The organism is Arthrobacter sp. efr-133-R2A-120 (assembly GCF_030209835.1).
Lineage (GTDB): Bacteria > Actinomycetota > Actinomycetes > Actinomycetales > Micrococcaceae > Arthrobacter.
In genome coordinates, this window is the sequence record NZ_JARVRF010000050.1 from 1 (window position 1) to 56,389 (window position 56,389).

54 protein-coding genes, 1 tRNA gene, 1 pseudogene and 1 riboswitch (1 of these 57 cut by a window edge) are annotated in these 56,389 nt (G+C 64.3%); of the genes and pseudogenes, 26 read left to right on the forward strand and 30 right to left on the reverse strand.

Annotated features, from left to right (window positions below):
• Positions 1-51: 51 nt before the first annotated feature.
• The 5 genes from QRN52_RS19790 to QRN52_RS19810 all read right to left on the reverse strand — a co-directional run bounded on the left by QRN52_RS19790 (position 52) and on the right by QRN52_RS19810 (position 6,260).
• Positions 52-1,353 (reverse strand): glutamate--cysteine ligase 2, encoded by a 1,302-nt coding sequence (locus QRN52_RS19790; RefSeq protein WP_284755215.1) that lies wholly within the window; start codon positions 1,351-1,353, stop codon positions 52-54.
• 104 nt (positions 1,354-1,457) lie between these two features.
• Positions 1,458-2,981, reverse strand: coding sequence for a UDP-N-acetylglucosamine 1-carboxyvinyltransferase (locus QRN52_RS19795; RefSeq protein WP_284755216.1), 1,524 nt, complete (start codon positions 2,979-2,981; stop codon positions 1,458-1,460).
• Positions 2,982-3,190: 209 nt separating this feature from the next.
• A complete protein-coding gene (locus QRN52_RS19800; protein ID WP_284755217.1) occupies positions 3,191-3,997 on the reverse strand; it encodes an energy-coupling factor transporter transmembrane component T family protein in 807 nt (268 codons plus the stop codon).
• Positions 3,994-5,631 (reverse strand): ABC transporter ATP-binding protein, encoded by a 1,638-nt coding sequence (locus QRN52_RS19805; protein WP_284755219.1) that lies wholly within the window; start codon positions 5,629-5,631, stop codon positions 3,994-3,996. The genes QRN52_RS19800 and QRN52_RS19805 overlap by 4 nt, the downstream gene beginning before the upstream one ends.
• A complete protein-coding gene (locus QRN52_RS19810; RefSeq protein ID WP_284755221.1) occupies positions 5,631-6,260 on the reverse strand; it encodes an ECF transporter S component in 630 nt (209 codons plus the stop codon). The genes QRN52_RS19805 and QRN52_RS19810 overlap by 1 nt, the downstream gene beginning before the upstream one ends.
• 76 nt (positions 6,261-6,336) lie before the next feature.
• A riboswitch (TPP riboswitch) is annotated at positions 6,337-6,473 on the reverse strand.
• Between the two features lie 148 nt (positions 6,474-6,621).
• Between QRN52_RS19810 and QRN52_RS19815 the strand changes: the two genes are divergently transcribed.
• Together QRN52_RS19815 and QRN52_RS19820 are read left to right on the forward strand one after the other, a co-directional pair.
• On the forward strand, positions 6,622-7,395 hold the full coding sequence (locus tag QRN52_RS19815; protein WP_284755223.1) for an NUDIX hydrolase: 774 nt from the start codon (positions 6,622-6,624) through the stop codon (positions 7,393-7,395).
• Between the two features lie 51 nt (positions 7,396-7,446).
• Positions 7,447-7,707 carry a DUF4235 domain-containing protein gene (locus tag QRN52_RS19820; protein ID WP_284755224.1) on the forward strand — a complete coding sequence of 87 codons (261 nt, stop codon included), beginning with the start codon at positions 7,447-7,449 and terminating at the stop codon, positions 7,705-7,707.
• On the opposite strand, the gene mnhG is transcribed toward QRN52_RS19820, so the two are convergent.
• From mnhG to QRN52_RS19850, 6 genes are read right to left on the reverse strand one after another with little or no spacing between them, the layout of a single operon-like run.
• Positions 7,704-8,183: a monovalent cation/H(+) antiporter subunit G gene (gene mnhG / locus QRN52_RS19825; RefSeq protein ID WP_284755225.1), complete on the reverse strand. Its 480-nt coding sequence runs from the start codon at positions 8,181-8,183 to the stop codon at positions 7,704-7,706. The genes QRN52_RS19820 and mnhG overlap by 4 nt on opposite strands.
• The gene (locus tag QRN52_RS19830) at positions 8,173-8,451 is read right to left on the reverse strand and encodes an MrpF/PhaF family protein (protein ID WP_059389843.1); all 279 of its coding nucleotides are present in this window, start codon (positions 8,449-8,451) and stop codon (positions 8,173-8,175) included. Before QRN52_RS19830 ends, mnhG begins: the two co-directional genes overlap by 11 nt.
• Complete coding sequence (locus tag QRN52_RS19835; RefSeq protein WP_284755227.1) at positions 8,448-9,014, reverse strand: Na+/H+ antiporter subunit E; 567 nt, start codon at positions 9,012-9,014, stop codon at positions 8,448-8,450. Before QRN52_RS19835 ends, QRN52_RS19830 begins: the two co-directional genes overlap by 4 nt.
• Positions 9,011-10,612 (reverse strand): Na+/H+ antiporter subunit D, encoded by a 1,602-nt coding sequence (locus QRN52_RS19840; protein ID WP_284755228.1) that lies wholly within the window; start codon positions 10,610-10,612, stop codon positions 9,011-9,013. Before QRN52_RS19840 ends, QRN52_RS19835 begins: the two co-directional genes overlap by 4 nt.
• Entirely contained in the window at positions 10,609-11,064 is a 456-nt protein-coding gene (locus QRN52_RS19845; RefSeq protein WP_059389840.1) for a Na(+)/H(+) antiporter subunit C, read from the reverse strand. Before QRN52_RS19845 ends, QRN52_RS19840 begins: the two co-directional genes overlap by 4 nt.
• A complete protein-coding gene (locus QRN52_RS19850; protein WP_284755231.1) occupies positions 11,061-14,162 on the reverse strand; it encodes a Na+/H+ antiporter subunit A in 3,102 nt (1,033 codons plus the stop codon). Before QRN52_RS19850 ends, QRN52_RS19845 begins: the two co-directional genes overlap by 4 nt.
• An 86-nt stretch (positions 14,163-14,248) precedes the next feature.
• Here QRN52_RS19850 and QRN52_RS19855 point away from each other — a divergent pair, with 86 nt between their 5' ends.
• From QRN52_RS19855 to QRN52_RS19880, 6 genes are all read left to right on the forward strand, one after another.
• A complete protein-coding gene (locus QRN52_RS19855; protein WP_284755233.1) occupies positions 14,249-15,652 on the forward strand; it encodes an MFS transporter in 1,404 nt (467 codons plus the stop codon).
• 76 nt (positions 15,653-15,728) lie between these two features.
• Positions 15,729-16,880: an ROK family transcriptional regulator gene (locus tag QRN52_RS19860; RefSeq protein WP_284755234.1), complete on the forward strand. Its 1,152-nt coding sequence runs from the start codon at positions 15,729-15,731 to the stop codon at positions 16,878-16,880.
• A gap of 65 nt (positions 16,881-16,945) precedes the next feature.
• Positions 16,946-18,469: a glycoside hydrolase family 3 protein gene (locus QRN52_RS19865; protein WP_284755235.1), complete on the forward strand. Its 1,524-nt coding sequence runs from the start codon at positions 16,946-16,948 to the stop codon at positions 18,467-18,469.
• A gap of 41 nt (positions 18,470-18,510) precedes the next feature.
• Positions 18,511-19,296 carry a glucosamine-6-phosphate deaminase gene (locus tag QRN52_RS19870; RefSeq protein ID WP_284755236.1) on the forward strand — a complete coding sequence of 262 codons (786 nt, stop codon included), beginning with the start codon at positions 18,511-18,513 and terminating at the stop codon, positions 19,294-19,296.
• Positions 19,297-19,373: 77 nt separating this feature from the next.
• Positions 19,374-19,856: a cation:proton antiporter regulatory subunit gene (locus tag QRN52_RS19875; RefSeq protein ID WP_059389838.1), complete on the forward strand. Its 483-nt coding sequence runs from the start codon at positions 19,374-19,376 to the stop codon at positions 19,854-19,856.
• A 5-nt stretch (positions 19,857-19,861) separates the two neighbouring features.
• Complete coding sequence (locus QRN52_RS19880; protein ID WP_284755237.1) at positions 19,862-21,067, forward strand: cation:proton antiporter; 1,206 nt, start codon at positions 19,862-19,864, stop codon at positions 21,065-21,067.
• A gap of 139 nt (positions 21,068-21,206) precedes the next feature.
• Here the strand turns inward: QRN52_RS19880 and dcd are convergent, their stop codons facing one another.
• The gene (gene dcd, locus QRN52_RS19885; RefSeq protein WP_078107361.1) at positions 21,207-21,782 is read right to left on the reverse strand and encodes a dCTP deaminase; all 576 of its coding nucleotides are present in this window, start codon (positions 21,780-21,782) and stop codon (positions 21,207-21,209) included.
• A gap of 150 nt (positions 21,783-21,932) precedes the next feature.
• On the opposite strand from dcd, the gene QRN52_RS19890 reads away from it, so the two are divergent.
• Complete coding sequence (locus QRN52_RS19890) at positions 21,933-23,705, forward strand: CAP domain-containing protein (RefSeq protein WP_284755239.1); 1,773 nt, start codon at positions 21,933-21,935, stop codon at positions 23,703-23,705.
• Positions 23,706-23,766: 61 nt separating this feature from the next.
• Here QRN52_RS19890 and QRN52_RS19895 read toward each other — a convergent pair whose 3' ends face one another.
• The gene (locus QRN52_RS19895) at positions 23,767-24,213 is read right to left on the reverse strand and encodes an SRPBCC family protein (protein ID WP_284755288.1); all 447 of its coding nucleotides are present in this window, start codon (positions 24,211-24,213) and stop codon (positions 23,767-23,769) included.
• 237 nt (positions 24,214-24,450) lie between these two features.
• Here QRN52_RS19895 and QRN52_RS19900 point away from each other — a divergent pair.
• From QRN52_RS19900 to QRN52_RS19910, 3 genes are all read left to right on the forward strand, one after another.
• Positions 24,451-24,524 (forward strand) — tRNA-Gly (locus QRN52_RS19900).
• 121 nt (positions 24,525-24,645) lie between these two features.
• Positions 24,646-24,780: a hypothetical protein gene (locus QRN52_RS19905; RefSeq protein WP_264637052.1), complete on the forward strand. Its 135-nt coding sequence runs from the start codon at positions 24,646-24,648 to the stop codon at positions 24,778-24,780.
• A gap of 17 nt (positions 24,781-24,797) precedes the next feature.
• A complete protein-coding gene (locus QRN52_RS19910) occupies positions 24,798-25,931 on the forward strand; it encodes a N(5)-(carboxyethyl)ornithine synthase (RefSeq protein ID WP_284755241.1) in 1,134 nt (377 codons plus the stop codon).
• 67 nt (positions 25,932-25,998) lie between these two features.
• Here QRN52_RS19910 and QRN52_RS19915 read toward each other — a convergent pair whose 3' ends face one another.
• Positions 25,999-27,396: an MFS transporter gene (locus QRN52_RS19915; RefSeq protein ID WP_284755243.1), complete on the reverse strand. Its 1,398-nt coding sequence runs from the start codon at positions 27,394-27,396 to the stop codon at positions 25,999-26,001.
• 150 nt (positions 27,397-27,546) lie between these two features.
• Between QRN52_RS19915 and QRN52_RS19920 the strand changes: the two genes are divergently transcribed.
• Positions 27,547-28,401, forward strand: coding sequence for a LysR substrate-binding domain-containing protein (locus QRN52_RS19920; protein WP_059389831.1), 855 nt, complete (start codon positions 27,547-27,549; stop codon positions 28,399-28,401).
• On the opposite strand, the gene QRN52_RS19925 is transcribed toward QRN52_RS19920, so the two are convergent.
• Positions 28,385-28,978 (reverse strand): TetR/AcrR family transcriptional regulator, encoded by a 594-nt coding sequence (locus tag QRN52_RS19925; protein ID WP_284755245.1) that lies wholly within the window; start codon positions 28,976-28,978, stop codon positions 28,385-28,387. The two genes, QRN52_RS19920 and QRN52_RS19925, sit on opposite strands and share 17 nt — an antisense overlap.
• 99 nt (positions 28,979-29,077) lie before the next feature.
• On the opposite strand from QRN52_RS19925, the gene QRN52_RS19930 reads away from it, so the two are divergent.
• From QRN52_RS19930 to QRN52_RS19940, 3 genes are all read left to right on the forward strand, one after another.
• Positions 29,078-29,410: a putative antibiotic biosynthesis monooxygenase gene (locus QRN52_RS19930; protein ID WP_284755246.1), complete on the forward strand. Its 333-nt coding sequence runs from the start codon at positions 29,078-29,080 to the stop codon at positions 29,408-29,410.
• 55 nt (positions 29,411-29,465) lie between these two features.
• On the forward strand, positions 29,466-29,894 hold the full coding sequence (panD, locus tag QRN52_RS19935; protein ID WP_172465683.1) for an aspartate 1-decarboxylase: 429 nt from the start codon (positions 29,466-29,468) through the stop codon (positions 29,892-29,894).
• 143 nt (positions 29,895-30,037) lie between these two features.
• Positions 30,038-30,964 (forward strand): AEC family transporter, encoded by a 927-nt coding sequence (locus QRN52_RS19940; protein WP_284755248.1) that lies wholly within the window; start codon positions 30,038-30,040, stop codon positions 30,962-30,964.
• A gap of 7 nt (positions 30,965-30,971) precedes the next feature.
• Here QRN52_RS19940 and QRN52_RS19945 read toward each other — a convergent pair whose 3' ends face one another.
• From QRN52_RS19945 to QRN52_RS19955, 3 genes are all read right to left on the reverse strand, one after another.
• Entirely contained in the window at positions 30,972-33,611 is a 2,640-nt protein-coding gene (locus QRN52_RS19945; protein ID WP_284755250.1) for a trehalase-like domain-containing protein, read from the reverse strand.
• A 179-nt stretch (positions 33,612-33,790) separates the two neighbouring features.
• Positions 33,791-34,780, reverse strand: a complete 990-nt coding sequence (locus QRN52_RS19950; protein ID WP_284755252.1) for an LLM class flavin-dependent oxidoreductase — start codon at positions 34,778-34,780, stop codon at positions 33,791-33,793.
• 111 nt (positions 34,781-34,891) lie between these two features.
• Positions 34,892-35,320, reverse strand: coding sequence for a YybH family protein (locus QRN52_RS19955; protein ID WP_284755254.1), 429 nt, complete (start codon positions 35,318-35,320; stop codon positions 34,892-34,894).
• A gap of 191 nt (positions 35,321-35,511) precedes the next feature.
• Between QRN52_RS19955 and QRN52_RS19960 the strand changes: the two genes are divergently transcribed.
• From QRN52_RS19960 to QRN52_RS19970, 3 genes and pseudogenes are all read left to right on the forward strand, one after another.
• On the forward strand, positions 35,512-36,495 hold the full coding sequence (locus QRN52_RS19960) for an ABC transporter substrate-binding protein (protein WP_284755255.1): 984 nt from the start codon (positions 35,512-35,514) through the stop codon (positions 36,493-36,495).
• Positions 36,496-36,562: 67 nt separating this feature from the next.
• Positions 36,563-37,512: pseudogene (locus QRN52_RS19965) on the forward strand (D-2-hydroxyacid dehydrogenase family protein).
• Positions 37,513-37,538: 26 nt separating this feature from the next.
• Positions 37,539-37,973, forward strand: a complete 435-nt coding sequence (locus QRN52_RS19970; RefSeq protein ID WP_284755257.1) for a GNAT family N-acetyltransferase — start codon at positions 37,539-37,541, stop codon at positions 37,971-37,973.
• A 3-nt stretch (positions 37,974-37,976) separates the two neighbouring features.
• Here the strand turns inward: QRN52_RS19970 and QRN52_RS19975 are convergent, their stop codons facing one another.
• Together QRN52_RS19975 and QRN52_RS19980 are read right to left on the reverse strand one after the other, a co-directional pair.
• Entirely contained in the window at positions 37,977-38,519 is a 543-nt protein-coding gene (locus QRN52_RS19975) for a GNAT family N-acetyltransferase (protein WP_284755258.1), read from the reverse strand.
• A 72-nt stretch (positions 38,520-38,591) separates the two neighbouring features.
• On the reverse strand, positions 38,592-39,161 hold the full coding sequence (locus QRN52_RS19980; RefSeq protein WP_284755260.1) for an NUDIX hydrolase: 570 nt from the start codon (positions 39,159-39,161) through the stop codon (positions 38,592-38,594).
• A gap of 108 nt (positions 39,162-39,269) precedes the next feature.
• Between QRN52_RS19980 and QRN52_RS19985 the strand changes: the two genes are divergently transcribed.
• From QRN52_RS19985 to QRN52_RS20000, 4 genes are all read left to right on the forward strand, one after another.
• Positions 39,270-40,028: a phosphotransferase gene (locus QRN52_RS19985; RefSeq protein WP_284755262.1), complete on the forward strand. Its 759-nt coding sequence runs from the start codon at positions 39,270-39,272 to the stop codon at positions 40,026-40,028.
• Between the two features lie 600 nt (positions 40,029-40,628).
• Positions 40,629-40,832, forward strand: coding sequence for a hypothetical protein (locus QRN52_RS19990; RefSeq protein WP_284755264.1), 204 nt, complete (start codon positions 40,629-40,631; stop codon positions 40,830-40,832).
• A gap of 229 nt (positions 40,833-41,061) precedes the next feature.
• A complete protein-coding gene (locus QRN52_RS19995; RefSeq protein ID WP_284755265.1) occupies positions 41,062-41,409 on the forward strand; it encodes a hypothetical protein in 348 nt (115 codons plus the stop codon).
• A gap of 16 nt (positions 41,410-41,425) precedes the next feature.
• Complete coding sequence (locus QRN52_RS20000; RefSeq protein WP_284755267.1) at positions 41,426-42,010, forward strand: RNA 2'-phosphotransferase; 585 nt, start codon at positions 41,426-41,428, stop codon at positions 42,008-42,010.
• Positions 42,011-42,362: 352 nt separating this feature from the next.
• Here the strand turns inward: QRN52_RS20000 and QRN52_RS20005 are convergent, their stop codons facing one another.
• Together QRN52_RS20005 and QRN52_RS20010 are read right to left on the reverse strand one after the other, a co-directional pair.
• A complete protein-coding gene (locus tag QRN52_RS20005; protein WP_284755268.1) occupies positions 42,363-42,692 on the reverse strand; it encodes a hypothetical protein in 330 nt (109 codons plus the stop codon).
• Positions 42,693-43,441: 749 nt separating this feature from the next.
• Complete coding sequence (locus QRN52_RS20010; protein WP_284755269.1) at positions 43,442-43,993, reverse strand: hypothetical protein; 552 nt, start codon at positions 43,991-43,993, stop codon at positions 43,442-43,444.
• An 823-nt stretch (positions 43,994-44,816) separates the two neighbouring features.
• Here QRN52_RS20010 and QRN52_RS20015 point away from each other — a divergent pair.
• A complete protein-coding gene (locus tag QRN52_RS20015) occupies positions 44,817-46,427 on the forward strand; it encodes an ABC-F family ATP-binding cassette domain-containing protein (protein WP_284755270.1) in 1,611 nt (536 codons plus the stop codon).
• A 13-nt stretch (positions 46,428-46,440) separates the two neighbouring features.
• Here QRN52_RS20015 and QRN52_RS20020 read toward each other — a convergent pair whose 3' ends face one another.
• The 8 genes from QRN52_RS20020 to QRN52_RS20055 are packed head-to-tail and all read right to left on the reverse strand — an operon-like array spanning position 46,441 to position 54,029.
• A complete protein-coding gene (locus QRN52_RS20020) occupies positions 46,441-46,563 on the reverse strand; it encodes a hypothetical protein (RefSeq protein ID WP_284755271.1) in 123 nt (40 codons plus the stop codon).
• On the reverse strand, positions 46,560-47,969 hold the full coding sequence (locus QRN52_RS20025) for an NtaA/DmoA family FMN-dependent monooxygenase (RefSeq protein ID WP_284755272.1): 1,410 nt from the start codon (positions 47,967-47,969) through the stop codon (positions 46,560-46,562). The genes QRN52_RS20020 and QRN52_RS20025 overlap by 4 nt, the downstream gene beginning before the upstream one ends.
• 9 nt (positions 47,970-47,978) lie before the next feature.
• Entirely contained in the window at positions 47,979-49,154 is a 1,176-nt protein-coding gene (locus tag QRN52_RS20030; RefSeq protein WP_284755273.1) for an LLM class flavin-dependent oxidoreductase, read from the reverse strand.
• Positions 49,151-49,996, reverse strand: coding sequence for a DUF1684 domain-containing protein (locus tag QRN52_RS20035; protein ID WP_284755274.1), 846 nt, complete (start codon positions 49,994-49,996; stop codon positions 49,151-49,153). The genes QRN52_RS20030 and QRN52_RS20035 overlap by 4 nt, the downstream gene beginning before the upstream one ends.
• Positions 49,980-51,140 carry an LLM class flavin-dependent oxidoreductase gene (locus tag QRN52_RS20040; protein ID WP_284755276.1) on the reverse strand — a complete coding sequence of 387 codons (1,161 nt, stop codon included), beginning with the start codon at positions 51,138-51,140 and terminating at the stop codon, positions 49,980-49,982. The genes QRN52_RS20035 and QRN52_RS20040 overlap by 17 nt, the downstream gene beginning before the upstream one ends.
• Positions 51,137-52,135 carry an ABC transporter substrate-binding protein gene (locus tag QRN52_RS20045; protein ID WP_284755277.1) on the reverse strand — a complete coding sequence of 333 codons (999 nt, stop codon included), beginning with the start codon at positions 52,133-52,135 and terminating at the stop codon, positions 51,137-51,139. Before QRN52_RS20045 ends, QRN52_RS20040 begins: the two co-directional genes overlap by 4 nt.
• An 11-nt stretch (positions 52,136-52,146) precedes the next feature.
• Positions 52,147-52,941 (reverse strand): amino acid ABC transporter ATP-binding protein, encoded by a 795-nt coding sequence (locus QRN52_RS20050; RefSeq protein ID WP_284755278.1) that lies wholly within the window; start codon positions 52,939-52,941, stop codon positions 52,147-52,149.
• Positions 52,938-54,029: an amino acid ABC transporter permease gene (locus QRN52_RS20055; protein WP_284755279.1), complete on the reverse strand. Its 1,092-nt coding sequence runs from the start codon at positions 54,027-54,029 to the stop codon at positions 52,938-52,940. Before QRN52_RS20055 ends, QRN52_RS20050 begins: the two co-directional genes overlap by 4 nt.
• Positions 54,030-54,313: 284 nt before the next feature.
• On the opposite strand from QRN52_RS20055, the gene QRN52_RS20060 reads away from it, so the two are divergent.
• Together QRN52_RS20060 and QRN52_RS20065 are read left to right on the forward strand one after the other, a co-directional pair.
• Positions 54,314-56,284 carry an FAD/NAD(P)-binding protein gene (locus QRN52_RS20060; RefSeq protein WP_284755281.1) on the forward strand — a complete coding sequence of 657 codons (1,971 nt, stop codon included), beginning with the start codon at positions 54,314-54,316 and terminating at the stop codon, positions 56,282-56,284.
• A 56-nt stretch (positions 56,285-56,340) separates the two neighbouring features.
• Positions 56,341-56,389, forward strand: partial view of a GNAT family N-acetyltransferase gene (locus QRN52_RS20065; RefSeq protein WP_284755282.1) — the beginning only. It continues 473 nt past the right edge of the window; only the first 49 of its 522 coding nucleotides appear in the window; its start codon is at positions 56,341-56,343; the stop codon falls past the right edge of the window.

The window sequence follows — 56,389 nt, forward strand, 5'->3', positions numbered from 1 at the left end:
GACACCCATCCAGCATCCCGGACCACCAGCCCGAACTTTAGGAGACACGCCCTAGCCGGGCGCTTCGCGCCAGTCCTGGCGCACCCAAGTGAGGACGGGCTGCGGCTTGGTGTCGCTCTCGTCCCGCTCTGAGCGCATCGTGATCTGAACAGCGTGCTCGACGACGGCGGCCAGCCCGGCGGCGTCGGGCGCGCCCCCGTTGCTCTCGCTCCAGCGCTCAGCGACACCACGCTGTTCGATGGCGCCGTTGCCACGGCCCAGGATCGCTGCCACTCCGGTTTGGACCAGGTCGAATTCACCCTGCTCGGCCAGCACAGGTTCCAGATACTCCACCAACGACCAGACGACGTCCGCGGCGGGCTCCGGGCGGAACGTTCCGAAGTCCAGCAGCTCGGTGCGCAGTCCAAAGTTGCTTGCCTGCCAGGACGCCATCCGCAAAAGCGCCGTGGGTACGGCCGCCGGCTCTATTCCGGCATGGTACTCACGAACAGAAGTCTCGACCAAGGCCCTGACGAGCACTGCGAGGAGCGCCGCATCCTCGGCCCGTAGGCAGACATCGGCCACCCGGACCTCCACTGTGGGAACGTGCCGGGAGAGCCTGGCGTCGAAGTAAACCATCCCCTCGTCGAGCAACACTCCCGTTTCGATGAGCCTCCTGACAACCCTCCGGTAAGCAGCCAAGGAACCGAAGATGGCCGACGGTCCCGACGAAGGCCAGCGGTTCCATGCCTGCGTCCGATAGCTCTCGAAACCCGTGGCCAGCCCCCGCCAGTAGGGAGAATTGGCGCTGATCGCGGTGAAGACGGCGAGCTTGTCCCGGATGCGGTCCAGGACCATCACACCTTCCTCGGGGGACTCGATCGAGGTGTGCACGTGGAATCCGCAGGTGAGCTGTTCGTGTGCGGTGATGCCGAAGCGTTCGAGCATGATGGCGTACCGGGGATCCGGAGTAGTGTGCAACGCGGCGTCGACGGGCGACGTGGCCAACGCGGCGATCCTTGCGCCGTGGCGCCGTGCGGCGTGGCTCGCGAGGCCCCGGGCCCTGCGGATCTGGTGCAAGAGCTCCGAGTAACTACGGCATGGCCGGGTCTGGGTTTCGATCTGCTCAAGCTTGAGCTCGTGGCTCAGGCCGGTATCGGGACCGTCGATCTCCTCAAGGGCAGGCCCGATTTCGGGGCTGCCGTTGCCGTCGAGCGCGGGGCCGTCGTGGGGTGGGTCATGGTGGCCGGAGCCATCGTGGCCTTCGGGGCCGTCCTGGGCGGGGCCCGAGAGGAGCGCGTCGGCAAGGGCGAGCGGCTCGCCGGTCACGGGATCGACGATCAGCAATTCCTCTTCCACACCAAAAGTGCGCACGGATCCATTGTGCGCCATGGCGGCCTTGCGGAGACAGATCGGGATTTTGCGGCACGCCCGAATGATTCTGCCGGAAGTTCGAATCGTGCAGAATCCGACGCGCGTCAGTCCTGGAAGTACTCGATCTTGGCACCAATAGTGTTGAGCCGCTCGGCCAGGTCCTCGTATCCGCGCTCAATCACATAGATGTTGCGCAACTCGGACGTGCCGCGGGCCGCCAGCATGGCCAACAGCAGGCAAGCTGCGGGTCGGAGTGCCGGGGGGCATCCGACTTCCGCGCCGCGCCATTTGGTCGGACCATTGACATAGATGCGGTGCGGATCGAGCAGTTGAACCTGGGCACCGAGCTTGTTGAGCTCGGTCAAGTAGATCGCACGGTTCTCGTAGACCCAGTCGTGGATCATGGTCTGTCCCTCGGCATTGCCTGCGATGACCGCGAAGAACGGCAAGTTGTCGATGTTCAGCCCTGGGAACGGCATCGGATGGATCTTGTCCTCAGGCGCACGCAAGCGTGATGGCTTGGTGGTGACATCCACCAAGCGAGTCCGTCCGTTGCGCGCAAAGTATTCGCCGGAGATGTCGAGCTGCTGGCCCATCTGCTCAAGCGTGGCAAGTTCAATCTCCATGAACTCGATGGGGACCCGGCAGATGGTGACCTCCGAGTTGGTCACGATGCCCGCGGTGATCAGGCTCATGGCTTCGATCGGGTCTTCCGAAGGGAAGTATTCAATGTCGACGTCGATCGCCGGGCGGCCCGTGATCTTCAGGGTGGTTGTCCCGATGCCGTCGATCACCACGCCGAGCCTCTGCAGGTAGAAACAGAGGTCCTGCACCATGTAATTGGGGCTGGCATTGCGGATCACCGTGGTACCGCTGCGGTGTGCGGCGGCCATGATGGCGTTCTCGGTCACGGTGTCGCCGCGCTCCGTGAGCACGAAGGTGCGGTGGTCGCCGTCGGCAGGTGGGGCCTGTACCGAATAGAAGCCGGCCTTGGCCTCCACCGAGAGCCCGAACTGCCGCAACGCCTGCATGTGCGGTTCCACGGTTCGAGTCCCGAGATCGCAACCGCCGGCGTAGGGCAGTTGATATGAGGCTGCCTCATCGAGGAGGGGGCCGAGCAGCATGATGACGCTGCGGGTGCGGCGTGCGGCCTCCACGTCCATGGAGGCGAGGTCAAGGGTCTCCGGGCGGCGGATGCGCAGATCGTTGCCGTTCAGCCAGGTGCACTCGACACCGATGGAGGTCAAGACCTCGACGATCCGGTTGACTTCTTCGATCCGGGCAAGCCGGCGCAAAGTGGTGGTGCCGCGATTGATGAGGCTCGCGCAGAGCAGGGCGACGCCGGCATTCTTGCTGCTGTTGACGTCCACCGAGCCGGAGAGCGTGCGTCCGCCCTCCACGCGCAGGTGGGTCATCTGCCGTTTGCCGACCTTGACGATAGTTCGCCCGAAGATCGACTCAAGGCGCTCGATCATGCGTAGGCTGAGGTTCTGCTTGCCCTGCTCCATACGGGCAATGGCACTTTGGCTGGTACCCAGTTCCGAAGCGAGCTGTCCCTGTGTCCAGCCCTTTTCGCCACGGGCGTCGCGAAGAAGGAGACCTACATGTTCGGCAGTCGGTTGCGTCATGACTAATAAATATCACGGATGGTCTACGGACTGGAGGTTTTGTGACACAACACGCCGATTACGCTGGAGAATAGTCGTCTCGTGCGATATGCGTGGTCCAAAGCCTGCGTGTTGCGTTTGCTCGCGGCCACCGGAAGCCAGCCACTCGTCCCCCCAAGTAGCTCGCAGTAGTTGTCGTTATGAGGCCCCAAAACGACAACAAATGCGAGTCAGTTGGGCTGCTTCAGCCAGACGAAGTGCCACGTCCCTGCCCATTGGGCCGCGAGCACGGCTGCGGCCGCAATGACCAGCCCGCCAGCGAGAACCCAGACGTCCAGGCGGCTGTAGGTGGATTCGCGTGCCCAGGTCCGCCGTCCGCCGCCGAAGCCCCGCGCCTCCATGGTCACGGCCAAGCGGGACGCCCGACGGATCGCCTGGACCAACAGCCCGAAGCTTTGGCCGAGCATGGCCTTGAACCGTTGCGGCGGGCTCCCGTGCGAGCCGACACCCCGCGCGCGCCGTGCCATGCCGATGGTCTGCCATTCCTCCGCCATGAGCCCGACGAGCCGCAGCGCAGCCAAGGTGCCCAAGACAAAACGGTGCGGCAGTTTCGCCTTCTGCGCCAAGGCATCGGCAAGGTCGGTCGGATCGGTGCAGCTCATGAGGAGGATGGCTGGCAGCGCGATGGCCAGGCCACGCAGCATGAAGCCGAGTCCCAGCTGAAGTGAGCCTTCGCTGATAGACCAGATCCCGACGTCGAGCAGTATCCTTCCGCTGTCCGCCGACAGGATCGCGGTGCTCCAACCTCCGAGCGCGGCCGCGATAATCAAGGGCCAGCCGCGCTGCCAGAGCAAGCGCACGGTGAGCCCCGCGAGGGGGAACAACGCCAGTTCGCCGAGGAGCGCGGTCGAGGCTGACACCAAGTCGATGGACAACGCCAACACCAGGGTGATCAGGAAGACCGACACGAACTTGGCCAGCGGATTCGCGCGCGTCAGGAGGGCATTGTTGCCGCGCAGGGTCAGTGCGTCCCTCATGCCGCACCCGCTTCCTGCCGGGCGCCGCCTTGGAATGCAGGCTCGAGCCGCATCTCGGCGCCGCCAAGGACGGAGCTGAATTCCTGGTCGTGGGTCACGGAAACCACGGATGTGCCGGCGTCGAGCAGTTCCGACAGGAACGACGCAAGCTCAGCCCACGTGTTCGCGTCCTGGCCAAAAGTGGGTTCGTCCAGCACCAGGACGCGGGGGTGCGCGGCGAGTACCGTAGCCACCGATAGCCGTCGCTTTTCGCCACCGGAGAGCGTGTACGGATTGGCCTCCACGAGATGCCGCAGGCGCAGCCGCTCCAGCAATTCGTCCACGCGCTCCTCGCCATGGCCAAGGTGCTTGGGGCCGAACATGAGCTCGTCGAGCACCCGGCCGGTGACGAACTGGTGCTCGGGCTCCTGGAACACGGTCCCGATGCGGGAAATCAGCTGCTGGGCCTTCCACTTGAACGGGTCAGTGCCGGCACCGTCGCTGAGCCCGACGGCGGCAGTCAGCGCCCCGGACACCGGCGCCAACAGCCCCGCGAGAGTCAAAGCGAACGTCGATTTTCCCGCGCCGTTGGAGCCAGTGATGGTCAGCGCTCGCCCTGCGAACACTTCGGCGTTGAGTCCGGCCTGCACGGGAAGGGGCGGGATGGTTTTGAACCCCCGGCGCCGTGACCGCTCGCGGGACACCGCGAGCTCCTGGGTGGCGAGCAGTAGCTCTCCTCCGCTCCCCGCCGAGGAGCTCCCCGCCCCGGAGCCGGCCGCCGTTCCGGCGCCTGTTCCCGAACGTGGCCGGGTGGCCGGCACGTACCCGGGCACCCAAACGCCCGCAGCAGTGAGCATGTCCCTTGCTTGCGCCAGAACGGTGTCCGGATCGCCGTCCAGGAGCACTGCCGGCGTCGAGACTCCCGTGGAGGAGGAACTGCCCGGCTGGAGCACCACGATCCGGTCCACAAGGTCTTTCCAGACCGAAACCCGGTGTTCCACCACCACCAAAGTGGCGCCGGTCTTGTCGAGGCAGCGGCCCACGGCATCGCGGACCTCCAACACTCCGGCGGGGTCCAGGTTGGCGGTCGGTTCGTCCAGGAGGATCAAGCCGGGCCGCATCGCGAGGATGCCGGCCAGCGCAAGGCGCTGTTTCTGCCCGCCCGAGAGGGCCGACGTCGGGTGGTCGAGCGCAAAGTTGCCGCTCGCACTGCCACCGGCACTACGCCGCAGCCCGACGTCGTCGAGCGCTTCATGGACCCGCTTCCAGATTTCTTCCCGCGGCACGCAAAGGTTCTCGGCGCCGAACGCGACGTCGTCGCCCAGCCGGGAAAGCACCACCTGGGTTTCGGGGTCCTGTTGCATGAGTCCGGCACGGCCCCGCTGGGCCTTCGGCGAAACACCATCCACGAGCAACGAACCGGTCTCGTCGGCGTCGTCGCCTTCCTCGCCCAACACGCCAGCCAGGGCATGCAGGAGGGTCGACTTGCCTGCGCCCGAGGGGCCAAGCAGCAGAACACGCTCGCCGGGACGGATGTCCAGGTCGAGGGCGTGGATGGCCTGCGTGGTGCGGCCGGCGTGCCGCCAGCCCCAGCCTTGCGCGGAAATGGCGGCGGGTCGCACCACGGCAGAGGTGCCGGAATCAGGACTGGGCATCAGGAAAAGACGGGCTCCGAAGCGGCTTTGCGGGACGCGAACGCGCTCAGCACACCGGTCTTGGCCAGGCCGCGGGTCGCGATCCAGGACAGGGCACCGGCAATGACGGCCCCGGAGACCGTGCAGAACACGATGTACGCGAGCTTGTCGACCGGTTCGTAGGCGATGTTCCAGCCCCACGGCAGGAAGGAGTCGTTCAGACCGCAGAACAGGCCCGCACCGGCACCGACCAGCAGGGACACAGGCAGGTTGAACTTCTTGTACATGAAGGCCAGGAAGATGAGTTCCGCACCGAGGCCCTGGAGCAGGCCCGAGATCAGCACCGTGGTGCCGTACTGCGAACCCATGATGAGCTCACTCGTGGCGGCCACTGTTTCGCAGAAAATTGCCGCACCGGGCTTGCGGACGATGAGCATGCCCAAGACTGCCGGAATCATCCAGCCGCCGGCGATCAGGCCGCTCAGGGGCGGGTAGCCGGCGGACATAGGCGTGGCGACCAGAGCCATCTGGTCCCATGCCCAGAAGATCACGCCACCGGCGATCGAGATCAGTGCCGCCACAACAATGTCCACGACGCGCCAGTTGTAACCAGGCTTGGTGAGGCCCGGCCTTGCAGAAATACCAGTCATTTTGTCCTCCTGAGGAACAGGAGGGGAAAGTGTTCCCCGGTTGCCTGCGAGCGGCCTCCGCCGCGCCGGTTCCGGACACTATGAGAACTCGACTCCCTTGCGCCGGTACTAGCCGGATCAGGTTCGAGGGTCTGCGGCTGTCCGCACTCTCAGCGCCCGTCCTCCGTGCCGCATTGCTGCGAGCCCGACGGCGGCGCTCCCCTGTCGTTATCAATCCACCCTTTTGGGCGTGGTTCAGTTTACACCTTGGAGGGGTTGCGGGCGCGGCGGCAAAAAGCGTACCGACGGATTCCCCTGGATCATTTGCCGGGCGAGCGCAGTCCGGCCCGGAATGGCGCGGGCGGCCACAGAAACTGGGAGAATGATCCAGCAGAATGTGACACAGCAAGCGGGCAAAGGAGCGGTCTTGGCAGGCATGGGCGAAGCGAACAGCACCACAGTGGCCGAACCGAGGCTCGCCGCGAGCGTGATCCTGCTCCGGGATGCCGCAGTTCCTGGGCGCTCTGGAGACGCGGCGCAGGCTTTGGAGGTGTTCGTCCAGCACCGGGTGTCCACGATGGATTTCGCTGCCGGAATGGTCGTCTTCCCGGGCGGACGAGTGGACCAGGCGGACAGCTCCGGCTGGGACTTCACGGACGACGTCGTCGAGCGGCACGCCGCCGCATGGCACCGGAGCAGCATCGCCGTCGAGCCTTCCTCCGCCCGATTCAACGCGGGCCGGGTACTGGCGGCCGCGCAGCGTGAGGTGTTCGAAGAGGCCGGGCTGAAGCTCGACGCCGCCACCCTCCGCCCATGGGCCAACTGGGTCACTCCGCCGGACCAGCCCAAGCGCTTCGACACGTACTTCTACCTTGCTTGCCCGGTTTCCGGAGCCGAGCCAAGGCACCAGACCACGGAAGCGTCATCGTCCTTGTGGATGCCGGTCCGCGGAATCCTGGATGCCGAAGCCGCCGGAACGCTCAAGCTCATGCCACCCACGCTGGCGCTACTGGATGAGCTCCTCGCCCTCGGCACGGTGGAAGCGGTGCTGGCCGAAGACCGTGACATTGTTCCCGTGCGTCCAAAGCCGGGAGCCTTGCAGGAGTTCTTCCGGCTGAGGCGCCAAGCCCCATCCGTTGCTCCGGAACTGCCCTGAAGTGGGGTTAGGCTGGGGACGGTCCTGTTTCCACCCGCAAGGAGTCCCGGAATGAACCTCCTCATCAAACTGCTCGGCACCGGCGTGAGCATCGGCGCAGGCTTTGTCGGCACCAAGCTCGTCAACGCGCTGTGGGAAAAAACCACGGGCAACAAGCCGCCCAAGGGACACGACGACATGGAGACGAGCCTCCGCTCAGCGCTGACCTTCGCCCTGATTTCGGCAACTGTCAGTGCCGTCATCCAGGTTCTCGCCGGCCGGAGCACCCAGCGCGCCATCTCCCGCTTCTCGAAGACGCAGGACATCGTCTAGGCTGACGGCCCGCCGTTGACGCCGTTAGGATCTTCGCTCCCGCCGTTGCGGGCGTTCCCAGCGTGGGGCATTGCCGAGCCCGCTTCTTGAGCTTTCTCCGCCGCCCGTTGACCGGCAGCCCGCAGCACCACGGCCTCGAGTTCGTCTGTGCTGAGAAGCTCGGGGTGGAGGTGCTTGGTCCGGTACCCTGCCCGGCCCACCATGTGCGCAGACACGGGCACAGTCAGCAGTTGGAAAATCCAAGCGACCGCGAGGACCGGCCAAACCCACCATTCGCGCATCTGCAGCCCCATGGCCGCCAAGACAAGGAACAGCCCCAGCACTTGGGGCTTGGTAGCTGCATGCATGCGGCTCATGAGGTCCGGGAACCGCAACAGTCCAATTGCCGCGCCCAATGACATCAGGGCACCAACAATCAGCAGTACCGCGGTGACGGCATCGATGACGGCGTCCGCTCCGGTGGCGTTAGGAGTCATTGACTTGTCCCCTCCGGTCGGCCACGAAGCGGGCCACCGTCACCGATCCGATGAACCCGATCAGCGTCAGCGCGACGAGCAGCACGAGGTTGTTGAGGTGCCTGTTGACGGCCATGTCGATGGCCAGCGCGGCCCCCAGTATGGCGAGCAGCACGTCTGAGGCGAGCACCCGGTCCAGCAATGAAGGCCCGACGGCGATCCTGTAGATCGCGCCTGCCGCCGCGAGGCTAAGAATCACCGCCGTGACGATCAGCACGATGTCTTTCATGAGCCGGCTCCCCTCGTTGCAGGCCAGCCTTCGGCCTGGAGTGCGTCCAATTCCGTGCGGGTACCCATGATCCGGATCAACGAGGCCTCCGTGTCCTGGACTTCCTTGCGCAGCTTGGCGGTGTCCACATCGTTGCGGACATTGAGCCCGTGGATATAGAGCGTGGACGTCGAGCGGTCCACCTCCACCACCAGGGAACCCGGAATCAGCGAAATCACGTGCCCTGTTGCGGTCACCATGAGGTCGGAGTGGCTACGCAGGGGAACCGCGACGACGGCGTTGGTTACCGAGGGGCCCCGGAAGACCGCCAAGTACATGACCTGGAAACTCGCGGCCACCACTTTGCCAAGGAACACGACGGCGAAAGGAATGGCCCGCAGCACGTTGAATCGTCCGCTGAGCTCCACTGGAGGCAAGTAGAAGACCCTGGCTACCACCACCGCGATCAGCGCACCGAACACCAGGTTGCCGGGGCTGAAGTCCCGCCAAAGCGCACCCCAAACGACCACCAGCCAGACCAGCAGGGGCAACTCGGTGCGGAACGAAATCCGCTTGCGGCTCACTTGCCACCTCCCTGCGGTACGGCCCCGGTGGGTGCGTCACCCTGCGGTGCCGCGATTCCTGGAACTTTGGCATTCCCGCCGAGCACGGAATGAATGTACGCGGTACGGTCCAGCATCTGTTCCGCGGAGTTTCCGGCCAATTGGAACAGCGGACCGGCGAAGACTGTCAGCGCCACGCCAAAGACCACCAGCGCGGCGGTTGGCCCCACCATGGTCCGCGGAAGCAGCCCGACGGCCGCCGTGTCTTTCAGGACGGCGGCAGGGTAATCCGCATCCTCCGGTTTCCGCCAGAATGCGCGGTTCCAGACGCGGGCAATTGCCAGCAACGTCAAGAGACTCGTGACCACGCCGCCCACCACCAAGGTAATGGCCAGTGGCGTCCCCAGGGCAATGCCTGCCTGGAGGAGTCCGAGCTTCCCCAAGAACCCGGAGAAGGGCGGGATTCCTGCGAGGTTCATGGCCGGAATGAAGAACAAGAGCGCGAGGAGCGGAGACAGCTTTGCGAGCCCACCCAGCCTGTCCACGGAGGAGCTCCCACCGCGGCGCTCAATCAAGCCAGTCACCAGGAACAAGCTCGTTTGGACCGTGATGTGGTGGGCCACATAGAAGACGGCGGCAGCCAGCCCGGCAACGGAAGACATGGCCAGCCCAAACACCATGTAGCCGATGTGGCTGACCAGGGTGAAGGAGAGTAATCGTTTGATGTCGCTCTGGGCTATGGCACCGAGAATGCCCACCAGCATGGTGAGGAGTGCAACCACCATCAACGGGGTATTCAAAGTATCGCCCGGGAAGAGAAGGGTCTCCGTCCGGACCATGGCGTAGACACCCACTTTGGTGAGCAAGCCGGCGAACACGGCTGTGACCGGTGCTGGCGCCGTCGGATACGAGTCCGGCAGCCAAAAGGACAGCGGGAACACGGCGGCTTTGATGCCGAATGCCACGAGCAGCATGACGTGAAGCAGGTTCCTGGTGCCCGGATCCAGTTCGGCCAACTTGATGGCGAGATCCGCCATGGTGATGGTCCCGGTGGCCCCGTAGATCATCGCGATGGCGATAAGGAACAACACCGAGGACACGACGGAAACCACCACGTACGTGACCCCGGCGCGGATGCGCGGACCGGTGCCGCCCAAGGTCATGAGCACGTAGCTCGCCGTCAGCAAGATCTCGAAGCCGACGTACAGGTTGAAGAGGTCACCGGTGAGGAAGGCATTGGAGACGCCGGCCACCAGGATCAGGTAGGTCGGGTGGAAGATCGAGACCGGTGCCTCGCGGTCGCCGTCGGCCATGCCTTGGCCGGTGGCATAGACGAGCACGGCGAGGCTGATGACGGAGGAGACCACCAACATGAGCGAGGAGAACTGGTCTACCACCATCACCACGCCAAACGGCGGCTGCCAGCCGCCCAGAGTGACGGACGCGGTGCCTGTAGTCCATACCGAGGCAAGGAGCCAGCATTCCAGGAGCAAGGTAAGGGACAACAAAGCGATGCTGACCGCGCGTTGGGCCAGCGGGTTCCTGTTCAGGGCGAATGTCAGTGCGGCACCGAGGATGGGAAGTACGACGGCGAGCGGCGCCAGGCTGGCGATGTTCACAGGGGGCCTCCTTCCTTGGCAGCTTCGGTGACTGCCGTGACCGGGAATTCGGATGTTTCCTCGGGAACCACCGAGTCGTCTTCGGCGTCAAAGCTGGGTGTCTTCGCGACGCGCCGGTCTTCGGCATCGTCCTGGATATCGTCCTGGCGTGCCAACGCCCAGGTCCGGTAGATGATGCCAAGCATGAATGCCGTCACCGCGAAGGAAATCACGATCGACGTCAGGATCAACGCTTGCGGCAAAGGATCGTTGTAGTCGCGCGGATCCGTCGATTTGTTGAACAGCGGGGCAAGTCCGGCATAGCCACCCGTCGCGAGGATCAAAAGGTTGGTGGCGTTGGCCAGGAGCATGAGCCCCAGGAGGACGCGGGTCAGGCTGCGTTCCAGGATCAAATAGATACCACAGGCGTAGAGCACTCCCATGACGATCAACAAGGTCAAGTTGACGCTCATGGGGTCCCTTTCCCGGGCGAGGTGGTTGCCGACGTTGCGGTGGTTGCCGCCGTCGCAGTAGCCGCACGGGCTTCCGGCCGGGCGTCCCCTGAATCCCCCGCGTCTCCGCTGGCGGTCTCTTCGAAGTGTTCGTCGATCTCGGCACCCAAGCTCCGCAGCACGTCCAGGGCAAGGCCTACGACAACGAGGTACACGCCGATGTCGAAGATCGTGGAGGTCACGAACTTGATGTCACCGAATAGCGGCAGCCAGAACTCGATGATGGCACTTTGGAACACTTGACCGCCCAGAAGCAACGGCACGAAGCCCGCCGCGGCCGCCGTCGCAAGCCCCGTTCCCAGCAGCATGCCGGCGCTGATCGGTGCGGCTTCCCGCAACTCGAACCGTCCGCCGGCCAAGTATCGGATGGTCAGGGCGAGCCCGGCAGTGAGTCCGCCGGCGAAGCCGCCTCCCGGAAGATTGTGTCCCGCCAGCAGCAGGTACACGGAGAAAACGATCATCGAGTGGAAAATCAGCCGCGTGACCACCTCGAAGATGATGGAACGCCGTTCGGGTGCCAGGGTTCGGCCGGCCACGAGCCAGGGGTCTCTCAGGCTGCCCGCGAACTTGCGGACGAGTGCCAGCGAGGCATCGTCGCGCGAACTGCCCCCGGCGGCGGCGCGCCTTCCCACAGTGCCCTCGGGAATCGTGGAGGCCTTGTTGAGGCGCTCACCCCTGCTTCGGACAAAGATCAAGCTCGCGACGCCGGTAGCGGCGATTGCCAGCACCGAGATCTCACCGAACGTGTCCCACGCCCGGATGTCCACCAAAGTCACGTTGACCACATTGAGTCCCCCGCCGCCCTCGTAGGCCAGCCGGGGGAAGGAGAGCGACACAGGCTCGGCGATGCGTGCGCCCATCGCGTAGATCGCCACGAAGATCATGGTGACCGCGAACGCCACACCGATAATGACGCGAACCACCCGGTATTTGCCGCCGGTGCGGTCCCGGAGCTCCGGAGGGAGGCTTCGCATCGCCAGCACGAAGGCCACCAGGATGATGGTCTCCACCAGCATTTGCGTCAAGGCGAGGTCCGGTGCTCCCTGCAACGCGAACATGAGCGCGATGCCGTAGCCGGTGACGGACACCATCAGCACGGCGAGGAAGCGCTTATTGGCGCGAACTGCGGCCAGCGCGCCAACAACGATTCCTGCCGCGGCGATGAGCTGAAGCGGCGAATTCGGGTCGATCAGGAAGAGACCGCCCGGGAGCGGCTTGTTGGCCACGATAAGTGCCGTGAGCGGGACGGCGAAAGCCACCGTGAGAATGACCGCCAGGTAGAAATAGAGGGAACCGCGCTGCGTGCGCCCGGTGACCCACACGGCGACGTCGTCCAACGCCCCGATGGTGCGCTGGTAGGCACGATCGCCATCCACCCAGTCCGGGACACGGCCCTGCGCCCGGGACACGTGGTTACGGGCGTAGAACATCACGACGCCGGCCGCGAACGTCAGGGCGGTCAGTCCCAAGGCGGGCGTCAGTCCGTGCCACAGCGCGAGGTGGCTGGCGCTGGCTGCGTTTGTTGCGGCTGCGCTTGTTCCGGCAGCGGGTTCCACAAAAAGCGCCGCATACGGCTGGATCCAACCGTCAACGGGATCCGGCCACAGACCGTACACGATGGTGAGGAAGCTCAGGATGGCCGGCGCCGCCAGGAACGATGGCTGTATGGCTTTGAAGGGAGTCCGGTCCACGCCCGGTTTGGTGGCGAACGCACCCCACATGAAGCGGGCGCTGTAGGCGAACGTGAGGATGGACCCCAGCACCAAGCCGACTAGCAGGACCAGCCCCCACGGTTGCGAATCAGGGCCAGTACCGGAGTGATCAGTGCCGTAGTGGACGAACGCCTCGAACACGGATTCCTTGGCCACGAAACCCGCCAGCGGAGGTATGCCGGCCATGGACGCGGCGGCGATGCCCGCCACGATGGCGAGCGCCCGCGAGGACTTGTACACACCCGAGAGTTTGCGGATATCGCGCGTGCCGGATTGGTGGTCGATGATGCCCACTACCAGGAACAATGCGGCCTTGAAGAGTCCGTGCGCCAGCAACAGCGCGAGGCCGGCCAGTGCGGCGTCGGGCCGGCCGAGGCCCACCACCATCGTGAGGAAGCCGAGCTGACTGACGGTTCCATAGGCGAGGATGAGTTTGATGTCGGTCTGCCGGAGCGCCCGATAGCCGCCCACCAGCATCGTCGCAAGGCCGAGCCCGAGCACCAGCGGCAACCAGTAGGGGCTCTCGCTGAATCCCGGAGCCAGGCGGGCCACGATGTAGATACCGGCCTTCACCATTGCCGCTGCGTGCAGGTAGGCGCTCACAGGGGTGGGTGCGGCCATGGCGCCCGGGAGCCAGAAGTGGAAGGGGACCAGCGCGGATTTGGTAATCGCCCCCACCAGGATGAGTACGACGGCGGCAGCAACTGCCCCCTGGGCCGGTCCCGTGACGAGGGTGGCCGCTTGAGTCATGATCGCCGAAATCCGGTATGTTCCGGCTGCCTGGCCCAGAATGATGAGGCCGACGAGCATGGCCAGGCCGCCAGCGGTGGTGACCATGAGGGCTTGCAAGGCCGAGCGTCGGGCGGCGAGGCGGGTGCGGGCGTAGCCGATCAGGAGGTAGGACAGGACGGTGGTGAGTTCCCAGAAGATGAACATCATCAGGAGGTCGTCCGCCGTCACCAGTCCGAACATCGCCCCCGCGAAGGCAAGTAGTTGGGCCCCGAACCCGCCAAGGCCCGCATCCTTGTTCTTGAAGTACCGGGCGCAATAGACCAGGACCAACGCGCCGACACCCAGGACCAGCAAGGACATTACCCAGGCCAAAACGTCCATGCGGAAGGCGAATTCAAGCTTGAGGTTGGGAATCCACGGGAGGACTTCTTCGATGAAGCCGCCGCTGGGGTCCCCGCCTTTTCCGGGATAGACCCGGTCATACTGCAGGATCAGCCAGATGAAAGCGATGGTGGGAACCGCCGCGAGGACATAGAAGGCATTCCGCTGAAGTTTCCGGAAGATCCAGGGCGCCACAGTTGCCGCTGCAAAGGTCACGGCAAGAACTGTGATCACTGGAATCTCCGCAAAGTCAGGAATGAATTGTCAAAAGTTGGAGCAGGCGGTCAAACGTTGGGTTCGGTGCAGGTAGTTTATCAACCATGAACATGGCAACTGCGCCTGAGGCCCCGCACCCGGCATCCGAGCTTGCTTCAGGGCCCGCCCTGTCGAACAAGGGCCAGATCCTTGCCTGGGCATCCTGGGATTGGGGTTCCGCGGCCTTTAACGCCGTGATGACCACCTTCGTGTTTACCGTCTATCTGACATCCAAGGCCTTTGGCGGGGAAGACTCCGCATCGGCGGCGTTGGGTGCCGCGTTGGCGATTGCCGGCGTCGCGATTGCCCTGCTGGCACCGGTCACGGGTCAACGCTCCGATTCCGGTGGCCGCCGGAAACTGTGGCTCGGGGTCAACACCGCGCTCGTGGCCGTCCTCACAGGCTCGTGTTTCTTCGTTTTCCCCAAGCCCGAGTTCCTGCTTCTGGGCGTCTCGTTGATTGCGCTCGGCAATGTGTTTTTCGAGTTCGCCGGGGTCAATTACAACGCCATGCTGGCCCAGATCTCCACGCCCGCCAATATCGGCAAAGTGAGTGGCTTCGGCTGGGGAATGGGATACCTGGGCGGAATTGTCGCGCTGCTCGTGGTGCTGCAGCTTTTCGTCCAGCCGTCTTTTGAGTGGTTCGGAGCCTCCACCCAGGACAGCCTTAATATCAGGCTCGTGGCTGTCTTCTCCGCACTCTGGTTCTTCATCTTCGCGCTACCGGTCCTGTTCGCGGTGCCGGAGCTCTCCGTCAAGAAGGCGGAATCCCGGCTCGGGTTCCTGGCCTCCTACGGTTTGCTGGTCCGCCGGATCAAGGCCATCTATCGAACCAGCCCGCACACCATCTACTTCCTGCTCGCGAGCGCCATCTTCCGCGACGGCCTGGCGGCGGTTTTCACCTTTGGCGGGGTCATTGCTGCCGGGACTTTTGGATTCGAGCTCAAGCAAGTCATCTTCTTCGCGATTTTCGGCAATGTGGTGGCAGCCGTTGGAGCCATGATCGGCGGATTCCTGGACGACAGGATCGGGCCGAAGGCCGTCATCGTCATTTCCCTCATGGGACTCCTGGTCGCCGGGACAGTGATCCTGGTGCTTGGAAACGGCGACTACGTGTTCTTCGGGTCCCATTGGGCAGGCAGCACGACGTTCTGGGTATTCGGACTGTTCCTGTGCCTCTTCGTGGGACCGGCGCAAGCTTCCTCCCGCGCTTACCTCGCGAGGCTCGCGCCGGACGGCGAATCCGGCGAACTGTTCGGGCTCTACGCCACCACCGGCAGGGCGGTGAGCTTCCTGGCGCCGGCTCTGTTCACCCTATGCATCACCGTGGCCACGCCCCTGGTTGCCCCAGGCGCGGCTCAACGCTGGGGGATCCTGGGCATCATGGTGGTGCTCCTGGCCGGCCTGCTGGTGATCCTGCCGGTCAAGTCGCCCAACAAGACGGAAATCGCCATTGTTCCCCTGAGCTGACAGATGGGCGCCTTGATTCCACATAATCTGCCGAAAACCCTTGATCTTTGATTGTTAGTAGAGTTTACTAACTCACATGGAAGCCCTTCGAGACCGCCAGCGCACCGATCGAACAAGCGCAGCGACCCTGCCTTCCGACGGGCGCGCCCACAACCTCTCCTTGGTGCGCCAGACGCTCCACTCGGCAGGGGCGATGAGCCGCGCGGAACTCTCCCGGACCCTGGGCCTGACCCGTGTCACAGTATCCGACCTCGTCTCGGACCTCCTGGAACGCGGCCATGTGGTGGAGCTGGGGCACTCTGATGAAGTCCGCCCCGGCAAGCCGGCCATCCTGGTGGACATCAATCGCCAAGGCCTTCAGGTGATCGGCGTGGATTTGGCCGAAAATTCCGTGCTGCGCGCCGCTGTCCTGGACCTTGACGGCAACATCCTCGAACGTGTGGAACGCTCCCTCTCCGATGAGACAGGCCTGGACGTCGTCAACCAGGTCCTCGAACTCGCTTCGGCGGCCGTCGGACGGGCCAACGCCACACTGCTGGGGATCGGCGTCGGGACCCCAGGCATCGTCAATGCGGACGGCGTGGTCACCACGGCCCCCAACTTCGGATGGAAGGACGTCGCCCTACGCGATCTCCTCCAGGAACGCACTGGCTTGCCGACCCTCGTCTCCAACGACGCCGACGCCGCAGTCCATGCGGACCACACCTTCGGCGGCGGCAGTGACGACGAAGTCCTCGTGAAAATCGGCCGCGGTGTCGGTTCAGGGCTCATAGTAGGCGGCAGGCGTGCCCGGGGCGCCCACTCCGCGGCGGGCGAAATCGGCCACGTCACGGTCGGCACCGACGGCGGGGCCATGTGCAAGTGCGGCAAAACAGGCTGCCTCGAAACCTGGATGTCCGTCCCCAGCCTCGAACGGGCCCTGGCCGAAGCAGCGGCGAGCTCCGAACCGGAGGCCGCGGCCGACGTCGTTCTCCGGGAAGCAGGCGAGCGGCTCGCCATCGCCCTCGCACCCGTGGTTGGCGCCCTCGATTTGGGCGAAGTGGTCCTCAGCGGACCCCGGGAGCTTTTGGAAGGTTCCCTTCTCAACGCCGTCCAGCAGACCCTGCTTGAGCGGCTCTTGCACCAGGACCCTTCACCGGTGTCCGTCCGTCTCGCCGCAGATGCACAGGACATTGTCCTGCGCGGAGCCGCCGTGATGGTCCTCTGGAACCAGCTTGGTGTGGCCTAAGTGCCGCGCCTGCGCCTCTTCCAGCCCTGACTAGCCAGCCAAGCATCCCTTCGAAGGAGCCGGACATGGACACGATTCAGTCCCCCGTTACTCAGTCCTTTGCCACCGGGCCCGACCGCGCCCACCTCCGCCGCCTCGCGGCAGGAGCCCTCATGCCCGGATTCACCGGCATCGCCGTCCCCGTCTGGATCCTTGAAGCGTACGACGCCGGGCTGGCGGCTGTGTGCCTCTATGGCACCAACGTGGCGTCCCCCGTCCAGTTGCGCGAGCTCTGCGCCGGGCTGCGGGCACATTCCCCGAACACGCTCATCGCCGTCGATGAAGAGGGCGGCGACGTCACCAGGCTGCACTACCCCACGGGATCGACGCAGCCCGGAAACGCTGTGCTCGGCCGTTTGGACGACGTCGAACTGACCGCTGCGAGCGCCAGCGCGATCGGCCACGAACTCGCGGGCCTCGGCATCAACTTGAACCTCGCCCCCGATGCAGACGTCAATTCGGCCCCGGACAATCCCGTGATCGGCGTCCGCAGCTTCGGAGCCGAACCGGATCTGGTCGCCCGGCATACCGCTGCCTGGATCCGCGGCCTCGAAGACGCCGGTGTGGCCTCCTGCGCCAAACACTTCCCGGGCCACGGCGACACCACCACGGACTCCCACCTGGCGCTCCCCCGTGTCACGGCCGACGCCGCTACGTTGGATACCCGCGAGCTGGTACCGTTCCGTGCGCTCGTCGCGGCCCGCGGAGCCACGGTCATGACCAGCCACATCCTGGTCGAAGCCCTGGACCCGGACCACCCGGCGACCTTTTCGTCGCGTATCCTTCAGGACTTGCTGCGCCGTGACATGGGATTCGACGGCGTCATCATCACGGATGCCCTGGACATGGCCGGCGCGTCCGCCGAGACCGGTGTTCCGGAAGCAGCCGTCCGGGCACTGATTGCCGGGGCGGACCTCCTGTGCCTTGGTTCGGAAACTGGACCGGCCCTCTTCGAGCAAACGATCACCGCAATCGCCGATGCCGTTGAAGAGGGGCGATTGCCCATGCAGCGCCTCGCGGACGCGGTTGCCCGAACGGCAGCACTGTCCTCGCGTTTCCCCGCTGCGGGCGCCGCGGAAATCCAGGAGGCTGCCATCAGGGGCCAGCTGGGACTTCATGGCGAGCCGCAGCTTTCCGGCGTGCTTACCAATGCGATGGGGCTCGACGGCGAGCGCATCGCCGAGGCCTTCGAAGTGTCCGAAGCTGCCGAAAGGTGGCTCGCCCGGCAAGAACCCGTGGCGATCGTGCAGGTTGAAACGGGGTCCAATTTCGCCGTCGGCCGCGTGCCGTGGGGACCCGCGGCCACGACTTCGGCAGTGGTCCGCGAAGGCGAGGTGCCCGACGGCGCGCGGGTCGCCGTCGTCGGGCGCGGCCTGGATGCCGAACACCCGTTGTGGACCGTCTTTGCCCGCTTGAGGGCGGAGGGGCACGCGGTGATCGCCGTCGAGTGCGGCTGGCCGCGCGGCGGGGCGGACATCGTCACCTATGGTGCGTCGCTTACGGTGTCCCAGGCCCTGACGGCGCTGCTGAACGGCACTGTCAAAGCCTGACCTTGGCTAGCTAGCGCCCAACCCATCCACAGAAAGTTGCCATGGAAGTCATCGTCACGACCACCCCGGAATCGGCTGCTTCGGCCGCCGCCCACGCCGTCCTCGCAGGACTCCCTGCGGGCAGGGGACCAGTACTGGGACTGGCCACCGGTTCGTCTCCGCTGGGACTGTACGCGGAGCTCGCAGCTGCGGCGGCCGCGGGCCTCGTGGATTTCTCGGCCGCGAAGGGATTCGCCTTGGACGAATACGTGGGCCTTCCGGCTGGACATGTCCAGTCCTACCGCCAGGTGCTGATCCGCGAGGTCTGCGATGTCATAGGACTCCCGCTGGCGGGGCTGAACGTTCCTGACGGCACCGGCGCCACGCAGGCCGAGCTCGAGGCCGTAGCTGCAGCGTATGATGCCGCGATAGCAGCTGCTGGAGGCGTCGACGTACAGATCCTGGGCATCGGCGCCAACGGCCATGTGGGCTTCAATGAGCCCGGCTCCTCCCTGTCCTCCCGGACGCGGCTGAAGCGGTTGACCGCCCGCACGAGGCGGGACAACGCCCGGTTCTTCGACCACGACGCCGACGTCCCGACTCACTGCATCACCCAGGGATTGGGGACTGTGCTGGATGCGCGCCGGCTGGTGCTCATCGCCACTGGTGCCGCGAAGGCCGCCGCGGTCGCTGCCGCCGTCGAGGGCCCGCTGACGGCGTCGTGCCCTGGTTCGATCCTGCAATGGCATGCCGACACTGTGGTGGTTCTGGACGAGGCAGCCGCCGCCCGATTGGCGAACCGCGAGTACTACGACGACGCCGCGCGCGGCCTGGCTTTGACCCCTTAGAAAGGCGCGGACCGCTTTGTGCGGCGGCTGCGAGTGGCGTCATTCCGCCGCCCCTTCAAGAGGGCTAGGGTGGACTTATGAACGTGGATGAGACAGAACTTCCAGGCCTCGGGGTCCGCAAGGATTTCATCACGGCCTCGGGACGCCGGATCGGTGTTGTCGAGATGCGGGAGGGTGAGACCGAGCTTTTCGTCTCCACGTGGGACGATCCCGATACCTGCCAGGCATCCATTCCATTGACCGCAGACGAAGCCGCCGCCCTGGGCAACCTCCTGGGCGGGCAGCACATCGCCATGCGTTTGGCCGAAGCCCACAAGGAAATCCCCGGCATCGTCACGCGGCAGTTCTCCATTACCGCAGACTCCCCTTTCAACAACCAGCCCATGGGCAAAGCCCAGATCCGCACCCGCAGTGGTGTCTCGATCGTGGCGATCATGCGCGAAGGCGAAGTGGTTCCCTCACCGGCTCCCGACGTCGTCCTTCACACGGGTGATCTGCTGGTGGCTGTCGGTACGCAGGAAGGTCTTGACTCTGCGGCTGCCATTCTGCGCAACGGCTGACGTTCATGGACCCCCTGGCCCTGACCCTCATTGAGCTGGGCGCAGTCGTATTCTGTCTCGGCCTCTTGGCGCGCTTGGCTGGCAGGATCGGCATGTCCCCCATTCCGCTCTATCTGGTGGGGGGACTGGCGTTCGGGGCGGGTGGACTGATCAAACTGGATGGTATGCACGAGTTCGCCCATCTTTCCGGCGAAATCGGCGTCATCCTGCTCCTGTTGATGCTCGGCTTGGAATATACGGCGGCGGAACTCGTCACCGGCCTGAGGCGCTCATGGCAAGCCGGTGTGCTGGACCTGGTGTTGAACTTCCTTCCGGGTGCGGGCATCGCCGTGTGGCTTGGCTGGGGACTTGTGGGGGCGATCGTCATGGGTGGCGTCACCTATATTTCTTCCTCCGGCATCGCCGCGAAGGTGATCACGGACCTCGGCCGTATCGGTAACCGTGAGACGCCAGTGGTGCTGGCCATTCTGGTGTTCGAAGACCTCACCATGGCCATCTATCTTCCGATCCTGACGGCGATCCTCGCTGGCGTGGGCTTCCTGGGCGGGCTCCAGACGGTGGGTATTGCGTTGGCCGTGGTCACCCTGGTGCTGGTGGTGGCCCTCAAACACGGCCACCGGGTATCCCAGGCCGTGCACAGCGAAAACTCCGAAGTCTTCCTGCTCAATCTCCTCGGAGCCGCGCTCTTGGTGGCTGGCATCGCGTCCGCCCTCCAGGTCTCCGCGGCGGTGGGGGCGTTCATGCTGGGAATTGCCATTTCGGGGGCAACTGCCCACAACGCGACGCGGATCCTTGAACCTCTGCGGGATCTCTTCGCGGCGATCTTCTTCGTGGCCTTCGGACTCAACACCGACCCGTCAACCATTCCCCCAGTGCTGGGCTGGGCGCTGCTCCTTGCTCTCGCGACAGCCGTGACCAAGGTACTGACCGGATTCTGGGCGGCAAAGCGGGCGGGGATCGCCGTTCCCGGCCGTTTCCGCGCGGGAGCCGCCCTGATCGCCCGCGGTGAATTCTCCATTGTCATCGCAGGCCTGGCCGTGGCGTCGGGAGTCGTACCGCGCGAGCTTGCCGCCCTCGCCACCGCGTATGTGCTGCTCATGGCCATCATCGGACCGCTCGCAGCCCGCTTCGTGGAGCCGACGGTCAAGGCCTTCCGCAAGTCCCCCCGCAAACCGAAGGCATCCGAGCCGATTGCGTCCTTCGAGGCGTGAGCTCCGTTGGCCCCGCCTCCGACGCTCGCTCACTTTTAGGGCGTTTCCCGCCGACGCTCGCTCACATGATCTGAGCGAGCGTCCGCGGTATTGCCCACATATCTGAGCGAGCGTCCTGGAAAACCCAAGCAGGCAGGGGCTAAACAGACGTCCGGTGGAAGTTCAAGTGGCTGCGGCTCGCGGTGGGGCCGCGCTGGCCTTGGTAGCGGTTGCCGTAACCGCCGGAACCATACGGATGTTCGGCGGCAGAGGATAGACGGAAGAAGCACAGTTGGCCGATCTTCATGCCAGGCCACAGCTTGATGGGCAACGTGGCAACATTGGACAGTTCCAACGTCACATGGCCCGAGAACCCAGGGTCGATGAAGCCGGCCGTAGAGTGCGTCAGCAATCCGAGGCGGCCCAGCGAAGACTTTCCTTCAAGTCGTGCGGCGACGTCGTCGGGCAGGCTCACGGTCTCATACGTTGAACCGAGCACGAACTCGCCCGGGTGCAGAATGAAGGGCTCGTCGCCCTCGACCTCAACCAGGCGGGTCAGCTCAGGCTGCTCCTCGGAGGGGTCGATGTGCGCGTATTTGTGGTTGTCGAACAGCCGGAAGAAACGGTCAATCCTCACATCCACCGAAGACGGCTGAACCATCGCGGGGTCGTAGGGCTCCAGGACGATACGTCGGGAGTCGATTTCGGCACGTATGTCGCGGTCAGAGATCAGCACAGGATCAAAAGTACCGTATATGCGCCCCATACCCCGTGGTGCCGGAGTGGCGCATGGGACTATAGTGCACCACATAGACTGCCGTTACCGCTGTTGTGTATGGGAACGGTGGCACAATGCGAATCTGGGGAAACATTGAGACGAATTGCGGTGCCCGTTGCCGTACTGGCGGCCTGCCTTCTGACGGTAATGGCCCCTGCCTCCGGTCCGCTAACCGTCCCGGCTCTGCTCTCCGGAGCGGGCGCGCCTTCCACCTCAAGCACCACCGCAGGTACTGAAAGCACGACGACGGCGTCCGCACCGCCGTCGGGATCCGGCCTTCCGCAGGCCGCACCTGCGCCGGGGTCACCACCGGCCACCGCGCCCACCACCGCAGCCCGGGCCGCGGCGGCCCCCGTTGCAGCTGTCCCCGAGGGCGCGGGCACCGGGTCAACCGTCCAAGCGGCGAGCTCGCCCGCGCAGGCAAGCCCCGCCGTCGAGCCCGGCAACGGATCGTCGCCCCGGGCGGTGGACGGACCGCCCCCGGTGCCCTCTATCCCGCCGGCATCCGGCCCGGACCCGCTCCCCGGCGCAGGAGATGTCCCGCAGGCGGATCCGGCTCCGGACCAGTCGAAGTCCTCCCCCGCAGCTGTCCCGCTGGTTTCACCGCATGCATTGGTCAACGACGACAATTCCGCCCAGGTGTTGGCCGTGTTCAACGCCATCAATGCCTACAGGACTTCGCTTGGCTTGAATCCGGTGAAGTACAACCCCACGGTGTCCACGCTTTCGCAGGACTGGTCCAACAACATCGCCAGCCGCCAGGTGATCGAACACCGCCCCAACTTCTGGACCGATCCCAGGGCACTGAACCCCAACAACGGCGCGGGCGAGATCATCGCGGTCCGCTGGGATCGGAATGCCGCCCAGCTTGTCGAATGGTGGAAAAGCTCACCCGCCCACGATGCGCTGCTGCGTGATCCCCGTTTCAACGTGATTGGCGTCGGAATCACCTTCACGGACGGCAACTACCAGACCACCCCCAATAGCTACACGATGTGGGGCGTGGTCAATCTCTTTGGCTATACGACGCTCCCCGCCGGCACCGTCAACAGCCCTGGCGCGGGCACGGCCCCTCCCCAGCTTCCGCCCCCGAGCGTCTGCGACCCTATCGCGAAGCACCAGCCGCCCACGCTGGACCTCAGTGCGGCAGCCATCCGCAGCGCCGGTGACCTCGTCGCCGTCGACCCCTCCGGCAACCTAAGGGGCTACCCGGCCCTCGGCAACGGTACGTTCGGTGCGGCCCGGACGGTCGGGTCCGGTTTCACCGGGGCGAAGGAAGTCATGACCACGGATTGGGACCGTGACGGCGTGATCGACGTCCTCGTCCAAATGCTGGACGGCAGGCTCCTGCTCTACCCCGGCCTGGTGGGCGGGGGATTCAAGGCGCCGGTGACGTTGGGTGGATCGGGCTGGCAATCTCTGACGATGGCCGTGGGCACCTGGTGCGGGAACAACAGGCTCCCGCAGATCCTCGCCACCGATTCCACCGGCGCGCTCTACCTGTACCGGAACCTGGGGCTCACCGCCCTGGTCGGACGTACACAAGTGGGCTCGGGCGTCAGTGCAATCCGCCTGAGCATGGTGGACTATGACGCCGACGGCTTCCAGGACCTGCTGGCCGTGGAGGCAAACGGGAACCTGCGCCTCTACCGCGGTTCGGGGCTCACCACGCCGAAGTCAGAAGCACGGCTGGTGGTGGGAACCGGATGGACGGACTACTCCGGGTTGCGCTCACTCAAGGGTGTCACTGGCCTCAACTCCACTGGAGTCGCGGGCCTGCTGGGCAACGGAACGATCGAGTATTGGGACCTGACTGGCGGACGCCTCACGACGCCGAGCACTCCGGTAAGCGGTTTGGGCGGACTCAAGCTGGCGCAGTAACTGGGCCCACGCCGCCAGGGTTCCCTGGGCGAGCGGAGCGAGGCGAGGGAGGCGGTGGGGATTATGCCTCGGAGGTCTGCTCCTCGATGACAGACTTGAGCCGCTCCAGCTGGACCACTTCACCTTCCATGGTCTTCTGGATCATGCTGTTCATGAGTTTCTGCAAGCCCTTGGGGTGGTACTCCAGGGCGAACCGCAGCCGGGTATTGGGGCCCTCGGTGCTGAGGTAATAGCCGCCGGTGGGCCGCGCAGGACCGGCGACGACGGCGAAACGCACTTCAGCGCCTGGCCTGGCTTCGGTGATTTGGAAGTCAGCCGCGATCGGCCGCCCGCCCGGGCCTGCCAAAGTCTGCTGGTAGACCGCGCCCTTTTCGCCGGCATGTCCGGAACGGAGGGAAATGCTCCTGATTCCGCTGCGCCACAAGGGATTGTTCAGGCCGTCCACCAGGAATTGGTAGACGGTCATGGCGTCGCGACCGATGAGTACTTCATGCTCTGCAAATGCCACGGAATCCTCTTTCGGCGTACGGCTCTTGGACATAGCCGGGTTCCCCATGACACAGCAGCTAACTGCTACAGAATAGTCAGGCGCGGCGCGGCACGACACACCCACGTCGAGCCTTAACCGAATCTTTACGAGCTCCGGAGGGAAATTGATGAGACCGTGATACCGGTGAGTCTGTGTCTGGAACACCGCGCCATCTGCGCTAAGCTGGGATCTGCTCCGGCTGATGTGCGGAGCAATGCGGGCGTAGCTCAATGGTAGAGCGCTAGCTTCCCAAGCTCGATACGCGGGTTCGATTCCCGTCGCCCGCTCCATTTTCTCGCCAATGGCCCACTTTTCCCGTGAACGGCCAGCCGCCCGGATACAAGGCGCCCCACCCCCTGGGTGTATCGTCAGGAGCTAGGAGCCATTTCGGCTCTGCTCTAGGGAGCGATCATGGCTGACAAATCACCTCGCCAAGCTGCATCGAAAAAATCCGGCAAATCCATCAAAGAAAAGCGCGCGGATAAGAGGGCCTCAGAGTCCTCCGCAACCACGGTGGCCAAGCCGGCAACCGGCAACAAAAAGTGAGCGGCCATATAGGCGCCATGACACTTGGCATCCTGTCGTCATCGCGGAAGCCGGACGAGCGTCGGCTACCCGTCCATCCTCTGCATTTGGAGCGCATTGCTCCGGAACTCCGGCAACACATCCGGCTGGAGCGCGGCTACGGCGAACGCTTCGGCTTTTCTGACAGCCAACTTGAGCCTCTGGTCGGTGGCATGGCACGCCGCGAAGAATTGATCGCGGATTCCGATGTCATCCTCCTGCCCAAACCGCAGCCAGAAGACGTCGCCGACCTCCGCGACGGTCAGGTTCTCTGGGGCTGGCCGCACTGCGTCCAGGACAGGACCATCACCCAGCTAGCCATCGACAAGAAGCTGACCCTGATCGCGTTCGAAGCGATGAACCACTGGGCCAGCGACGGCGGCTTCGGCCTTCACGTCTTCCACAAGAACAACGAGCTTGCGGGATACTGTTCCGTCATCCACGCCCTTGCGCTGACGGGCTCGACGGGCGACTACGGGAGGCGGCTGAGCGCCGTCGTAATTGGTTTCGGAGCCACAGCGCGTGGTGCGGTCACAGCGCTGAACGCCCACGGCATCCACGACGTCCAGGTGCTGACCAACCGCGGCGTTGCGGCGGTGGGTTCCCCCATCCACTCGGTGCGCATAGTGCAGTTCGACCACGACCAGAACGCCCCTTTCCTGAGCGAAGTCATCACCGATCGCGGCCGCCTGCCATTGGCGCCGTTCCTTGCCGCGAGCGACATCGTGGTCAACTGCACGCTGCAGGACCCGAACTCGCCGCTGACGTACCTGCGGACCGAGGACCTGGACGCGTTCCAGCCGGGCAGCTTGATTGTTGACGTCTCCTGCGACGAAGGCATGGGCTTCAGTTGGGCGCGGACCACGACGTTCGCCGAGCCCATGTTCACGGTGGGCGAGCACATCAACTACTACGCCGTGGACCACAGCCCGTCCTACCTGTGGAATTCGTCCAGCTGGGAGATCAGCGAAGCGCTCCTGCCGTTCCTCGAGACTGTCATTTCTGGCCCCGAGGCCTGGGACGCCAGCGAAACGATCTCGCGAGCCATCGAGATCCGGGACGGCATCATCCGCAACCCGGACGTACTCCAGTTCCAAGGCCGCTCAGCGGACTATCCGCACCTTGCGGCGTAGTCGCCTCGAAGCCTAAGAACACGGCCAGCCGGGCGCCTTGTGGGCGCCCGGCTGGCCGTGTTCGGCACTACGCCGACTGCGGGACGATCCGCACCATCCGGCGTCGGTCCCGGACGTTCACTTTGAGCCGCAATTCAGACTTCCGGGCGAGCACGACGGCGACTGTCGCCGCTGCGAGCGCCGGCACCCCGCCCGACACCAAGAGCGCTGCGTGCGGGTTCAGGTGCTCGGCAAGCCAGCCGATCATGGGTCCACCGATGGCTTGGCCGCCGATGAGCACCATGATGTAGAGGCTCATGACGCGGCCGCGGATGCTCATGTTGGCACTGACCTGGACTAGTTGGTTTGCGGCGGTCAGGAACATGAGGCACCAGAATCCGGAGAGGACCATGGCAGCGGAGAGCCACACCATGGATGGCGCCAACGCGGCCAGGCACAGCATCAAGCCGTACATCCCGGCGCACAGCACCACCGAGCGCAGGCGCAATTGGCGGCGGCGGGCCGAAGTGATTGCTCCAGCAAGCGCTCCAAGGGCAACCATGGCGTTGAGCAAGCCGTAGCCGCCGGCACCGGCATGGTAGATATGGTCCGCGAAGGCGGCGAGGAGCACAGGCAGGCTCATCGCGAAGACCGCTATGAAACCGGCCATGAGCCACGGCCAGTAAATGGTGGGCTTGCTGAGGGCGTAACGCAGTCCCTCCGCAAGCATTCCCTTGCGTTTTGGCACAGGCGTGCTGACATAAAGTTCATTCTTGCGCAGCATCAAGAGCATGGTGACAGTGGAGCAGCAGGCCACCGCGTTCGCCGCGAAGGCCCAGCCCGCTCCGACCGCGGTGAGCAGCACGCCGGCCAGGGCGGGGCCAATCAGGCCGCCCAGCTGGAACGTGGTGGAGTTGACGCTGATGGCGTTGCGCAGGTATTTCGGTCCCACGAGTTCGTTGACGAAGACCTGCCGGGCGGGCTGGTCCAGGACGGTCACGAGGCCTAGGACAAACGCGATCACGTAAACGTGCCACACCTCGATGTGCTGGCTCAGCGCCAAGACGGCAAGGATGGCCGCCAGGGAGGCCGCGACGCTCTGGCACAGGATGAGGATGCGTCGCTTGGGGAAGCGGTCCGCCATCATGCCACCCCAGGGGCCCAGGAACAGCGACGGCGTGAACTGCAATGCCACGGTTATTCCGACGGCGGTGACGGAGCCGGAGAGCTGGAGTACCAACCAGTCCTGGGCAATCCTCTGCATCCAGAGTGCGATGACGGCCACGAAGTGGCCCATGGCGAAAATCCGGAAGTTGGGTACTTTGAGGGAAATGAAGGTGTGCCGCCAGGGCAGCCGTTCGCTGACGACGGCGATTGGCTGGGTGACCGTGTCCGGGTCGGCAGCGTGCGGAATTCGGCTGCTTGCGGCGAGGGAATCGATGGCGGGTTGGCTGACGTTTGCCGCTGAGGGCGGTGGGGGTGCCAAAAGTAGTCCTTGGATAGGCGTTTCGCTGGGATGCCTTTAACGCTAGGGTTGGCCGCGGTGATTATGGAAGTGAATTGGCTGTATAACTAGCATTGCGAAGTGCAATACACCGACGCGAGCGGCGGTGAACGTAGCTATTCAAGGAGTCCCGTGTTCGAACCCGTGCAGCTGCGGTCCTTCCTGGCCGTGGCCGAGACTTTGAGTTTCACGAAGGCGGCCGAGCGCCTCGGCCTGGCCCAGCCCACGGTCAGCCAACACGTAAGAAAGCTGGAGATGGCGGCCAAACGGGCGCTCGTAGCCCGCGACACCCGGGATGTCCGGCTCACGGACAATGGCGACGCCATGGCAGGCTTTGCCCGCAACATCCTCTCCGCGCACGATTCCGCCGCAAGGTACTTTTCCGGCTCCGCGATGCGCGGCCGCTTGCGATTCGGAACCGCCGACGATCTCGCCATTACGGGCTTGCCTAGGATCCTGCGCGAGTTCCGGCAGCTGTACCCCCAGATCAACCTTGAACTCACCGTCAGCCAGAGCGACCAACTCTACAAACGCGTCAACGCGGGCCAGTTGGATCTCGTCTTCGTGAAGTGGGTGGGCGAGGCGAAGGACGGCACTGTTGTCCGGCATGACAAGTTTGCGTGGGTGGGCGTCGAGCAGACGGTGCTGGACCCTGCCAGCCCTGTGCCGCTGATCTGCTATCCAGCCCCGAGCGTCAGCCGGAAACTGGCCATCGACGCTTTGGAGGCCATGGGCCGGACCTGGCGGGTCACCTGCTCTACCAAGCAGATTGCCGGCGTCTTAGCGGCGGTGCGGGCAGGCATCGGCGTCGCCGTGATGCCGTCGTCGCTGGTTCCCGAGGACCTCACGGTGATCACCAAGCGCTTCGACCTCCCGCCCGTGGGCGACGTCGACTTCACCTTGATCCGCAACCCGTTGGCGAACGCCGAGGTAGTGGACGCACTGACGCAGGCAATCATCGGCAGAACACTCAATAAGCAGGCGTAGCTAGCGCCTGCGCGGCCAGGAGGACGGTCCGGACGATCGCCTCGCGGCGGCGCTCCGCCCTGCTTGACCCCTTGCTGCCGGCCATGAGGCCATCCAGCTCAGGCAGTACGGGCCAGGCGTCACACAGCGCGATGATGGTGAGCATCAAATCGGCCGCGTCTTCCCTGGACGTCCCCGGCATGGCTCGGATAACACTGTCAACCTTGTTGCTGCAATTCGCGGCCCTGTCCGGGCGGTTCACCACGTATTCGCCCCGCTCCAGACCTTCCCAAAACAGCAGCCTCGGAAGGGTGGCGTCCTGGTGGTGATGGTCGAACAGGCGTCCGGCGTAGTCGGCCAAAGCTTCGGGACCAGCGCCCTCGATGCGCACTTCGTCCACCACCTTGCTGAGCTGGGACGCGATCACGGCGTCGAAAAGAAGGTCCTTCTTGCCGAAGTACTGATAGATCCGCTCCTTGTTGACTCCGGCCGCGGCGGCGATGCGGTCCACCCTGGCCCCGGCGAGTCCGAATTGGCAAAACTCGGCAGTCGCCGCCTCAAGGAGGAGTCGCTTGGTCCGCTCGGTATCCCATGCCATTTCCTAATCTTAACAGATTCCAACCAAGTAGTTGCAGTTTTTGTCAGCGCGGTCTAGTCTGAACTCACGCAGAAAGCAACCAATTAGTTGGAGAATGTCATGAGCACCCGAATCCCCCTTGCCGCACCTGCGGACAACGCCGCGGTTGCGCCGGTTTCCGTGCCTTCCGCGCACTCTGTGCACGCCCCCTCCCTGCACGTACCCTCTGTACACATCCGTGCAGTGATCACGTGGCTGGCCATCTTCCCCCTCGTGGCAATCGGCATGACGATCCTCGCCCCACTCACGGAGTCATGGCACCCCGCACTGCGCGCCCTCGTCCTGACTCTCGTAGTGGTTCCTACTGCCGTCTACCTGGTTGTCCCCAAACTGCTCGCTGGCTACGGCTCCTTGAAGAGGCGGCAGGCAGGGAAGGCCAGCGCAAAGGCATAGCCTGTGTCATGCATCACCCGGCGATCGAGCGGCCACGCGCTAAACTTGTCACGTTATGAACCGCACAATGTTTAAGTCCAAGATCCACCGCGCCACGGTGACCCATGCCGATCTGCACTATGTAGGTTCAGTGACGGTCGACCTGGATCTGCTGGATGCCGCGGATATTCTCCCCGGCGAGCTCGTCTCCATCGTTGACGTGACTAATGGCGCACGCCTTGAGACTTACACCATTGCCGGCGAGCGAGGCTCCGGAGTCATTGGCATCAACGGTGCCGCAGCGCACCTCGTGCACGTGGGCGACGTCGTCATCCTCATCACCTATGCGGAGATGACCACCGAAGAGGCCAAGGCCTACCAGCCCAAGGTTGTCCATGTGGACAGGGCCAACAAGATCGTCCAGCTCGGCAGCGATCCCGCCGAAGGCATCACTCCGGGCATCATGCGCCCGCCGCACGCCCTCAACAACGCCCAGCTGAACTAGACTACCCGTCCTTCCCGGCACCCCTTCTTCGCGGTCCACATGGCGGAACATGCCGCCGTCGAGCCTTACAGCCGAATAAAGCTGATTTAGGCTGGGACTGTGAACCCACGCCGCCCCGCGCCCGTCCCCCTCCGGAGGCCGTAGTGCTGGGCGTCCTTTCCGGGTTCTTCGTGGTGTGGGCCATCATTCTGGTGGGCATGTTCGTCGGCAAGCGCGGGATCCTGGGGGACAACGCCCGTTCGGTCCTGAGCGGCCTGACCTTCTTCGTCGCAAGCCCGGCGCTCCTCTTTGAAACCCTTGGCAAGGCCCATCTTCGCGACATCTTTGCCGCTCCGCTCCTCGTCACGGCGGTGGGCGCCGTCGCCACGGGCAGCTTGTTCTTCATCATCGTGAAGTTCTGGCTCAAACGTTCCCTGCCCGAATCGCTCATGTCCTCCATGAGCGCTTCCCTGGCCAACTCCGCGAACCTCGGCATCCCTATCGCGGTGTTCGTCCTGGGCGATGCAAGCTATGTGGCACCGCTGCTGATCTTCCAGCTCGCGTTCTTCACGCCCATGTACCTGATGGCGCTCGATGCCAGCACCAGCGCCCACCGCACCACTCCCCTGCGGTTCCTCCTGATGATCGTGCGGAACCCGATGATCGTGGGGTCGGCCCTCGGTTTGGTGGTGGCTGGAACGGGCTGGCAAGTGCCTTCGCTCATCATGGATCCGATCCATTTGATCGGCGGAGCCGCCATTCCCGCAATGCTCATGGCGTTCGGGATGAGCCTGAACGGCTCCAGGCCCCTGCAAAAGGACACCGGCCGCAGGACGGACGCGCTCCTGGCCAGTGGCTTCAAGCTCTTTGTCCACCCCACGATGGCGTACCTGTTCGCCCGCTTCGCGCTGGGCCTGGAAGCGCATGCCTTGTTCGCCGTGGTGGTCACGGCGGCCCTGCCCACTGCCCAGAACGTATTCGTGGCCGCGAGCCGCTACAACACGGGAATCACCGTGGCCAAGGATACGGTCCTGATCACCACGGTGGTGGCCGTCCCGGCAATGATCGCAGTGGCCCTGCTGCTCACCTAGATAATTCCTACTCTTCGTCCACCGAGTCCAGGTAGCTGTCCAGGAGCTGCGCGCAGCGAATGAAGCCCAAATGCGAATACGCCTGCGGGTGGTTTCCCAAGTGGGTCTCCGTGCCGGGGTCGAATTCCTCCGGAAGCAGTCCGGTCGGACCGAAGAGCGCCACGAGCTGGTTGAACAACTCCAGCGCGTCGTCCAGCCGGCCAACGGCCAGATACGCCTCAATCAGCCACGTGGTGCAGATGTGGAACCCGCCCTCCAAACCCGGCAAGCCGTCGTCGTACCTGTACCGGAACACGGTGGGACCCACCCGAAGTTCCCGCTCGACGGCGGTGACGGTGTCCAGGAAGCGCTGGTCGCGGACATCCAGCAGGCCCGAGAGCCCGATGTGCAACACAGCCGCGTCCAAGTCCGGGCTGTCGTAGGCCACGGTGTAGGAGCTCGCGGAATCATCCCAGCCCTCGCGGAGTACTTCCGCGCGGATGGTGTTGGCCGTTTCCTCCCACTCGGCCCCGATGGGGCGCCGGAACCGGAACGCCGTGTGCATCGCCCGGTCCAGCGTCACCCAGCACATCACCTTGGTATAGATGTGGTGCCGAGGCGCGCGCCGGGCTTCCCAGATGCCATGGTCGGGTTCGTGCCAGCGGGCCAGTACGGCCGAGGCCATCTGCTCCATGAGTTTCCAGTGCTCGTCCGGCAAGGTGCCGCGGCGCTTACTGAGGGTCTGGATGAGTTCGGCGATCGGCCCGAAGACGTCCAGCTGCACCTGGTGGTCGGCGGCGTTCCCGATCCGCACGGGCCGCGAGCCGGCGTAGCCGGGCAGGCTCTCGATAATGGCCTCCGTGGACAACGGGGAGCCGGTCACCGAGTACAGGGGGTGCAGCCATTCCGGACCGGGCGCGTTCTCGAGGATGCGGCCCAGCCAACGCAGGAACCCGTCTGCCTCTTCGGTGGAACCCAGATCCACGAGCGCGTTGACCGTCATGGAACCGTCGCGGAGCCAGCAATAGCGGTAGTCCCAATTGCGGGTGCCGCCGATCCCTTCCGGCAGCGACGTGGTTGGCGCCGCGAGGACTGCCCCGGTCGGCTCGTGCACCAGCGCTTTCAGGACCAGTGCCGAGCGCCGCACCAACGACGGTTTCATGTCGGGCAGTTCCAGCCCACGGACCCACTGCCGGGATTGGTGCGCGACGGCGGCCCGCCGGGCGAGCTCTCCGGTGGGGTCCGGCGTCGTCGGCTCAGTGTCACCGCACCTCAGGTTCATGACGACAGGACCGTACGCGAGGCTGACTTCCGCGGTGGCGGTGCCGTGTTTGCCGTCGCTTGTGACGGTGAAGGACACTCCGGGAGCGAAGAGAATGATGGGATCCGAGGTGCCCACGACGTGCAGCTCTTCGCCCCGGATTTCCATGTTGAACGGGGCGTTGGCGTAGTCCGGCCGCGGTGCGAAAACAATCCGTGCGCTGCCGGTTCCGGACAGGACACGGACCAGGCTGGTGATGCCGTCCGGTGCGGGCTCAAGGTAGTCAGTGACTGTGACGTCGGCCCAGCGCGTCTCCACGATCATGGTGTTGTCCACATAGCGCTGGCCCAGCACCTTCGACGTCTTGACCGGTTCCACGCTGAAATGGCCGGCGGGGTCTCCACCAAGGATGTGGGCAAACAACGAGCCTGAATCCGGGAGGGGATGGCTCATCCAGCAGATCTTGGCTTCCGGGGTGAGCAGCGCCGTCGAGGTCCCGTTGCCGATCATCGAATGCCGTTCCAGCCCCACCGCGTCCTCGCCGAACAGCCACGCACGGCGCAGTTCGAACAAAATGGCGAGCACTTTGGCGAAGGATTCCGGATCCGGCAAGCGGTAGCGCGCCTTGGTTTCTCCATCTCCAACGTGCAAGCCAAGATCCGGGCCCCGCAAGGTGGCGATCGCGAGCTCATCGCTCTCCGCGTCGCCGGCAAACAGGGCCGCGCTGGCCCCCAACTGTGTACGCAGATGCTCCAGCGCGGCGTCTTTGGAGGGCTCCACTATGGACAGGTCCAGCACGGATCCGTCCACAATGAAAAACAAGCCCAATTCACGGGCGATCTGATGCGCCTCTCGAGTCACCCGGGCAACGACGGCAGGCGTGGCCGGCCTCGTATGAATGGCTACGGCCACGGGCTTACGCTCGATGCTTACGCCCTTTTCGAAACCGATGGATTCGTTGAGGGCTGTGGCCGCCTGCTGAAGGACGGCCTCTGTAGCCATCGAGATGCTGTACGCGTAGGTCATGTCGAACTCAGCGCCGTGCGAACCGACCAGGTGGACTTCCGCAGGAAGCCGTGACACCGCGGCAAGGTCCCGCAACGACCTGCCGGAGATGACGGCCGTGTGCGTGTTCGGCAGGGCTGCCAGTGCCCGGAGCGCGACGGCGGCACTCCCCAAAGGAAGCGTCTCAGTGGATACCCCTTCCGCGGCGCAGAGGGTTCCACCGTAGTTGCAGGCCACCAGGAGACCCGGAGTCCGGGCCAGCATCCTCAGTTCCGCGAGCAGCTCCGGAGTGATTCCGTCGTGGGCGGCCTCGGACTGGACTGCCGTCCGCAGGAGGCCCAACGGAAGCGATTTTGTCAGCAGCGCCGAATCGGCCACGGACAAATTGAGCGGAGTAGCCATGGGGACGATCCTTCCGGGGTGGATTCGTCCAGTTTCCGCCCGAGTAGTTTCGCCTCCATGACCCGCGTATTGCCGGGGTGTAACGAGTTTGATCGGCACAACAGCCATCCTCCGCGTGCTCGCTCGTTCCTCGCTTAGACGCACGCTTCCGGATAACTGCCGCGCCGATCGCTCAGTCCTTACACCCGGACCAGCCCCACGGCTTCCGCCACCAGCTCCACGGAACGCAGTCGCTGCTCCGTGCCCGTGCTTTGGTGGGCGACGATCACTTCGTCGGCGTCGGCGTGGCGGGCAAACTCGTCAAGGTAATCGCGGACTACTTCCGGCGTACCCACTGCCGAGTACTTCACCATCTGCGCGATGTGCTGGCCCTGCGGCGAATCGAGGATGAGGTCCGCTTCGGCGTCGGTGAATTCGCGTCCGCCGCCCAGGAAACGGGAGACGCGGTCCCGCTTGACCTCAAGGAAAAGCCGCTGGGCCTCGGCCGCCGAATCCGCGGCCACGACGTTGACGCCCGCGATCACGTACGGTTCCTGCAGCTGCTCGGACGGCTTGAATTCGCGGCGGTAGACGGCGACGGCGTCCTGCAGCGCATTGGGTGCGAAGTGCGAGGCGAAGGCGTAGGGCAGGCCGAGCTGCGCCGCCAAATGCGCCCCGAAAAGGGAGGACCCGAGGATGTATAGCGGCACGTTGGTGCCCTTGCCTGGCGTCGCTTCGACCCCTTGGATCCGCGTGGGTCCCGTGAGGTAGCCCTGTAGTTCAAGCACGTCCTGGGGGAAGGTGTCCGCGGCCATGGGATCGCGGCGGAGGGCACGCATCGTGTTCTGGTCGCTGCCCGGCGCCCGTCCGAGGCCGAGGTCGATGCGGCCCGGGTGCAGCGTCTCGAGGGTGCCGAACTGCTCCGCGATGGTGAGCGGCGAGTGGTTGGGCAGCATGACACCGCCGGCACCGAGCCGGATGGTGCTCGTGTTGGCCGCGATGTGGGCAATCAGCACGCTCGTGGCCGAGGAAGCGATCGAGCCCATGTTGTGGTGCTCGGCGTACCAAATCCGGCGGTAGCCGAGCCGTTCGGCCAGTTGCGCCATGGCGACGCTCCCGGCGAAACTCTCCGCCGCCGTCTGGCCTTTGCCAATGATTGCCAGGTCGAGGATGGAGAGGGGAACAGTCACGTGATGCCGGCCTTTCGAAGGTGGATTCGCTCAAAGGGCCGGTTTCCCGGCCACTCTTGCGACAACGACGGCGGCGCCCGGGTTATTTCTCTCGCTTGCGTGGGTTCCGTCTCAGCTCGTGAAGATGCCTTTGCCTGTCTCCAGGTCGATGGGTAGGGACGAGTGTTCGTGGGCGATCTTCCAGGCGTCGCCCTTCTTCTCAAGGCAAATGGTGAAGCGGTTGGTCATCGCCCGGAGCCGTTCGCCTGCCGCCGAGATTCCGGTGAAGGTCACGGCCGCATGCCCGAACGCTACCTCCTCCCCTGCGACGGACCGCACATCGTTGAATTCGACCTGCACGCGCTGGTCGCCGAGCGAAGAAAACCATTCACCAGCCGTTGACCGCCAAGCCTCGTTTCCTGTGTATTGCCATTGTCCCCAGGAATCGTAGATGTGGACGTTGTCGTCGTAGAGCGCCGCGAAAGCATCCACGTCTTTCGCATGGACAGCAGCCGCGTAGGAATCCAGCGCCTGTGTAACCGGGGTTTGCTCGTTGCTCACGAAAAATCTCCTCACGTGTCGGCGGTTGTGTGTGGGAAGCCTACACCGTGGCTGTTATGTGACCCTTCGGGACCTCGAATGAAGCCCGGTTAACCCCTGTATCCCAGCGTTTCAGAGCGCTTTGACCGGTTCCGGACGCTGCCGGATAGTTGCAGCAACGCACACCATCCATCACTTTCGAAGGGGATTCCATGGCCATTTCACGCCTCAAAACAGGTACCGCGCTGGCACTCGCCGTAACCACGACTCTCGGCCTCGCCGCGTGCTCGGACCCGGGCGCCTCAGCGGCCGGACCGTCGTCGTCCGCTCCCACCGCCAGCTTGGCCGGCAAAACCTTCAACCTCAGCCCCGAGCAGAACCGCCTCCCTGTCACCAAGGACGACGCCGCGGCGGCGCTCGTCCCGGAGGCCGTCAAGGCCGACGGCAAACTCACCGTGGTGACTACGGGCGGTACCGCTCCGCTGAGCTTCTTCGCGACGGACAACAAGACCCTCATCGGCAACGAAGTCGATATCGCCTACGCAGTCGGAGAAACGCTGGGCCTGAAGGTTGAAGTCCTTCCCGTGGCTTGGGCCGATTGGCCCTTGGGTGTTGAATCGGGCAAGTACGAGGCCGTCCTCTCCAACGTCACGGTCACGGAGGCGCGTAAGGAGAAGTTCGACTTCGCGACCTATCGCACGGACCTCCTGGGCTACTACGCCAAGAGCGACTCCACGATCGGTGAGATCAAGGAAGCCAAGGACGTGGCGGGCAAGCGCATCATCGTGGGCTCGGGCACCAACCAAGAGGCGATCCTGTTGCGCTGGGACGCCGAGAACAAGAAGAACGGGCTGAAGCCGGTTGAGTTCCAGTACTACGACGACGACTCCGCTTCCTCGCTCGCCGTGCAATCCGGCCGCGCGGACCTGACGTTCGGCCCGAACGCTGGAGCGGCGTACAAGGCCGCAAAGGACGGCAAGACCAAGCAGGTGGGAACAGTCAACGGCGGCTGGCCCCTTAAGGCGGACATTGCCTTCACGACGAAGAAGGGCAACGGGTTGGCCGTTGCGGCACAGGCAGCCCTTAACAAACTGATCCAGAACGGCACGTACGGGAAGATCCTGGACCGCTGGGGCCTCTCCTCCGAGGCGATCGCCAAGTCGGAACTGAACCCGCCGGGCTTGCCGAAGAGCTAGCGCCGGCTCCCGGGTGTAACTTTCCACGTATCCGGAACCGCGATCCGGACAAGCGAAAGGGAATTCCATGGGCCAGCGCCTTGCCATCCTCGACGACTACCAAGCGGTCGCCTACGACTACGCGCCGTGGGCCGAGCTCGCCGACGACGGCGTCGATGTCACCGTCTTCACGGAGCCATCGGCTGACGCGGTGGACGCCCTCCGCGATTTCGACATCATCATGGCCATGCGGGAACGGACCGCTTTCGACGCCGGGTTCCTCCGGCAACTGCCGAAGCTGAAGCTCTTGGTCACCACCGGGATGGCCAACGCAGCCATCGACTTGCGCGCTGCCGAGGAGCAGGGCATCACTGTCTGTGGGACGGGCGGCTCACCCGCCGGGGCGCCCGAGCTGACGTGGGCCCTGCTTCTGGCTTTCGCACGAAAGGTGCCGTTCGAGGACCATCGGCTGCGTGGCGGCCACTGGCAATCCACCGTTGGTTTCGAACTGTCAGGAAAGACGCTTGGTGTGCTCGGACTGGGAAGGATCGGGAGCAAGATCGCCGGCTACGCCAAGGCCTTCGGCATGGAGGTGATTGCCTGGAGTCCGAACCTCACGGAAGAGACCGCCGCCGCGGCCGGTGCCCGGAAAGTAAACAAGGAAGCACTCTTCCGGGAAGCCGACGTCGTTTCCGTGCACGTGCGGTTATCGGAACGGTCCCGGGGGCTCGTCGGGGAGGACGAACTGCGGCTCCTCGGCCCGGAAGGCGTCCTGGTCAACACTTCGCGTGGACCGATTGTGGACGAGTCCGCCCTCCTCCGCGGCCTCAACGAAGGGTGGCTCGGCGGAGGGCCCTGGACGTGTACGACGTCGAGCCCTTGCCGGCTGGCCACCCCCTGCTCACGGCCCCGCGAACCGTGCTTACTCCGCACTTGGGTTATGTCACCTCGCAAAGCTACGCCCATTTCTATGGCGGGGCCTTCGAGGATGTCCGCGCGTGGGTGCGGGGCAATCCGGTGCGGGTGCTCACTGTTTAGGGCATCGATTGGGGTTGAATGGTCGGGTGCCTGCAAAATTCTCGCTGCGTCCCGCCCTGCCTTCTGACGCCGGTTGGATCGCGGAACTGCGCGCCGTCGTCATGCGTCCTGATTTGGAGCGGCTTGGGCGTTGGGACCCGGTCCGGGTTCGGGAGCGTTTCTTGAATGCGTTCCAGTCGGAACACACCTTCGTCGTTGCCGTCGAAGGGCAAGCTGCCGGTGTCATCGCCGTCCGCCCGGAGCCCGATGCGCTGTGGATCGAACACTTCTACATCGCCCCTGGATTCCAGGGGCAAGGGCTTGGGGCCAGCGTGCTTCGGCGTGTCATGGGCGAGTCCAAGGACCACCGGCCGTTCCGGCTCAACGTGCTCCAAGGCAGCCCGGCCCGACGCCTCTACGAACGCCACGGCTTTGTCCTGGAGACCGAGGATCCGGTGGACGTGTTCATGGTCGCAGGCTGACCTTCAGTCGTGAAGGACCACTTGGTAGAGGTTGTGGTCTTGCCATTTTCCGGCGATCTGCAGGTATCGCGGTGCCATACCAATCTTCTGGAATCCGGCCTTTAGCAGCACCCGCTGCGAGGCAGAGTTGTGGAGAAGAGTGCTCGCCTCGATGCGGTGCAGTCCGAGTTCGTCGCGCGCCATTTCGACTACCGCCTGGACCGTAGCGGACGCCAGCCCGCGGCCTGCGTACTCGCTGTCCACCCAGTAACCGAGCCCCGCGCTCTGGAAGGGCCCACGGACGATTCCTGCCACGTTGAATCGACCGATGAGTCGATCGCCGTCGAACAGGCCGAGCGGATGCGCTTCCCCGGCTTCATGCGCGACGAGGCGGTTCGCAATGTCGGCGGACTGCCAGGTCTCGGTGTAGTACTCCTCGGGCCGTAGCGGCTCCCACGGTGAAAGGTAGGCACGGTTGCGCACATATGCGGCCGCAAGCGCCGCCGCATCACTGACGCGCAGTACACGCATGCTGACGCTCTCACTGAGTTGGCGCGGTTCAATCATCGGTCAACATTAGACCAGCAGTAGCCGAAACATCACGAATGGCCGCCTCAACACCGAGCTTGTCGTGCACTGCTAACGGATCCGTGTCCCACTCAGTGACATCGCAGTTCGCCGAGCGCGTTCCAAGCGCGCGCAGAAGTCTGCCGGCACTTGAACTGGTAATTCATTGATCGGGAACCAGCGGACGTCATCGCTTTCTTCACTCACGGCGATTTCCACATCCGGGTTTGCTGTCGCGGCGAACCCCACATCCCAATGGGCGGTACATGAGAATCCCCCATGCAGATCGTGTCGGTCAAGATCCACGATTGCTGGAGAAAGCAGGACCAGGTCATCAATTCCGGACTCCTCGCGGGCCTCCCTCTGGGCAGCTTCCGCCACCGACGCGTCCTCCGACTCGACGTGGCCGCCGAACTGCACCCAGAACCGCCCCTTGCGATGGAAACACAGCAGGACACGATCGAATTCAGGCGAAAACACGAAGCAGGACCCGGTGACATGCTCCGGCCCACCATTTCGACGAAACGCGGCGTCCCCCGCCACATCCAGGAACTGCAGATAAGCGTCTCGCGATCCCGATTCAGGAAGTGCCCTGAGGCTGGTGAGCAGATTGGCAAGAGGCATCCTGCCATCTTGCCGCACGGGGCAACGAACAACTAAATGCCACGACGAGCGGTGTGATTCCTCGGATACATGTCACCCTTGGTGCCCGTTAGCCGATCCCCTTGGGGACGGAGCTAGCATCGAGTAATGGATGCCGAGCAGATACTCGAAGGTGGCAATGTCAGCGGTGGCGTCGTACGCATTGGATCGACGGTACGCAAGTCGTGGATGGACTCGACCCCGAGCGTCTTCGAGTTCATGACAGCAGTTAGGAAAGCTGGCGTCGACGTGCCAGCGGTCCTAGGCCAGGATGAGCACGGCCGACAAATCACCGAGTTCATTCCGGGGCGACTCGGGCTCGGGTCAGAACCACTCACGCATTCGGAACTTCACCGTGTCGGAGCGATGGTGCGCGCGATCCACGACGCGAGCGAGTCATTCGTTCCACCGCGTGACGCGCGGTGGAACGTAGCGATCCCATCACCGGGCGAAGAGTTGATCTGCCATAACGACCTGGCCCCATGGAATCTCATCATCGGTGATCGTTGGACGTTTATCGATTGGGACGCTGCCGCACCCAGCACACGACTGTGGGATCTGGCCTACGCCGCACAAGCATTCACGCTCTCGGACACGAACCAGACGCCAAAGGAAGCCGCGCAGAATTTGACGGCCTTCATTGGTGGGTACGATGCCGATCGACGTATGCGCAGACAACTTCCAGAAGCGATGTCTCAGCGCGCCGCGGCGATGTATCACCTCCTAAAGTCTTCCCATGACTCGGGGCATGAGCCGTGGGGTTCGATGTATGTCGAAGGCCATGGGGACCACTGGCGGGCGGCAACCCTATACGCAGAGCGTCATCGGGATCTTTGGTCGAAAGCGCTTCTCGCATCCCCACCCTGAGGGATCCTTCAACGTGCATGATGCACGTCGACTGGTGTGAGCCGAGCGGAACGCAATAGGCCACCACTTACAGTTTGCGAGACTCGGCAGCGTGCATAGAGACTTTAGGGATTGCCGTCTAGAATCTTCGCTTCCTGGTTAGGCTCGCGGAATGAAGCTCCGGGGGCTACTTCTGGTCGTCTTTGGGGTGCTGGCCGTTGTCCTGGCCGTGGCTGTGTTTATGCGTGGGGGTGTCAGCACCATCTGCCCCGCGGTCGGACACGCACACACAGGCGCTGCGGAGTTGGTCTTTGCACACGATCCAGCGTCGGTTTCGGCATGTTTCGGGGAGGGCTGCACTCCGGCCCCGGTAACCAGGAACCTGGACGGCAGATGGCCGGTGCCCCAGTCTGCGCCTTACCTGATGCCGCCCGTCAGTGTCACCTCCATCTTTGTAGACACGGTGAACTCCTCGGGTGTCCGTGTTGCCCGCGTGCTGCCGATAGGAAACAGAGCCGACCGGGGAGCACCCTGACGGCCCCGAATGCGGCGGGCCCGTGCGGTTCAGGCCAGTACAGGTGCCGTCCGGGTGAAAACTAATGGCCCCACCGTGAGTGCTTCGTGATCCTGACCCCGGCGTGGGCGTCCGTATGCCGTGCGGGCGTGGAAGGCCCCTCGGCGCTAGTCCTGCACTGGGGCGAAGTCTTCGGGGTGCGCGTCCCGTCGTGCAATGAAAAGGTCTTCGATGAACTGATCGTCGGGGACGAGGTTGTCGTAAGCAAGGTCCAAGGCATCTATTTCCTCATCAGTCCCGGAGCCCATTGATTTTGCCTCGGTGATTAACAGCCCAACTTCCGGCGCTCCAAGAAAATCGAGACCTCTGGATTCATGCTGTGAGGGTGGGGGCGATTGGCTGCCGATGATGACTCGCCTCGTGATGCCAGCATCGGCCGTCTTCGCTCCCAGCGCCGGCAACCGGGGTCGGGCTGCAGAGGTGCGGCCACAGGGGTTTAGTGTTTGTGCAGATTGATGTTGCTATTCCCATGGAGGACCAATGAGCGAGTTACTTTTCACATCCGAGGAACTGCCAGAGGGATTCTCATACCCTCGAGGACTCCGTCGGCTGGCGGAACTGGAACTCTTCGAGCTGGAACCGTGGTGGATACTGACAGGCGATCATTTGCGTGACTTGCAAGAGGGGATCCGCAAGCGCTACGGAGAGCGGCATTTGGTGCTGTTCGCAAAACGTCAGGACAACGATGACTGCGTCTGCTTTGACTTGGACACAGGAAAAGTGGCCCTGGTGCACGACTGGGCGTCTCCGGGGTGGGAAGCCAAGGGCGAATTCCCTGATTTCAACAGCTGGCTGCACGCCGCTGTTGATGACCTAATTGAGTTCTAGCTGACGGAGGAGTCATTTGGATTCTGAAGATGCCGCCAGAGCACGTGTGCTTGGTCTGACAAGACTGAGCAAGGCTGTCTCACGGGCGCTCCGACACGAGCCATGGTTGTTCGAACTTGAACTCGACGAACACGGTTGGACGCCTGTAGACGCCTTGGTGGATGCCCTGCGCAAGGAGTCTCCGGAGTGGCTCGACTTAGACCTATCCGACTTGCAGATGATGATTAATTCCGCGGCAAAACCTCGTCACGAGATTCGGGGCCAATTAATTCGTGCATTGTATGGACACAGCACGCCGGGAGCCTTTGCGGTGGTCGCCGCTATCCCGCCAGCCGAACTCTTCCACGGAACATCCCCGGAAAGTATCAGGTCCATCTTCACTGTTGGCCTCCTGCCGATGAAGAGACAATATGTGCACATGTCAGCGGATGCCGATACCGCAGTGCTTGTCGGAAGCCGTAAAAGCGAACAACCGGTGATTCTGACCATCGATACGGTTGCCGCTCTCGCTGCGGATACGACCTTCTACCGAGGAAGCAACATGGTTTGGCTTGCCAGCCACGTTCCTGCGGAATTCATTCGAATATCTCGGATGGACTGAAGTGCGTTAACCGGCCGCAAAGCCAAAAGGCTCGCGACGCCCGGTCTGCGAGACGCAGATCCTTGGTTGTTCTTTGCGGATTTACTGCGGCACTGTTCTGGTGGATTGGGATAGTCGGAGTGGTGACCACCGGAGGCGGCGCTCAGGACTTCCTAGCCATCTCCGTCCTTGCAACCATCGGAACGGTCCTAGCCGCCCGAGCTAAAGCCCGAGCTCCAGGAAAAACCGCCTCACAGAGCGCGTCGGCCAACCTGCAGTCAGTTGGCACGCCATGTAAGCCCAATTGAGGAACTTTATGCGGTCACTTTCTGGCCAGCTGCTTTTACCGTGCTCTGGTAACGGAAAGACGGATTCACTGTGCCTTTGGCGCGTCGGGGCCTGCGTTCTTGATGAAATCTTTCGTCCGCCGCAAGCTTTTGATCGCGACAGGAACAGCTACGACAAACATGATCAGTACCACGACGAAGAGAACCTTTGCGAGGCCCCAACCAGTCCACAGCAGGTTACCCACCGTGAACAGGAAGTAGGCCGGCAGAATACGCAGAGAGAATCGCTGGGCAGCAAGACTTTGCCGGGCGACGGCGAGCACCACGGGCAGTTCTTCGGGATCGACCGGCTCACGACCTTTGATTTGGATGGCGATGCGCCGCCGTTGCGTGAGCGACAGGGGAGCCAAAACCATGCCCCGGGTGGTGGGCTGTTGCCCGGTTCGGGTGGCATGAACCCCAGATGGTTATGCCTAGGAGTATCGCCGCCTCGATGATGTAGCCCGTTGTTTTCAGCCAGTCGGGCACTGCGACGGCATCACCTAATAGATTCTGCGGCAAAAGGAACGCGGCGGCGCCACTGAGCGTCATAAAGATCAAGACGGTTAAGATGATGAATGCCCAGGCCCGGCGACTCCATGAGCGCTCGATCTCCGATGGCAAGCCTGCTGCCAAGCGTTCCGCCTCAGCCCAACGCCGGGTCGCCTCCCCATCTTCGCTTCGGTTCATCGACGCCTTGCCTATGCGGTGTCCAGCACTTGTGCTCAATATAGGAGGCACCTCGTAAATCCGCTTGAGTGGTGACCTCCTAGCTTGAAAAGCGAGGGTCAACAACCCTCGCTTTTGACGGGAGTTACCGCCCAGTCCTTGGAAGCGGCGTTAGTCGGGAGGGCAGTTAAATAGCAGCACAAGCTGAGGGATCCGCGGTCGGACGGAAGATGGCCCTTGGGCGTGGAGTCTACAATCTCGACCCAGGACCAGCCTGCGACCCCTACCTAGGCAGGGTCATCCGCGGACCAGGCGAGGACTACCTGCAACAGGCGGATTTCCTCGAGATCGTTCAGTCCGCCAAAGCCGAGGCAGAAGAATCTGCACAGAAGAGCCGAACGTCCCGCCGCTGAGCGTTAGCCTGCGGTTTGTTGGGCGATGGTGTGGGCGAGCGTGTCTAGATGACATGGTTGAGGTACAACGCGATCAGGGCGAATGAGGCGATGAGCACCCATACCGGTGCCAGGCCCCTGCGCGGGGCGACTTTCCTGATGACGGTTGTCCGGCCGATGACATAGACCGTGGGCAGGAAGGCCCAGATCCAAGGGAAAGGCCGTACGACCCCGACGCGGCGCAGCTTCCGCCAGTCCAGGTAGCCCAGGAGACCGGTGGCACCAAAGGACATCACGGCAGAGAAAAGAACCACAGTGGCCGGTGTGACCGAACCGGTGTGGAGGATCGCCGCCACCATGCGCACGACGTCGCCGCGGGCAGCCAGGACAGGCACGGCAAGGAGCATCCAGATGTAAGGGGTGTACACGGGCACGTGGGTGCCGAGCATAGGCCGGGGAAGCCGTAGTCCGGGGATCCGTGCGGCCAGCGGGCTCTGGGTGCCGGTATCGCCTTCGGCTTGCCCGGCGCTGTGTCCCCATTTGGAGGTTCCGGACCCGTAGGGATCCGCAGACCAGCCTCCCGTTGGGAGTCCTGGTTTCTGACCCGTTGGATCCATTAGCCATCCTTTTTCCATTCCGGACGCTCGTTCAAGCGCTACGCCGTGATCAATTCTCCGATGCCTTCCCTTCACTGGGTGCCCCGGCACGCCAGGCCATGGGCTTTTTCGTGGGCGCGGGGTGCGGACGAGGGAACCGCGGGGTGCAGGCGAGGGAACAATGACACCGAACCCTTGTTGGCGACGGCCCAGAACCAGTGGGCAAGTAACCGAGGACGCTGTTCGGTCCAGAGGAGCCCTCGCACCTTGCCCCTAACCCGGTCCCCCACCGGCCTGCTCGACACCTTCCCGCCTTCCCTGCAGGAAAGCCTTAATGTGGGTACTCTCTGATTCCCGTATGACCCGCCCGCAAAAGTGCCCGGTGAAGGCGCCCTAAACGCTACACTTCAGGGCGCCCGGCAGCCCTGAACATTCGAGGACCAGCTAAGGCTTCTCGGCCCCGAAAGCGTCCCAATGAACACCACCCGCGGTGCTCACCTATTTAGATCATCCATGTGAACCACCGTGATTAATGCCTTCCCTCATCCACAATTGGCCGCTCAAGAAGTTTGCGGTTATGGTTTTGGCTATGGAGATTGAGGTCGACAGAGCCTAGCCACCTGACGTTCGGTGGCCACCCGGTTGTTTGCGCTCATGCGCACCCGGTGAGAAATCTCGCTTTCAGCTGTCTGTAGCCGCTTTTCCGGCGGCCCTGCGCCCGGGCTGATAGATTCCGTACGTCCGGTGCAGTGCCCTCCGAAGCGCGCGTTTTCGCGCCCCGGAGAGAGCACGTTGACCCATGACTGCGCCCCCATGGTGGGCAAAAACCAAAGGATTCTGTCTCATGTCAGCACAATCAGCCATCACCTTGCACGACCTGTCATTCGAGTGGCCTGACGGCACTCCCGCTCTTCAGCGGCTCAATGGCACCATGACCACCGGCCGGACTGGACTAGTCGGCCGCAATGGCGCAGGAAAATCGACCCTGCTCCGCCTGATCGCCGGCAAGTTGAAGCCAACCCTGGGTCGCATCGAAACCGCCGGTGACGTCGGCTACCTTGCCCAGAATTTGACCCTCGGGCAGTACACGACGGTCGCCGCGTTGCTCGGCATCGACGGCATCCTCAGAGCGCTCCACGCAATTGAGGGTGGCGACGTTGCTGAGCGCCATTTCGACACCGTCGGCGACGACTGGGACATTGAGTCCCGGGCAGACGAAGCGCTGCACGAAATCGGCTTCTCCGCGGGTGACCTCAAGCGACAGGTCGGGGAGCTCTCTGGCGGCGAAGCGATGCTCATCGCCCTGACCGGGCTGCGCATCCGCCGCACCCCGGTCACGCTTCTCGACGAGCCCACCAACAACCTTGATCGGCGCACCCGGGCCAAACTTGCCGACTTCGCCGACAGTTGGCCGGGCACGCTCGTGGTGGTCAGCCACGACCTCGAGCTGCTTGAGCACATGGACGCCACGGCTGAACTTCATGCCGGCAAGCTTGACGTATTTGGCGGCCCCTACAGTCTTTTCACGGATCATCGCGAGCAGGAACAAGCCTCTGCCGTCCAGGCAGCCCGCAGCGCCCAGCAAGCGCTGAAGGTCGAGAAGAAGCAGCGCGTCGAAGCCGAAACCAAGCTTGCCCGCCGCGAACGCACAGCGAAGAAGACCCAAGCCAGCGGCGGCATCCCGAAGATCCTGGCCGGCAACCGTGCGAGCACGGCGCAGGCATCCGCCGGCTCCCTGCGCTCGAACCTCGACGACAAGGTGCTGTCAGCCCAAGCCGCCGTCGACGCCGCCGACGCGAGGGTCAGGGAGGTTGAGCACATCCACCTCACTCTTCCCGATCCCGATGTGCCGCGTAGCCGCCGGATCGCCGAGCTGAGCGACGGTTCCCGCACGATTGTCATCCAAGGTCCCGAGCGTGTTGCCGTCGTGGGGCCCAACGGCTCCGGCAAGTCGACACTCCTCAAGCACCTCGTCGAGGGACGCCCCGCAGAATCCTCAGGCCGGATCACGGGAAGGCTGCTGACCGACCGGGTGGGATACCTCCCGCAACGGCTCGACGGCCTGGATGATTCCCGTTCGGCGCTGGAAAACGTTCGGGAGGCGGCGCCGGCGTCGGCGCCCGGGGACATCCGCAATCAACTCGCACGTCTCCTCCTCCGGGGATCGACCGTTGATCGACCGGTCTCCAGCTTGTCGGGGGGAGAACGGTTCCGGGTCAGTCTCGCGAAGCTGCTTCTGGCCGAGCCGCCCGCCCAGCTGCTGATCCTCGACGAACCGACAAACAACCTCGACATTGCCAGCGTCGAGCAACTCGCCGAAGCCCTGGACGCCTACCGTGGCGCACTGCTCATCGTGAGCCACGACCTCGGGTTTCTCCGGCGCCTCAACATCGACACAGTAGCCGAGCTCGACGGCGAAGGGGGCCTGCGCGAGCGCACGGAGCAACTCACCTAGGGCCCGCAGCAAATCAGAGCGGTTGTTCCCACACGGTCAGTTGGAGCCGCACCAGCTCCGCGTCCGGGTCGCGCGAACCGCCGTCGTCGGTTTGCAAGCCGACGACAGCGGCCGCGACTCGCGCACGGAAGCTCACCGCACGCCCCCGGCGGGCACCGGCTCCAACGCCTCCGAGCGGACTGGCGTCGCCAGGCCCAGGTTCTCGCGGAGGGTCGAGCCGGCGTACTCGGTCGGGTACACGCCGCGTTCCTGCAGCTCGGGCACGAGATGGTTCACGATGTCATCCAGGCCCGAGGGGATGAGCCATGGCGAGATATTGAAGCCGTCCACGGCACCAACGCGGGCGTATTCGGCCAAGGTGTCGGCCACGGCTGTGTAGGATCCCGTGAACGTCGCGTCCACCCTGGAAGTCCTGGAGCTCACGAACTGCCGGATGGACAGTCCCTTCTCCTTGGCCTCCGCGCGCCACTGCTCGGCGAGTTGCCGGGCCTTGGCGCCGTGGAAACCACTGCCACGCGTCTCGGACGTCTCCTCAACCACCGGATCGATCTCCGGAAGCGGACCATCGGGATCGTAGGCAGACAACTCCCGCCCCCAGAACTGTTCGAGATACGCGACCGCCTGCTGGGGCCCGATCTGCAGGCTGCGGACCCACTCCTTCTTCTCGCGTGCTTCCTCGTCGCTTCCCGCGAGGATGAACTCGCTCGCCGGCATGATCTGGACATCGTTGGCGCCCCGTCCGGCTGCCAGGGAACGGGAGATGATATCGGCGCGGAACTCCACCGCGTCGTCGAACTTCGGGTGCGCGGAGAAGATGACGTCAGCCTGGCGGGCGGCGAAGTCGCGGCCCTGCGGGGAATCGCCGGCTTGGAACAGCACTGGCCGGTACTGTGCGCTGCGCGGCAACCGGGGCGTGACGTCCACCGAATAGTGCTGCCCGGAGTGATGCACGCGCCGCGCATGGCCGGGAACCGCCCACGCATCCGCGGAGACGGACGAGGAAACCGCTCCGTCCTCCCACGAATCCCAAATCCTCTTGGCCGTCTCGACAAATGCTTCCGCGTGGACGTAACGATCGGCGTGGTCCAGGTAGCCGCCCCGCCGGAAGTTGGCCCCGGTCCACGCGTTGTCCGTGGTCACGACGTTCCAGGCCGCACGCCCGCCGGAGAGCAAGTCCAGCGAGGCGAGCCGGTGCGCGAGGTCGGCGGGGTCGTTGTACGTCGTGTTCTGCGTGGCAACGAGCCCGATATTGGACGTCACCGACGCAAGCGCCGCCAGCATGGTCTGCGCGTCCGGCCTGCCTGCGACATCGAGGGCGTGCGGGCGTCCAAGGTGCTCCCGCAAGCGCAGGCCCTCGCCCAAGAAGAAGGCCGCGAACAGCCCGCGCTCGGCGGTCTGTGCGATCCTCCGGAACGACTCAAAGTCGGTCTGCGAACCCGATTCGGGCGCTTTCCAGATGGTCCCGGAGTTGACGCCCTGAAAGAAGATTCCGAACTGGATCTTCCCGCTCGGCTGGAATTTAGCACGGTTGTGCTGTGTCATGTTCTCTCCTCAGTTTTCCGTGCCAACGACGGCGGCGCGCGCCTCCGAGCCGAGGCTCGCGTAGCGGCTCACAGGACGCTCCAAGCCCAGCAATTCCCGGAACGTGCCGCCCTGCGCAACAGGCTTCAGCACCCCGCGGCGACGAAGCTCGGGCAGGACCAATTGCGCCAGTTCCTCGAGTTCCACGTCCAGCACAGCCGGATGCAGCCTTATGCCGTCGGCCACCGCAAGCAACTTGGCAAGGAAGTCCGCCAATTCCGCGGCCGTGCCGACGAAACGCGCCCGGGAACTCGACCACGGAGTAAACGCGTCCAGTTCGGCGAGCCGCGCGGAGGCGCTTTGACCGCGCGAGTCAAGGACGACGTCGAGCTCTGCTACTACCGCGGCGCCGGCGCCATCAGCAGTGAGACGGGCACGCACCTCCGCAACCTCTGCGGCGAGAAGTGAAGGCGTCGGAGCGGACACCAGCACCACGTCGACGTCCGAAGGAAGCAAGTCGGCCTGCGCAACTACGGGCAATTGCCCCTGCAGCGGGCGCGGAATGATGGAGGGCCCTTTCACGGAATACCCGGCCCCTGCGAAATCCGCCGGCGTCTCGAAGTCGACGTAGTGCAGTTTGTCGACGTCGAGGTACCGACCGGTGGGGACGTCGCGGATCACGGCGTCGTCCTCCCAGGAATCCCAAAGCCGCCGGCTCACTTCCACCGACGCCGCGGCCTCCTGCGCCAAGGCGGCACCTTCAACAAATGAACGCCCGACGGCGGCAGCCTCCTCCGCGGAGCCGCTCGCCGCGACGAGCCAACCCGCCCGTCCGCCCGAGACATAGTCCAAGCTCGCCAGCTGAGTGGAGATGTGGAACGGCTCGGTGTAGACCGTGTCCACTTCCGGTACCAGCACGATGGAACTCGTGACGGGACCCGCGAACGCGGCGCGCTGAAGGGCGTTCAGGCGGCCTGCAACATCTCGCCCGCCAGCGCCGGAGCCGTCAGTCCCAGACCCATCAGCGAACGTCGCCACATGAAACCCTGCCGACTCCGCCGCCAGCACCGTGTTCCGGATCCGCGAACCGTTCAGCAACTCATCCGGGGCATGCCGGGCTTTGCGCCAGGCCGCGGGGTGGGCGCCGTCGCCGTCGAGCTCCAAGGCCAAGAATCCGGGCTGGCCCGGACGGGAGATGCCGCTCATTGCTGCTCCTGCCTTTCGTAAGGGATCTGTTCGCCGGCTTCGATGGCCACGCTCAGCCGGTTTTCCGCGGGTGGGAGCGGGCACGTGGCAAGGTCCGTGTAGGCGCACGGCAAGTTGACGGCACGGTTGAAGTCGAGCACCACGGAGCCGTCCGATTCCGGGGTCACCGTGAGCGAGCGATTGGCCGCGTAGGTGGTCTTGCCCGACGTCGCATCCGTGAACAGCACCGAGAGTGTGCCCGGCGCATGTCCGTTGAAGGCCGTGAGCACCAAGTCCTGGCCCGCGAGGTTGAAGTGGAGCTCGCCGGGCGCCTCGTAGACGTGCTGGATACCCTCGACGGCGGCCCCCACTGTGGTCGGTCGGGGAACCTCAAACGGCACGAACGTACCGTTCACCGCGAACGATGCATCCGGTGCGTATGCGGGCGTTCCGCGGTATTCGTTGAGCAGCGGATTCCCGGGGTGCCGCGGCCGGACGATGTACTCGCCGCCGCGCTTGGCGAGTTCGACGACCGTGTCCCCCGCGTTGAGGTTGATGCCGTCGCGTTCGGCGATCGGGCCGAAAGCGACGGTGGCCCCGACGGCGTCGGTGTTGAGTTCCCGGCCGTCCCGAAGCAGGCTTTCGCCTGGTCCCAAAACCACAGTGACGACGTCGTTCTCCACACTCCAGGTGCCGGGCACCCCGTCGAGCGGAGCAGCCACGGCACCGAGCCAGTGCAGGTGGGTAACTGCGAGGAATCCGTGCGGATCGGCACGGTGTCGCTCGTGCGCGGCGTGCCATTCCTGCCACGCGGCGGCGAAGGCCGCAGTGGTGGACGTAGCCGTTTCAGTGGGCGTGGGCAAGATTCCTCCTGTGGTTTGCGTGGTCTGTGGTGACGGTTCCGGCTGCGTCGAGTGACGTTGCTCCGGCGAATTCCGGACGACCGCCGTAGGGATCCGCTGGCTCCCACAGGGTGGTGGGCGCGGCGGCGCGGACGGTCGGGATGACCTCGAGCGCGAACCGCTCCAGGATCTCCAGCTGCTGCTCGAAAGGCAGCGTGGTGGGCAAGGAAATGGACTGCAGATCGTGGCCGTAGAGCGAGTGGTAGCTCAGGATTTTGTCGATGACCTGTTCCGGACTGCCCACCAGTGCCGGTCCTTCAGCCACGGCATGGTCGATGTCCCGGAACGGCGAATTGTTGCCCGGGACGTTGCGTCCAGCGGTCAGTGCCTCGTAAACCGGTCCGAACTGGCGTTTTGCTTCCTGCGTGGTGTCGGCAATAAACACTCCGCCGGCGCCGGAACCCGAACCGAGGTACTGGTGGCGCGGATCGTGACCGTGGCGTTCGTATTCCTCGCGGTAGTGCTCGATCAGGATCTTGTAGTTCTCGCGAGGCTGGATCGCGTTGGCGGTGAACATCGGATCGCCCCACTGGGCGGCGAGCGCGGCCGAGGTTAGGGTTGCAGCCGAGCCGTGCCAAATCCGCGGCGAACCCGCAAACGGTCGCGGCGTCGTCGTCGTTGCTTCGGTCAACGCAGGCCGGAAACGGCCGGTCCAGGTGACGTTCTCCTCACGCCATAGCCGCCGCAACAGGCCATACTTCTCGGCGAGCAGCTCCCATTGATCATCGAGGGAGAGCCCGAACAAGGGGTACTGCAACACTTCGTTGCCCTTGCCGATCACGAGTTCCAGGCGGCCCCGGCTCAGCTGATCGATCGTGGCGTAGTCTTCGGCCACCCGCACGGGATCGAGCACCGACAAGACGGTGACGCCGGTCTGCAGTCGAACGCGGTCGGTGACGGCCGCGATCGCGGCGAGGACCGTCGTCGGGGACGAAGAGATGAACTCGCCGGCATGCCGCTCCCCCACCGCGAAACTGTCAAAACCCAGTTCCTCGGCCCGGCGCGCAGTCTGCACCACTTGGTTGAGCCGTTCCGCTGTCGAGACGATTTCCCCCGTCACCGGGTTCTTCAGGTGCGGAATGATATCGAGTACCTGGAACTTCACTGTGTTTTCCCTGCCGGGGCGACCCCGAAGTTTGCCTCTGTCACGGTCTTGGATTCCGACAGGGCTTCCTCGCTCAGGCCCCAGCGCTCCAGGACCTTGCCGTAGTAGCCGTCCTTGATGGCTGAGTTCAGGGCATCCGTAATGGCCGGGGCGAGGCCGTTGCCTTTGAGGGTGGTAGCCGCAACGAGGGTTTCGGAGGGCCAGCCGGCGTTGACTTTGCCAACCACTTTGAGGTCGTCCCGCGTGTTCTCCCGGTAGGAAACGGACGGGTAGGGCGCGATGTTCAAGTCTGTCCGGCCGGAGGAGAGCGCCAGGATGGTATCGGCGTCCGAAGAGTAGTACTGCAGGGTTGCCGGAGCCTTGCCGCGGGACTCAAGATCCTTGTTCCAGGCCAGGAGGATCTTCTCTTGGTTGGTGCCCGAGCCCACCGAGACCTTCAATCCGGAGATGTCGTCGGCGCCCTTGATGTTGTACGTCGACGACTTCTTGGCTTCGAAGCCCATGTATGCGGCGCGGTATGTGGAGAAGTCGAACAGTTTCACCCGGTCCTTGTTGATGCCCACGTTCGAGAACACGGCTTCGAAGTCCCCGGACTGCGTCTTGAGCGGCCAGTTCTCCCACGAGGTGACTTGCACGTCCAGTGCGAGGCCCAGCTTGTCGGCCACGAGCTGGGCGATGTCGACTTCGACTCCGATGGGCGTCTTGTTGTCCGTCGCGTAGAAGGACAGCGGGATGGACCCGGCGGTGGTGGCAACCGTCAGTTTGCCGTCCTTGCCGATCGCAGCGGGAACCGCGGCCGCCGCGGTGGGGTCCTTCTGTGCCCGGATGCGGTTCTGCTCGGGCGAGGTGTTGTAGACGACGCCGTTGCGGGCAGCACTCGCGGACGGACTGGCCCCAGCAGCGGACGCGCCGGGGTCGGAGCACCCGGCGAGCGCCGGGAGTACGACGGCGGGCAGCACCGCGAGCGCCAGAAGCCTGGTTTTGATGCTTGGCATTTAGGGGTTCCTCAGATGTTGAAAGCTGGTTCGATGACTTTGGAGAAGAAGCTCCGCGTCCGGGGTTCACGGGGATTCGCGAAGATCTCCTGGGGACTGCCTTGCTCCACGATCTGGCCTTCGTCCATGAAGACCACGGTGTCTGCGACGTCGCGGGCGAAGCCCATTTCGTGCGTGACGATGATCAACGTGGTGCCCGACGTGGCGAGTTCGCGGATGACGTCGAGGACCTCGTTGACCAACTCCGGATCGAGCGCCGAAGTGGGTTCGTCGAAGAGCAGGATCTTGGGGTCAAGGGCCAGCGCCCGGGCGATGGCAACGCGCTGTTGCTGGCCGCCGGACAACTGCCGTGGATAGGCATCGGCCCGGTCCTTGAGGCCAACGCGGTCCAGGAGTTCCAGCGCACGCTTGCGTGCTTCGGCTTTGTTCCGGTGGAGCGCGACGACGGGTGCTTCGGTCACGTTTTCCAGCGCGGTCAGGTGCGGGAACAGGTTGAAGTTCTGGAACACCATGCCGATGTCCGTGCGCTGCTTGAGGATGTCCTTTTCGCGCAGTTCGTGCAGCTTGTTTCCGCGGACCTGGTAACCCACCAATTGGCCGTCGATGGTGATGTACCCGCCGTCCACCTTTTCCAAGTGGTTAATAGTCCGCAGAAGCGTGGACTTCCCCGAGCCGGAGGGTCCCACGATCACTGCGACGCCGCCTGGCGGCACCGTCAGGGACACACCCTTGAGGACTTCCGTTCCCCCAAAGGACTTACGGACGTTGGTGATTTCCACGTGGCCGCGGGTTGCAGCGGTACTCATCGGGCGTCCTTCGCTCGGTCAAGGTTCGCTCGGTCAAAATTCACTGGTGCGTGGGTGGCAAAGAACTTCCTTGCCTTCTGCAGTGGAGTGAGCGGCAGGTTGCGGACGGCGCCCTTCGAGTAATGCCGCTCGATGTAGTACTGGAACACGCTCAGGACCGAGGTAATAGCCACGTACCAGAGCGTTGCTACGAGGAGCAGCGGAAGGACCTGTTGGGTGCGGTTGTAGATGACCTGCACGGTGTAGAACAGCTCGGAATAAGCCAGGACGTAGACAATCGAGGTGCCCTTGACCAGGCCGATGATCTCGTTGAAAGCGGTAGGCAGAATGGCCCGCATGGCCTGTGGCAACACGATCCTGGTGGAGCGTCGCCATGCCGGAATGCCCAGTGCAGCGGCTGCTTCGAGCTGGCCCTGGTCCACCGAGAGAATGCCGCCGCGGATGATCTCCGCCGAGTACGCCGCCTGGTTGAGGGTCAGGCCCAGGACGGCCGCCGCGAATTGGCTGATGAGCGTGGTGGTCTGGACCTCGAAGAAGCGGATATCCGTGAAGGGGATGCCCAAGCTGATTTTCTCGTAGAGGTAGCCCAGGTTGTACCAAAGCAGCATCTGGACCAACAACGGCGTGGAGCGGAAGATCCAGGAGAACGTCCAGGACACCGAGAGCAGCAACGGCGATGCCGAGAGCCTCATGAGGGCCAGGATGAAGCCGAGGACAAAGCCGAGCGCGCCGGAGATGGCCGTCAGCTTGAGGGTCTCCACGAGGCCGTTAACCACGGACTGCGCGGTGAACCATTGCGCTACCATGCCCCATTCCCAGCGCGGATTCGTCGCGAGGGACCAGGCGACCGCGACGACGCCAAGAGCCACCACAACGGTGCCCACCCAGCGCCATGGATGCCGGGCCGGGACGAGTTTGTAGCCGGAGTAGTCGGCTGCGCGCCGAGCGGCGGCATCCTCGGCTGCTGGCCGGGCGGCGGCACCCTGGGCGGTAGCCGCCGTCGGGCTTTTCGCGACGGCGCTGGCAGGCGCCGGTTCCGGTGCAGATTGCTGTGCGGACTGCGCCACTGTGGTTGCTGCTGAACTCATGCGCCACCTCGCTTCGTATCGCTTGTTTTATGGGATGGCTGCCAATCTAGGGGCGCTCCCGAAGCGGCTGCAAGGCGGATTTTTGCACTTCTTCACGGGGCTTAATGGCGCTTCGCGGGGCTTCATGGCGCTTCGCGCGGCTTCATAGGGAGCCATATGAGTCGGTTCTTTGCGCTTGTTGACGCGCCGTGACGTGTAGTGAACGGCCGTTACCAACGCCTCGACCAAGGCCCCGCCACGTCCCTAGGCTCGGGTACCACCAGCCACCGCCAACAGGAGTTGCCATGCCGTCCTTCGCCCCCACCATCGTGTTCATTGGCGGTGGTCCGCGCTCAGCCGGCATCCTCGAACGGCTCGCAGCCAACAGGCCCGGCCTCTTCGACCGTCCCCTCTCCATCCACGTCGTGGAGCCGTACGAACCCGGTTCCGGGAGGATCTGGCGCTATGACCAGAGCCCGGGACTGCTGCTCAACTCCACGGCAGCGGACGTCACGATGTTCACCGACAGCTCCGTGGCCTGCGACGGTCCCTCCGTTGACGGTCCGGGCCTCGCCTCATGGGCAACCGGCGTGCTGGACGGTTCCATCCGCGACGTCCCGGAGTTGGAAGCCCACCTCCTCGAGCAGCTCCGGGCGCTGACACCGGCATCGTTTCCGACCCGCCAGCTCCAGAGCAAGTACCTCGAGTGGTTCTTCCGCAGGGCCGTAACGGCCCTCGGCCCGGACGTCACCGTGACGATCCACCGGGACACGGCAACCGCCGTCGAACATCCTGCTTCAGGGCGCGACGGCGGAGCGGGATACCGCGTGCAGCTCGCTTCAGGCGGGGTGCTGGAGGCGGATCTGGTGTTGTACTCGCTGGGTCACACCGACTCCCGTGCCGAACCGGAATCAGCGCGGCTCGCCGAGTTCGCCGCCCGGAACGGCGGGTTCCACGCGGCGCCGTCGTACACCACCGACGTCGACTATTCGGCGATCGCACCTGGCCAGGACGTCCTGGTATCGGGCATGGGGCTGGCTTTCGTGGATCTGTTGGTGCTCTTGTTCGAGGGCCGTGGCGGCCGCTTCGAAGACAGGCCCGACGGTGGCCTGGACTATGTGCCGTCCGGCGCCGAACCGCGGCTCTGGGCAGGCTCCCGGCGCGGAGTGCCGTACCATTCGAAGATCTCCTCCACCCTGCGCGGCGAACCCGTCGGCGCCCCGCGGTACTTCACCGCACGCGCCGTGGAATCTCTGCTCGCCGCGCACGAGGAGCTGGATTTTCGCGCGCAGCTTTGGCCGCTCATCGCCAAAGATGCCGGCCATGCCTACTACCGCGAGCTCTTCACCGGCTATCCGGAACGCGTCGACGGCGGCTGGGACGCATTTTCGACGCGCTTCGATGCCCTGGATTGGTACAGCCGCGAACGCGAAAACCTCGTGGCCTCGGCCGTCCCGGACCCGACTCTCCGGCTCGACCTCGAGGCCCTGGACCAACCGTTCAGCGGTTGCGCCTTCGCGGACCATGCCGCGGTGCAGAGATCGGTGGCGAACTACATCGAACGCGACCTCAAGCTCCGCACGAGTCCCGACCATTCGGAAACCCTCGCCTTGTTCACGGCCCTGCTCCGCGTGTACATGGAGCTCGGCCGGTTGGTCCCGCAGGAGCGGCTCAATTCGCGCTCCCAACAAGCGGTGCACGGATGGTGGCACGGCTTCTTCAGCTTCGTGGATTCCGGCCCGCCGCCCCATCGGTTGCGGGAAATCCTCGCCCTGCACCGGGCTGGATTCCTGCAGTTCCTGGGACCGGGCATGTGGGTGCGTCCGGACGAGGCCAGCGGCCGTTTCGTGGCCGGTTCATTCCAATCGCCCGTGGTGGTGGACGCGGCGGCGTACATCGAGGCCCGCTTGCCGTCGCCGTCGGTGGCGCGATCGGCCAACCCCGCGCTGGCGGACCTGCACGACGCCGGTTGGGGCACCGAACAGTCGCTCCTCACCTCGGACGGTCCCCACTCCACCGGTAAGCTGTTGGTCTCGAGTTCGCACGAAGTCCTAGCTGCCGACGGCGTGCGGCAGGCGGGGCTTTTCGCCGTCGGACCATGGACCTCGGGTTGGGGCGCTGGGGCGTTCGCACGGCCCGGAACCAACGCAGCACCGTTCCGCGAGAACGACGCCCTGGCCCGCCGCCTCCTGGCCGAACTCGCGGCCCCTCGCCCAAGCACGATCCACCCAACCAGCCCCGTCCGCCCAACTGACTCGCAGTTGTTGTCGTTTTGACGCCTCATAACGACAACAACTGCGAGCTAGTTGGGCAAATTCACGAAAGGTAAGCCATGACAACAACGCCAACCCTGCCGTCGTCGGGCCTTTCCGTCCTGACAC

Excerpts from the sequence above, each read along its gene's own strand:
- QRN52_RS19795 (WP_284755216.1), bottom strand. The coding sequence starts at position 2,981 with ATGACGCAACCGACTGCCGAACATGTAGGTCTCCTTCTTCGCGACGCC.
- QRN52_RS19800 (WP_284755217.1), bottom strand. The coding sequence starts at position 3,997 with ATGAGGGACGCACTGACCCTGCGCGGCAACAATGCCCTCCTGACGCGC.
- QRN52_RS19805 (WP_284755219.1), bottom strand. The coding sequence starts at position 5,631 with ATGCCCAGTCCTGATTCCGGCACCTCTGCCGTGGTGCGACCCGCCGCC.
- QRN52_RS19810 (WP_284755221.1), bottom strand. The coding sequence starts at position 6,260 with ATGACTGGTATTTCTGCAAGGCCGGGCCTCACCAAGCCTGGTTACAAC.
- QRN52_RS19815 (WP_284755223.1), top strand. The coding sequence starts at position 6,622 with ATGATCCAGCAGAATGTGACACAGCAAGCGGGCAAAGGAGCGGTCTTG.
- QRN52_RS19820 (WP_284755224.1), top strand. The coding sequence starts at position 7,447 with ATGAACCTCCTCATCAAACTGCTCGGCACCGGCGTGAGCATCGGCGCA.
- mnhG (WP_284755225.1), bottom strand. The coding sequence starts at position 8,183 with ATGACTCCTAACGCCACCGGAGCGGACGCCGTCATCGATGCCGTCACC.
- QRN52_RS19830 (WP_059389843.1), bottom strand. The coding sequence starts at position 8,451 with ATGAAAGACATCGTGCTGATCGTCACGGCGGTGATTCTTAGCCTCGCG.
- QRN52_RS19845 (WP_059389840.1), bottom strand. The coding sequence starts at position 11,064 with ATGAGCGTCAACTTGACCTTGTTGATCGTCATGGGAGTGCTCTACGCC.
- QRN52_RS19855 (WP_284755233.1), top strand. The coding sequence starts at position 14,249 with ATGAACATGGCAACTGCGCCTGAGGCCCCGCACCCGGCATCCGAGCTT.
- QRN52_RS19860 (WP_284755234.1), top strand. The coding sequence starts at position 15,729 with ATGGAAGCCCTTCGAGACCGCCAGCGCACCGATCGAACAAGCGCAGCG.
- QRN52_RS19865 (WP_284755235.1), top strand. The coding sequence starts at position 16,946 with ATGGACACGATTCAGTCCCCCGTTACTCAGTCCTTTGCCACCGGGCCC.
- QRN52_RS19870 (WP_284755236.1), top strand. The coding sequence starts at position 18,511 with ATGGAAGTCATCGTCACGACCACCCCGGAATCGGCTGCTTCGGCCGCC.
- QRN52_RS19875 (WP_059389838.1), top strand. The coding sequence starts at position 19,374 with ATGAACGTGGATGAGACAGAACTTCCAGGCCTCGGGGTCCGCAAGGAT.
- QRN52_RS19880 (WP_284755237.1), top strand. The coding sequence starts at position 19,862 with ATGGACCCCCTGGCCCTGACCCTCATTGAGCTGGGCGCAGTCGTATTC.
- QRN52_RS19905 (WP_264637052.1), top strand. The coding sequence starts at position 24,646 with ATGGCTGACAAATCACCTCGCCAAGCTGCATCGAAAAAATCCGGCAAA.
- QRN52_RS19910 (WP_284755241.1), top strand. The coding sequence starts at position 24,798 with ATGACACTTGGCATCCTGTCGTCATCGCGGAAGCCGGACGAGCGTCGG.
- QRN52_RS19925 (WP_284755245.1), bottom strand. The coding sequence starts at position 28,978 with ATGGCATGGGATACCGAGCGGACCAAGCGACTCCTCCTTGAGGCGGCG.
- QRN52_RS19930 (WP_284755246.1), top strand. The coding sequence starts at position 29,078 with ATGAGCACCCGAATCCCCCTTGCCGCACCTGCGGACAACGCCGCGGTT.
- panD (WP_172465683.1), top strand. The coding sequence starts at position 29,466 with ATGAACCGCACAATGTTTAAGTCCAAGATCCACCGCGCCACGGTGACC.
- QRN52_RS19945 (WP_284755250.1), bottom strand. The coding sequence starts at position 33,611 with ATGGCTACTCCGCTCAATTTGTCCGTGGCCGATTCGGCGCTGCTGACA.
- QRN52_RS19960 (WP_284755255.1), top strand. The coding sequence starts at position 35,512 with ATGGCCATTTCACGCCTCAAAACAGGTACCGCGCTGGCACTCGCCGTA.
- QRN52_RS19975 (WP_284755258.1), bottom strand. The coding sequence starts at position 38,519 with ATGATTGAACCGCGCCAACTCAGTGAGAGCGTCAGCATGCGTGTACTG.
- QRN52_RS19985 (WP_284755262.1), top strand. The coding sequence starts at position 39,270 with ATGGATGCCGAGCAGATACTCGAAGGTGGCAATGTCAGCGGTGGCGTC.
- QRN52_RS19995 (WP_284755265.1), top strand. The coding sequence starts at position 41,062 with ATGAGCGAGTTACTTTTCACATCCGAGGAACTGCCAGAGGGATTCTCA.
- QRN52_RS20005 (WP_284755268.1), bottom strand. The coding sequence starts at position 42,692 with ATGGTTTTGGCTCCCCTGTCGCTCACGCAACGGCGGCGCATCGCCATC.
- QRN52_RS20010 (WP_284755269.1), bottom strand. The coding sequence starts at position 43,993 with ATGGATCCAACGGGTCAGAAACCAGGACTCCCAACGGGAGGCTGGTCT.
- QRN52_RS20015 (WP_284755270.1), top strand. The coding sequence starts at position 44,817 with ATGTCAGCACAATCAGCCATCACCTTGCACGACCTGTCATTCGAGTGG.
- QRN52_RS20025 (WP_284755272.1), bottom strand. The coding sequence starts at position 47,969 with ATGACACAGCACAACCGTGCTAAATTCCAGCCGAGCGGGAAGATCCAG.
- QRN52_RS20030 (WP_284755273.1), bottom strand. The coding sequence starts at position 49,154 with ATGAGCGGCATCTCCCGTCCGGGCCAGCCCGGATTCTTGGCCTTGGAG.
- QRN52_RS20045 (WP_284755277.1), bottom strand. The coding sequence starts at position 52,135 with ATGCCAAGCATCAAAACCAGGCTTCTGGCGCTCGCGGTGCTGCCCGCC.
- QRN52_RS20050 (WP_284755278.1), bottom strand. The coding sequence starts at position 52,941 with ATGAGTACCGCTGCAACCCGCGGCCACGTGGAAATCACCAACGTCCGT.
- QRN52_RS20055 (WP_284755279.1), bottom strand. The coding sequence starts at position 54,029 with ATGAGTTCAGCAGCAACCACAGTGGCGCAGTCCGCACAGCAATCTGCA.
- QRN52_RS20060 (WP_284755281.1), top strand. The coding sequence starts at position 54,314 with ATGCCGTCCTTCGCCCCCACCATCGTGTTCATTGGCGGTGGTCCGCGC.